The sequence below is a fragment of the Bradyrhizobium cenepequi genome (assembly GCF_020329485.1).
In the GTDB taxonomy this organism is placed as follows: Bacteria; Pseudomonadota; Alphaproteobacteria; order Rhizobiales; family Xanthobacteraceae; genus Bradyrhizobium; species Bradyrhizobium cenepequi.
In genome coordinates this window covers 57,672-113,911 of sequence record NZ_JAGKJI010000020.1, presented here as the reverse complement: position 1 = coordinate 113,911, position 56,240 = coordinate 57,672, and the positions used below count along the sequence as shown (strand labels likewise).

Genomic DNA, 56,240 nt, shown 5'->3' with positions numbered 1-56,240 from the left:
CCAGCCGCGGACGCCTTCGCGCATCGCGCAGAGTGCCTGCTGCAATGCCGTTGGCGTCCGCGCGCGAGGTGTCAGAGGCCGAGCTTCGACTTCAGGAGATCGTTCACGGCCTGCGGGTTGGCCTTGCCGCCGGACGACTTCATCACCTGTCCGACGAACCAGCCGATCATCTGCGGCTTCGCTTTCGCCTGCGCGACCTTGTCTGGATTGGCGGCGACGATGTCGTCGACCACCTTCTCGATCGCACTGAGGTCAGTGACCTGCTTCATGCCGCGCGCTTCGACAAGCGCGCGCGGATCGCCGCCCTCCTGCCAGACGATCTCGAACAGGTCCTTGGCGATCTTGCCGGAAATCGTCGCCTCGCCGATCAGGTCGACGATCGCGGCAAGCTGCTCGGAGGAAACGGGCGAACCCGTAATGTCCCGGCCTTCCTTGTTGAGGCGCCCGAACAATTCGTTGATCACCCAGTTGGCCGCAAGCTTGCCGTCGCGCGCGCGATCGGCGAGGCGGGCGAGCACGGCCTCATAGAACTCCGCGCTTTCGCGCTCGGCCACCAGCACGCCGGCGTCATAGGGCGACAGCGCCAAGTCGGCGATGAAGCGCGCCTTCTTCTGGTCCGGCAGTTCGGGAAGCTTCGTCTTCAGTTCGTCGACGAACGCCTGGCTGAACTCCAGCGGCAATAGGTCGGGGTCGGGAAAATAACGATAGTCGTGCGCCTCTTCCTTGGACCGCATCGAGCGCGTTTCGCCCTTGCCCGGATCGAACAGTCGCGTCTCCTGGTCGATGGTGCCGCCTTCCTCGAGGATCTCGATCTGGCGCCGCGCCTCATACTCGATCGCCTGGCCGATGAAGTTGATCGAGTTCATGTTCTTGATCTCGCAGCGGGTGCCGAGCGGGCCACCGGGCCGACGCACCGAGACGTTGACGTCGGCGCGCAGATTGCCCTTCTCCATGTCGCCGTCGCAGGTGCCGAGATAGCGCAGGATCGAGCGCAGCTTGGTCACATAGGCCTTGGCCTGCTCGGCATCACGGATGTCGGGCTTGGAGACGATCTCCATCAGTGCGACGCCGCAGCGGTTGAAATCGACAAGGGACATCGAGGGCGACCGGTCGTGCAGCATTTTTGCGGGGTCCTGCTCCAGATGCAGCCGCTCGATGCCAACGGTGGCGGTCCTGCCGCCCTCGAGCTCGACGATCACCTCGCCCTCGCCCACGATCGGCGACTTGTACTGGCTGATCTGGTAGCCCTGCGGCAGGTCGGGATAGAAATAGTTCTTGCGGTCGAACACGGAACGCAGGTTGATCCTGGCATTCAGCCCGAGCCCGGTGCGCACCGCCTGCCGCACGCATTCCTCGTTGATCACGGGCAGCATGCCCGGCATCGCCGCGTCGACCAGCGAGACATGGCTGTTCGGCTCGCCGCCAAACGCGGTCGAGGCGCCCGAGAACAGCTTTGAATTGGAGACGACTTGGGCATGGATCTCCATGCCGATCACCATCTCCCAGTCGCCGGTCGCGCCCTTGATGAGCTTGTGTGGTGTGACAGGTGCGTTCATTGGTCTCGGTTTCCGGACAACTGATATCTGGGGCGGCTTTCGGCTTCGCGCAACGGACCGCGCCAGTCAAGCCGGGGCACATGATCCGAAAGGATCATGCTCAACAAAGGGACTTGAGCGGTCAAAGCCCGCGTCGAAACGCCTGGTAGGACTTGCTCAGGCGGAGCGCGTCGGCGCCACCCGCGATCAGCAGGTCGACCTGCTGCGGCGGCAATGCGAACCGTGTCGGGATGGCGTTCAGGATGCCCGCGCGCTCCTCGCCCAACTGGTCGAAGCCGAGGCGCTCGATATAGAAGTGGACGTCACCGCATTGCCAGTTCCCGCCCGCGCCAAGCCGGGCGCGCTCCGCCGCCGACAGGCCGCACCGCCACCGCTTCAGCTTGCCCGACCATTCGGTGGCAAGCGCCGAGAATGCCGCGTAGCTCGACCGCACGCTGGAATCGATCGCGGTATCGGCCGCCGCCGCGACCAGCTCCACCCCGCTCGGGCCTTCGATGCGCTGCGCGAAATCGCCGGAGATGCCGCGCCCGGCATCAACAACCATGAACAGGATCCGTCTCAGCTTCACCGCCTGCTGCTCGGTCAACGGTTCGTACGGCCGCTCCGCCGCCAGCAGGCCGATGCTGAGACCGGACAGGCCGAAATTGTCGACGAGCCCGCCGTCCAGCAGCTTCACGTAGCGCATGGAGCCGTCGCGGTAGTGTGCATTGGCCTCCGCAAACGAGCGCAGCAATGGCTGCGCGTTCGGATCGCGCCGCACGCGTTCGAGCCAGGCCGGCAGCGGCTTCGAGCAGCCGCCGGGATAGGTCTCCAGCACGATCGGCGCGAACGCCAGCGGTACCGCGGCCGATGCGGCAACCGCTTCGGACACACGGTAGGAGCGGATATCGCTGCACAGCGCGTCGAAGGAGGTCTTTCCGAACACGAAGGGCGTGCGGTTATAGATATCGGAGGCGTTGATCCAGACCTTCGGCCGCCTGTCCTCACGCAGCGCATCGAACCGCGCGCCGTCGAACAGATTCTGGTCCAGCCACTCGGTGAGCTGGCTGTTGTTGACGCCGCCGGCGAGCGCGCGACCGATATTGCCGAGCGAGACCTGGGTCTTCAGCCCCTCTTCCGCATTGCGCAGCAGGAAGCGCTCGCGAAAATCGTCAAGCGCGGCGCGCTTCTTCAGACCGAAATAGGCGGCGGTGATCGAGCCGCCTGATACGCCGGAGACGAAGTCGACGCGGTCGAGCAGCGTTTTCGCCTGGCCCGAGCCGCCGTGAGAGCGGTCAAGCTCCTTCAGCACGCCGAACGAGAAGGCCGCCGCGCGCGTGCCGCCGCCGGAGAAGGACAGTGCGACCAGAACGTCATCGTCATAGCTTGGGACGTCATGCCCGACATTGCTGTCGGCGCGTGCTTCGGCAAGGGGCACGTTGCTCGGCAGGTTGTAGACGGTTGCGCATCCGGCAAGCCCGACCGCGAAAATGGCCGTCAGCGTCGTCGACAGCCACGCCCCTATACCCGATCTACCCACAAACTCTCTCTTGCCGCAGCCCCGCCACGCGTCCGCTTAAGCCTATCGCGGGCAATCTGGGCGCCCGCGTGGCGCGCACAGACGGGCCAATGTCCATCTGGGCGAATTGAACCGCGGTCAGGTAAAGAAACCGCGTCAAAATGAACCACGAACGCCTTCACAACTTGGAGAGATCAGAGCGTTTTCGAGCGAAGTCGACACCGGTTCGCATAGCAATCAAGTTTACGCAGATTGCGTAGACTTATCTGCGCAGAAAACGCATCAAAACAAGAATATCTAGAGCAGCGCGGAGACGATCCGCTCCCATTCGGCATCGAGGGCGTCCTTGGCTACCGGCTGGCCCGCCTGGCGATACCAATAGCCGGCATTGCCAAGATCGCCTTCGACGCGGTGCAGATAGGCATGCACCCAGGCGGCTTCGGCCGTGCCTTCGTCCTGCACGATACGGTGCGCCTTGTCCCAATCGCCTTTCGCCGCCCACCACAGCGCTGCCAGCGGCGGCGACAGCGAAGGCTCCGGCGCGGCGTCTTTGAGGCTGGCGCGGAAATCCGCCATCTCACCACCACCTCGGCGGCGTGAAGCGTCCGGCCGCCTGCTCGATCACTTTGCCAAGCGAGAACAGCGTCTCTTCATCGAAGGGCCGCCCGATCAGCTGCAAGCCGAGCGGCAGGCCCTGCGCATCCTTGCCGGCGGGGACCGCGATGCCGGGCAGACCCGCCATGTTCACGGTCACTGTGAAAATGTCGTTGAGATACATCTCGACCGGATCGGCCCCGCCCTTCTCGCCAACGCCGAACGCCGCCGACGGTGTTGCTGGCGTCAGGATCGCATTCACGCCTTTGGCGAAGCAGTCCTCGAAGTCCTTCTTGATCAGCGTGCGCACCTTCTGCGCCCGCAGGTAGTAGGCGTCGTAATAGCCGGCCGAAAGCACGTAGGTGCCGATCATGACGCGGCGGCGCACCTCGTCGCCAAATCCTCCGGCGCGGGTGCTTTCGTACATCTCGCCGATACTGCGGCCGGGCACGCGCAAGCCGTAGCGGACGCCGTCGTAGCGCGCCAGATTCGACGACGCTTCCGCCGGCGCCACGATATAGTACGCCGGCAGCGCGTATTTGGTGTGCGGCAGCGACACGTCCACCAGTTCGGCGCCTGCGGCCTTCAACCATGCCGCACCTTCACTCCAGAGCTTTTCGATCTCGGCCGGCATGCCGTCGAGGCGATACTCCTTGGGGAAGCCAATCTTCATCCCCTTCACCGACTTGCCGATCGCGGCCTCATAGTCGGGCACGCCGATATCGACCGACGTGGTGTCCTTGGGATCATGCCCCGCCATCGAGCGCATCAGGATCGCGGAATCGCGCACCGTGCGCGCGATGGGACCGGCCTGGTCGAGCGAGGACGCGAACGCGACGATGCCCCAGCGCGAGCAGCGGCCGTAGGTCGGCTTCACGCCGACAGTCGCGGTGAACGCAGCGGGCTGGCGGATCGAGCCGCCGGTATCGGTCGCGGTCGCGCCCATGCAGAGCAATGCGGCGACGGCGGACGCCGAGCCGCCCGAGGAGCCGCCGGGCACCAGATGCGTGTTGGAGCCCTCGCGCCGCCACGGATTGACCACCGGGCCGAAGCACGAGGTCTCGTTCGACGAGCCCATGGCGAACTCGTCATTGTTGAGCTTGCCGAGCAGGATCGCGCCGTCGCGCCAGAGCTGCGAGGTCACGGTCGATTCGTAGGGCGGCACGAAATTGCCGAGGATCTTCGAGCAGGCGGTGGTGCGGATATCGCGCGTCGCGAACAGGTCCTTGATGCCGAGTGGGATGCCGGCGAGCGGACCGCCCTCGCCTTTGCCGATCTGCTCGTCGGCTGCCTTAGCCATTTCGCGCGCGCGGTCCGGCGTCTCCAGCACATAGGCGTTGAGCACCCGCGCCGCTTCGATGGCGGCAAGATGCGCATCGGTGAGCTCGCGCGCGGTGAAGGACTTGTTCGCCAGGCCAGCTCTAGCCTCGGCGATCGTCAGCGATGTCAAATCGGTCATTTATTGATCGGGCTACAGAAGAATGGAGACAGGGTCTTGTCGTCGGCGGGATCGTCCTTTTTGGCGCGCGCCTTGTCGGCGGCCTCGAGCTGATCGAGCACGGTTTGCATCACCGCATTCGGATCGGCAGCCTTGCCTTGCCGCTCCATCGCGTCGAGATAGTTCATGTAGGCCTGATAGGCCTTTTCATCGTCGCAGAGCAGACACATCGGACTTCCCGCAAGTGAAAGTGGTTATTCGACGACCTTCGGCACCAGGAAGAAGTGATTCTCCGTGGCCGGCGCATTGCGGACGATATCATCGGCAATCTCGCCGTCATTGACCACATCGGCGCGCTTCTTCATCTCCATCGGCGTGACAGAGGTCATCGGTTCGACACCCTCGACATTCACCTCCGAAAGCTGCTCGACGAAGGCGAGCATCGCGTTGAGCTCGCCCTGCAGATGGGGAACTTCAGCCTCGGAGACCGCGATCCGCGCAAGATGCGCGATGCGGCGGACGGTCGTGGCGTCGACTGACATTATATATAGCCTTTGGGCAGCAAGATCAGCCCGCCGTATAGCAGACGCCGGTTTTGCGCCGCAACCCGCTGCCCTTCACCTCTCCCGAAGGGAGAGGTCGGCGCACAGCGCCGGGTGAGGGGTTATGGTCCCTCGATAGAGCTGCGGCGCCCTCACCCGATTTGCTGCGCAAATCGACCTCTCCCCGCTGGGGAGAGGTGTAGACGCTAGCTGCCCAAGGCGCCCATCCGCGCCAGTGCTTCGCTGGCCAACGCCCGCGTCAACTCGGCCGCCGGCAGTTCGCGGCCGAGTGCCAGCGCCTGCCCGGCCCACAGATTGGTGAAATCGACCCTGCCGAGCTTTTCGGCAGCCGCCTTCAGCGGCGCCAGTGCGGTTGCGGCATGCGGAAAGGCCGGCGCGTCCGGCGAGATTGGCCCGATCTCGGACATCACGCGGTTGGCGATCCCACGGGCCGGCCGCCCTGTCATCACATTGGTGATCACGGTGGAATCGTCCCCCGCCTGCGCCAGCGCGGCACGCGCCAGCGGGCTCACTTTGGATTCCGGGCAACGCAGATAGGCACTGCCGACCTGCACGCCCGAGGCGCCCAGCGCGAACGCCGCCGCGATCCCGCGCCCGTCCGCAATGCCGCCAGCCGCGATCACCGGCACCTTCACCGCGTCAACAACCTGCGGCACCAGCGCGAAGAGGCCGGGCTGCTCGGCAATATTGTCGGCTAAGAACATGCCGCGATGGCCGCCCGCCTCCGCACCCTGCGCGATGATGACATCGGCGCCGCGCTCCTCGAGCCAGACCGCCTCCTTCACGATGGTTGCCGACGACATCACGATCGCGCCAGCGCCCCGGACACGCCTGAGCAGCCGCTCCTCCGGCAGGCCAAAATGGAAGCTGACGACTTCCGGCTTCAATTCCTCCACCACTTCGCACATCGCGTCATCGAACGGCGCGCGGTTGGCAGCGTTGACGGGCGCCGCGGGATCGAGCCCAAGCTCTTTGTAGTAAGCCGCAAGCCGCGCCTTCCAGCGCGCCTCGCGCTGCGGATCCACATTGTCCGGCTGGTGGCAGAAGAAATTCATGTTGGTCGGCGCGGAGACGCGCTGGCGGATGATGTTGACCTGCTCGCGCGCCTTCTCCGCCGTGAGCATCGCGCAGGGCAGCGAGCCGAGCGCGCCGCCTTGCGCGGCCGCGATCACAAGGTCTGCGTCCATCACACCAGCCATCGGTGCCAGCACGATCGGAAACTCGATTTTGAACAGGTCGATAATTCGGCGGTCCGGCCACACGGTTTGTCTCTCCTTTGAGGGATCGATGCTCGGCCCGGTCAATACCGCGTCATCGTCATCCCGAAAATCTGGACGGCGAGACTAGATCGAACTAGCATTCTCGAAAAACGAATACCAGAGAACACTGCCATCTCAATAATGAAACGCGGGCCGCGGCCATGGAACTGACCGATCTCCAGACCTTTGCAACGGTCGCCCGTCTCGGCGGCATCACCCGCGCCGCCGACGAGCTGCACACCGTGCAGTCCAACGTCACTCAGCGCATCAAGGCGCTCGAGGCCGAGATCGGCACCGCGCTGTTCGACCGGCACAGCCGCGGCATGACATTGACGGGCGCCGGGCGACGCCTGCTCCCTTACGCACAACGAATGGCCGCACTCTCGCGCGAAGCGATGCTGGCCGCGCGCGATGATGGCGAGCCGAAGGGACCGCTCGCGATCGGCTCGATGGAGACGACGGCCGCCGTCCGGCTCCCGGTGCTGCTCGCCGAATTCCATCGCCGCTTTCCGGCGGTGCGGCTGACGCTGAAGACCGCGACCACGGCCGATCTTGTCACAGCCGTGCTCGATGGCACGCTGGACGGCGCCTTCGTGGCCGGCCCGATCGACCACGCCGAACTCAGCGCCACCTCCGCCTTCCGCGAAGAGCTGGTGCTGGTCACCGCGCGCCGCTGGGCCAACCTCGCCGCCCTGCGCGCGGGCACATCGAAATCCGGACCGACCGCGCTGGTCTTCCGCACCGGCTGCACCTATCGCCAGCGGCTCGAGCAGATCTTCACCGATTTGGGCTGGCCGTCGGCCGCACGCTTCGAGCTCGGCACGCTCGACGGCATGGTCGGCTGCGTCGCCGCCGACATGGGTGTCACACTGTTGCCGCGCGCGGTCGTCGAGCGCAACGCGTTGCATGCCAGCGTCAGCATACACACGCTCGACCCGTCCTATGCGCGCGTCGACACCATATTCATCCAGCGCCGCACCGCTCATCAATATAGCGCGCTGCAGAGTTTTGTCGCCTGCCTCGACAAGGACGATCAGGTCATCGCGGCCTGATCGATCGTTCCGCTCCGCGAAATTCCGAAAAGCCGCGTCATCAAAAATTTTTGGATCGTCGTGCGCGGCTACGTTAGTATGCGGCGCTTTCTACCAACAACCATAACGTCAACATCTGGGAGGGACTGCGATGCGCACCGCATTCATGTTGTGCTGTTCTGTTGTCTTGTTGGCTACGGTCGGAAGGGCAAGCGCACAAGACTGGACCAAGTCGAAATGGGGGCCGAACGATGAGATCGGCGCCGCCAACTACATGACGCCTGAGCTCGTCCTCAAAGCCGCATCCTTGGTGAAGACCGGCAAGACCTACGCGCTCGGCATTCCCGTCGACACCAAGACGCCGGCCTATCCGCCGCGCACCTTCAAGATGACCATCGTTCAGCCCGGACAGGCGGGCATCTCGGGCATCGGTCCGAACAAGGCCACCTACAATGACGACATCCTCGACACCTGGGTCGGCATCGGCAGCCAGATCGACGGCCTCGGCCATCTCGGCATCGAGCACGTCTACTACAACGGCAACAAGCTCGCCGATTTCGCCGATCCCACCGGCTTGAAGAAGCTCGGCATCGAGAAGGTACCGCCGATGGTCACCCGCGGCGTGCTGCTTGACATGGCCGCCTATTACAACACCGACGTGGTCAAGGAGGGCACCGCCTTCAACGTCAAGGAGATCGAGGAAACCGCGAAGAAACAGGGCGTCGAGATCCGCCAGGGCGACGTCGTGATCTTCCACACCGGCTGGCTCAGCCTGATCGGCAAGGACGACAAGCGCTATTCCGCAGGCGAGCCCGGCCTCGGCGTCGAGGGTGCCAACTATCTCACCGGCAAGGGCGTGGTGGCCATCGGTGCAGATACCTGGGGCCTCGAGGTGCTGCCGTTCGAATCCAAGAATGTGTTCGAGGTGCACCAGATCCTGCTGGCGAAGAACGGCACCTACATCCTGGAGAACATGGACACCGCCGAGCTCGCCAGGGACAAGGGGTATGAGTTCCTGTTCGTGCTCGGCCAGCCGCGCTGGCGCGGCGGCGTGCAGAGCATGATCAACCCCGTCGCGATCCGCTGACGAACTCAAGCAGCCCGACTCGCGGCAGACCCCCATCCCGACCTTCCCCCTTCAGGGGCAAGGAGCGCAGCAGTGCTGACGGCTGCGCCTCACCTCCCCTTGAAAAGGGGAGGTCGGTTTGCGCGCCAAGCGCAAACCGGGTGGGGATCACCTCTCTCCACTCGGGCAGCGTGACTCGTGGCAGGACCCCCATTCCAGCCTTCCCCGTTTTAGGGGGAAGGAGGTAAGCAAGCGCTTTGCCTATGCAGTGCACTACGTGTTAAGCGCATCGTCATGCTCGCCCCTGTCCTCCCCCTGATCGAAGCTGTCGCGCACTGGCCTGAGCGCGGCGCGTTGGTCGGGCTGGATCTCGGAACCAAGACCATTGGCGTCGCCGTCTCCGATCCCGATCGCCGGCTGGCTACCGGCGTCGAGACCATCCAGCGCAAGGCGTTCAAGGCCGACGCTGCGCGGTTGCTGGCGATCGCCGGAGAGCGCAACGCGGTCGGCTTCGTGCTTGGGCTTCCCATCAACATGGACGGCAGCGAGGGGCCGCGAGCGCAATCGACCCGCGCCTTTGCGCGCAACCTCTCGAGTCTGACCACGCTCGCGATCGGGTTCTGGGACGAGCGGCTCTCGACCGCGGCCGTGGAGCGCGAACTGATCGGCATGGATGTCAGCCGCGCCAAGCGCGCCGAGGTGATCGACGAGCACGCCGCAATCTTCATCCTGCAGGGCGCGCTGGATCGGCTGGCCCGGCTGCGGCGTGAGCGCTGAAGTATGGCCGTCGTCATCGCGGCGCTGTTGCCGACATTCCTCTTGATCACGCTCGGCTTCATCCTGAAGCGGACGCTGCTCAAGCCGGAGGCGCAATGGCAAGGCCTGGAACGGCTGACCTATTACGTGCTGTTCCCGGTGCTCTTGATCCAGACGCTGGTGAAGGCCGACCTGACAAAGGTGCCGATCGGCGGCGTCGGCGGCGCGCTGTTTCTCGCGGCGCTCGCGATGTCGTTATTGTGCCTCGCGCTCCGCCCGCTGCTCGCGCGCAGCGGCGTCGACGGCCCCGCCTTCACCTCGGTGTTCCAGGGCGCCACCCGCTGGCAGACCTATGTCGCGCTCGCGGTGTCAGGCAGCCTCTACGGCGATGTCGGGCTCGCGCTCGCCTCTGTCGCGATGGTCGCGATCATCCCGCTGGTCAATGTGTTCAGCGTCTCCGTGCTCGCGCATTACGCAGCGCCGCAAAAGCAGTCGGCCCGCGCCATCGTCATGACCGTGGTGAAAAATCCGCTGATCTGGGCCTGCGTCATCGGGCTCCTCTTGAATGTAAGCCACTTGCCGCTGCCAAAGCTCTGGCATGACGTCGCCGACGCACTCGGCCGCTCCTCGCTTGCAATCGGCCTGCTGGTCACCGGCGCCGGCCTGCATCTCGAAGGCATGTTCCGGCCAAGCCTCGCCGCCAGCATCACGGTGTTTCTGAAGCTGATCGCCATGCCCGCGCTCGCCGTGTCGTTCGCGCTCGCGTTCGGGCTGTCAGGCGCAAGCCTCGTCATCGTCGCCGTCGCCTCGGCGGTACCCACCTCCTCTTCGGCCTATGTGCTCGCCCGCCAGATGGGCGGCGATGCACCGCTGCTCGCCCAGATCATCACGCTGCAGACAATTCTCGCTGCGATCACGATGCCTGTTGTCATTGCGCTCGCTGCAAGTGGCTTTAGCGGTACGGCCCCATGAAGAAGAATGAACAGACGTTGCTCGCCGAATGAACCATAACAGTCAGCCATGTTGAGTTGGTGCGCCACCGAAAGTGCCCGAGAGCGAGGCCAAATACGAATATCCAGAAGCGATCGTACCAATGGTATTGCGTGTGATTCAGCGCCCATACCACTGAGGTCAATACAATAGTACCCGTTGGACCGACAAAGGATTGCGACCAACCACGAAACATGAAGCCACGAACAATGAACTCTTCCATCATCGGCGCCACGATGCTGCCGCCGATCAACAAGACAAGCAAACCACCGTATCCTCGAACGTCGAGATAAGGATTAAGCGAAGCGTCCCCTGCGCCATCGGAAAAATTCACGGTGACGAAGCCCTGGACCATTAAGATCATGGATGTGATCGCAAGCGCGCGGACTAGCTCGCCTGCACTTGGCCAGTTTAGAGCAAGATATTCGGAGAACCCACGCCCGGCCATTCGGATAGCGACCCAAAGCACCGCGATGGCAACCGGACTAGCTAAAGTGAGAGCAATGCCCTGCCAACGTCCCTGCTCCGCTAGCGCGTTCAGTTGAGCAGCAGGAGAAAAGATACTTGCTCCATCGTATGCCGTTACCAAGAAGAACAGGACAAGCAGCGCTGCCAGAGTGAAAGCGCCGTAGGCGAGCAGGCTGATGAGCGTCGTTTCCATGAAATCCCACGTCCGGGCAGTCCGTGCCGAGACCGGGGAGTTGGTCTTTTCGAGATCAGACATATCGATTTTTTTCCGCGACAACGTCGCAGCGAAGGTGAGCTAAGCTTCTACTTAGCATGCCCGGCGATCACCCTGCCAGTAGGGCGCAAGAAGCTACGACTGCCCCGCCAGCCACAATGCCTGCAGCGTCGCGGCGAGATTGTTCAGGCCGTGCAGCACGATTGTGAGCCAGGTCGAGTTGAAGCGGTAGCGCAGATAGCCGAACACGAAGCCGATCGAAAATACCTCGCTGAGGGAGAACCAGTCATATTGCAGATGCAGCAAGGTCCAGACGAGCGACGACAGCAGGATCGCGCCTCCAGGTCGCAGGGCCGTTTCCGACCAGCCGCGATAGAGGAAGCCGCGGGCGAAAAGCTCCTCCGATACCGGCGCGGCGATGCAGAACGCGATGACGAGCAGCCAAAGCGCGCCTTCGGCCTGCGCAGATTTCAACACGTCGCCCATGAAGCCCGGCGAGACCTCGCGGCCAAGCGCGCGCGAGACCAGACCCCACACGCCAACCAATAGCGCCAGCGCGGCCATGCCGATGGCGAAGTTCTTCCAGGAGGTCCAGCGCAGCGCGAGATAATCGGCAAAAGGCGTCCGGGTCGGACGGATCGCGATCCAGAGCGCCAGCAGCACCGCTGGCAATCCCGTGATGATCGAGAGCGCAATCGTCAATCCCCCGCCGACGGTTTGGATGACGGTCGCGATATTGGGCGCGTCCTGCTTCAGCATGAAATAGATGACGACGGCGAGTTGCCCGAGGAACATGCCGCCGAACACGAACAATCCCCACAGCGTCGTACCCCAGAATTTCCACACCCGCGGCGGCGGCAGCGGCGGTGGAGCAGCCGTCAGCGGAGGATTTTCGGGGGCAAGCGCGTCCGTCATGTGACTTTCAATCGAGTACGCCCCTGCTCCCCCATCATCATGCCCACCATGACGGCCGGACAACTCAATGCGGCACCGCCCGCTCCAGCAGCGCGCGCATATCGTTCTCGGCAAGCTCCACCGCGCCGTACATGCCGGCGTGCGTGGTCGCGAGCCGTGTCGCCGCGAACAGTTCCGCATGCCACGGGTTCACGCCGTTGAGCGCGGCGCTTGCAGCAAGCAGCGCCAATTTCTCGACTACGAGCCGCGCGACGCGCTCACTGTCGGGGCGGCGGAACGCCTTGCCGATCAAGGCAACCGCCTCGCTTGCTCCTGATAACCCCTGCGTCTCCGCGGTCAATTCCTGCAGGATCGCTGTTGCTGCGTCGGCTTCGCGCGAGAGCGCACGCAGCACGTCGAGGCACATCACATTGCCCGAGCCTTCCCAGATCGCGTTCACCGGCGATTCCCGGTAGTGTCGCGCGAGAATGCCCTCCTCGACATAGCCGTTGCCGCCGAGGCACTCCATCGCCTCGTAGAGGAAGCCGGGCGCACTCTTGCAGACCCAGTATTTGATCGCCGCCGTGAGCAGCCGCATATAGGCCGCTTCCTTCACGTCATCAGGCGTGCGGTCGAACGCGCGGCAGAGCCGCATCACCAGCGCAATCGTCGCCTCGACATGCAGCGCCATGTCCGACAGCACCGCCTGCATCAGCGGCTGATCGGCGAGATGCTTCTGGAACACGCTGCGATGCCGTGCATGATGCAGCGCGTGCGCAAGCCCCGAGCGCATCAGGCCGGCAGAGGCGATCGCGCAGTCCTGCCGCGTGAGCTGCACCATCTGGATGATGGTGCGGATGCCCTTGCCTTCCTCACCGATCCGCTCGGCATAGGCGCCGTGGAATTCCACCTCCGACGACGCGTTGGAGCGGTTGCCGAGCTTGTCCTTCAGGCGCTGGAAGTGGATCGCATTGACCGATCCGTCCGGCGCAAAGCGCGGCATGAAGAAGCAGCTCAAGCCATCGTCGGCCTGGGCCAGCACCAGGAAGGCGTCGCACATCGGCGCCGACATGAACCATTTGTGCCCGGTGATACGATAGGCATCGCCATCGCGCGCCGCGCGCGTCATGTTGGCGCGCACATCAGTGCCGCCCTGCTTCTCGGTCATGCCCATGCCGAGCGTCATGCCGCGCTTCTCCCACCAGGGCATGAAGTTCGGATCATAGGAGCGCGTGGCGATGACAGGCATCGTCCTCGCCAGCAGGTTGGGTTGCGAGGCCAGCGCGGCGACGGCGGCGCGTGTCATCGTGATCGGGCAGAGATGACCGGTCTCGACCTGCGCGGCGATATAGAATTTTGCCGCGCGCACCACTTCCGCTGCCCCACCCGCGGGCTTGCCGCTAGCGGTCCAGGTCGAGTTGTGCACGCCGGCATGCGCGCTGTGAGCCATCAATTCGTGATAGGCCGGATGAAACTCGACCACGTCGCGCCGGTTGCCGCGGGAATCGAAGGTGCGCAGTTTCGGCGTGTTCTCATTGGCGATGCGGCCCCGCTCCGCCATCGCCGACGAGCCCCAATGCTTGCCGAATTGCGATAGCTCAGCCTGCGCCGAGCCGCCGCCATTGGCGGCCACCGCCGCCACCAGCGGCTTGTCGAGCGTGAACAGATCGACATCCTCGAACGGCGGCGACTGGTTGAAGACCTCATGGGTCGAAGAGCTTGATTGGGTCATGACGCTTCCTGAAAGCGGGAATGGCGCGGTGGTGGCGTTTACGGAAATCATAGGCCGGCCCGCCCGCGCGGGGCAGCGAAAAAATGCCGCTGCGCCCTGGAATAGTCGACAAAGCCCCGCGGCGACCAGCCTGTTCCGCCGTCCCATGACGGGATTGCGCCAGATCGGGGGAAAACTCATTCGCCCCCTATTCCCGCTTGCCCCGCCGACCAACCACGCCTATAGCTCTGGCTTTAATGACCCCATCATTGAAATCGACCTTTGTCCTCGGTCACCGGCATCTGCTGGGCATCGAGGGACTTTCCGCTGCCGACATCACCGGGCTGCTCGATCTGTCCGAGGAATATGTCGAGCTCAACCGCCAGGTGGACAAGAAACGCGCATCCCTGCGCGGCCGCACCCAGGTCAACCTGTTCTTCGAGGCCTCGACGCGGACGCAATCCTCGTTCGAGATCGCGGGAAAAAGGCTGGGCGCCGACGTCATGAACATGTCGGTGTCCTCGTCCTCGATGCGCAAGGGCGAGACGCTGATGGACACCGCGGTGACATTGAACGCGATGCACCCGGATATCCTGGTGGTGCGCCACCACGCCTCCGGCGCGGTGGAACTTCTGGCGCGCAAGGTTGACGGTTCCGTGATCAATGCCGGCGATGGCGCGCACGAGCATCCGACTCAGGCCCTGCTCGATGCGCTGACCATCCGCCGCAACAAGGGCCGGATCGAGGGGCTCGTGATCGCGATCTGCGGCGACGTCATGCATTCGCGCGTCGCGCGCTCCAACATCCTCCTGCTCAACACCATGGGCGCCCGCGTCCGCGTGGTCGCGCCATCGACGCTGCTGCCGCGCGGCATCGAGCGGATGGGGGTCGAGGTCGCCCGCGACATGCGCGAGGGGCTCGATGGCGCCGACATCGTGATGATGCTGCGCCTGCAGCGCGAGCGCATGAACGGCTCCTTCGTGCCGTCGTCGGGCGAGTATTTCCAGTATTTCGGCCTCGACCAGAAGAAGCTGTCCTACGCCAAGCCTGACGCGCTGGTGATGCATCCGGGGCCGATGAACCGCGGCGTCGAGATCGACTCGGCAGTCGCCGACGGCGCGCAGTCGGTGATCCGCGAACAGGTCGAAATGGGAGTGGCAGTGCGGATGGCGGTGCTGGAAGCGCTCGCCCGCAACCTGCCGAACGCGTGAGATCATGCTGACCGATCGTCGCCCAATCCTGCTTGCCAATGCCCGCGTCGTCGATCCCTCGCGCGATCTCGACGGGCCCGCCGACGTCCTTATCGCGGATGGGATGATCCGCGATAGCAAGCGCGGCATCGGCACCGCGGGTGTCCCCGAAGGCACCGATATCGTCAATTGCGCCGGCAAGATCGTTGCTCCCGGCCTGATCGACATGCGCGCCTTTGTCGGCGAGCCCGGCGCGAACCATCGCGAAACCTTTGCGTCCGCCAGTCTCGCCGCGGCCGCCGGCGGCATCACCACCATCATCTGCCAGCCGAACACTTCGCCCGTGATCGACAATTCGGCGACCGTCGATTTCGTGATGCGCCGCGCACGCGACACTGCGATCGTCAACATCCATCCGATGGCGGCGTTGACCAAGGGCCTGCGCGGCGAGGAGATGACCGAGATCGGCCTCCTGAAAGCCGCCGGCGCGGTCGCTTTCACTGATGGCGACAAGAGCGTCACCAACGCGCAGGTGATGCGCCGCGCGCTCACCTACGCTCGCGACTTCGACGCGCTGATCGTGCACCACACCGAGGATCCCGACCTTGTCGGCGAAGGCGTGATGAACGAGGGCGAGTTCGCGACAAGGCTGGGGCTTGCCGGCATCCCCTATGCCGCCGAGTCGATCATGCTCGAACGCGACATGCACCTCGCGGTGCTTACCGGCGGGCGCTATCACGCGGCCTCCCTCACCACCGCGGAGTCGCTTGAAATCCTGAAACGTACCCGCGATGCAGGCGCCGACGTCTCCGCCTCCGTCTCGATCAATCACGTCACGCTGAACGAGAACGACATCGGGCCTTACCGGACGTTCCTGAAACTGTCGCCGCCGCTGCGCACCGAGGACGACCGCCAGGCATTGGTCGCGGCGCTGGCCTCCGGTCTCATCGATGTCATCATGTCCGACCACAATCCGCAGGACGTCGAGGTCAAGCGCCTGCCGTTCGCCGAGGCCGCCTTTGGTGCGGTCGGGCTGCAGACCATGCTAACGGCGGGACTGCGGCTCATCCATAATGGCGAGATGGATTTCAAGACCTTGATCCGGGCGATGTCGACCCGTCCCGCCGAATTGCTGGGTCTGCCCGGCGGCTCGCTGCGCGCCGGCTCGCCGGCCGACGTGATCGTGATCGATCCGGATACGCCCTGGGTGCTCGATCCCGCCGACCTCAAATCGCTGTGCAAGAACACGCCGTTCGATGAAGCCCGCTTCTCCGGCCGCGTCGTGCGCACCATTGTCGGCGGGCGAACGGTGTATGAGCATGTGTAACATGCCAAAAACAAGCCGCGGCGGGAGCGCCTACCATGTCCTCTGACGCCTTCCTGATCGTCGCCTTGCTGATCGGCTATCTCTTCGGCTCGGTGCCATTTGGCCTGATCCTGACCAAGATCGCGGGCACGCAGGATCTGCGTTCGGTCGGCTCGGGCAATATCGGGGCCACCAACGTGCTGCGCACCGGGCGCAAGGGGCTTGCCGCAGCGACGCTGATCTTCGACATGCTGAAGGGCACCGCCGCAGTGGTGCTGTGTGGCTATCTCGACGGTCCGAATGCGGCGATGGTGGCCGGGCTCGGCGCCTTCCTCGGCCATCTCTATCCGGTCTGGCTCAGATTCAAGGGCGGCAAGGGCGTCGCCACCTATATCGGCGTGCTGATCGGCCTGTTCTGGCCGGCTGCGGCCGTCTATGGCGCGGTCTGGCTCGCCACTGCCCTCACCACGCGCTACTCGTCGCTCTCGGCATTGGTTGCGGCCCTCGTCACCCCGATCTTCCTGTGGTGGTTCGACCACGCCGCACTCGCTGCGTTCGCCGCGGTGCTGATGCTCATGCTGTTCTACACCCACCGCGAGAACATCAAGCGGCTCCAGGCAGGAACCGAGGGACGAATCGGCCAAAAGGCCTAGAATTCGCCATCAACCTGTTGAGGACCGGTCACATCTATTCGAAATTCTTGCGCGATACTGGCAAACAGTAACGCGGGCTGTCATGCTGCGACTCAAACGGCGTCATACGGTTGCGTCAGATGGACGAGATAGAACAGGATCGGCTTGGCGTAACGAACACGCACGATGTCGCGTCACGTCGGGTGAGCGCGTCCAGCGCGAGCGCCCTGCTCGCGGCCTCCGAGATCTGGTCATTCTCCGACGACACGCCGAGTGCGGACAGTTCAGCAGATAAGTCTAGCGCCGAAGCTGAGCGGCTTGCCGCCCCGCCACCACAGGACGCTGTCCTGAATATGCAATCGGCGCGGGCCGACTTGCCGGCACGTTCTCCGAGCAGGAAGCCGAAAACGGCTGATGCAGGCGGGCCGCCCGTCTGGCCGCCGCGACAATTATCCCTGGCGCTGCAAGGCGGCGGCACCTTTGCCGCCTTCACCTGGGGCGCGCTCGAGCGCCTCCTGGAAGAACCAGATTGCGCGTTCGACACCATCAGCGGCGCCAGCGCCGGCGCCGTCAACGCCGCGCTGCTCGCCTGCGGCCTGGTGGAAGGTGGCCGCGAAGGTGCGCGCGCCGCACTCAACCGGTTCTGGATGCGGATCATGCATGAGGCATCGTTCCGCTCGCTAATGCTGGTCGGAGGATTCTCGCCGGCCGGACACTCGGTCGCGTTCGGGCCGACGCTGCGGTCCGGCCAGTTCGATCCATTCGATCTCGATCCGCTGCGCCAGGCGCTCGCAAGGGACATCGATTTCACCGCGCTGCAGAGCCCCGCCTGTCCAAAGCTTCTCGTGGCAGCAACGCGCGTCCGTGATGGCCGGCAGCAGGTCTTTGGCAATGCCGAGATCACTGCCGACACACTGCTCGCCTCGACCTGCCCGCCCCTGATCCATTGCGCGGTCGAAATCGATGGCGAATCCTATTGGGACGGCGGTTTCGGCACCAATCCTCCGCTGGTTCGATTGGTGCAGGAATCCGAGACCTCCAACGTGCTGGTCGTCCAGGTCACGCCGGCGCGCGACAGCTATATCCCGATCACGCCCGCCGCGATCGATCGCCGCCTCGACCAGATCACGGCCAATTCCGTGCTCAACGCCGAGATCGCGGCGCTGGAATGGGCGCGCCCCACTGCTGCGCCCTCGCTGCGGCTATTCCGGATGGCGGCGGAAGACGAGATCGACGGGCTCGCCCAGCGCAGCGCCACTGATCTCGGCCCGGGTTTCATCCGCCTCTTGCATCGGAGCGGCCGCAAGGCTGCCGAACGTTTCCTGGCGCAAGATGCCGGCTCGACGCGAATCGAGGCAGCACGACGGGCCGGCCAGCCAGTTGCCGCGCAAGTCTCTGCAGAGGCTGCGTTGCTCTGAGCGGCAAACAGGTTGATCGCAATCTTCGGTTGGGCGAAGCTGCGCCGGCCATGCACGACCGTACATCCCAGATCCAACTCACCGACACCGAACGCCTCGACCGCCTGCGGCTGATCCGCTCCGAGAATGTCGGTCCGCGCACTTTTCGCGCGCTGCTCAATCATTTCGGCGACGCGCGCACCGCGCTCGAGCACCTACCCGACATGGCGCGCCGCGGCGGCGGTGCCGGACGCATCTGCACGGTCGAGGAGGCAAAAGCCGAGCTTGCGGCCTGCAGGAAGCACGGCGTCAGCCTGGTCGCGCCGGGCGAAGTCTCCTATCCGACGCGGCTTGCCACGATCGACGACGCGCCGCCGCTGTTGGCCGTGCGCGGCGCGCTCGACGTGCTGGCGCGGCCGATGATCGCGATCGTCGGCTCGCGCAATGCGTCAGGGGCCGGACTGAAATTCGCTGGTACCCTCGCCCGCGATCTCGGCGATGCCGGCTTCGTCGTGATCTCCGGTCTCGCCCGCGGCATCGACCAGGCCGCGCATCGCGCCACCACAGAGACCGGCACGGTCGCAGTGCTCGCCGGGGGCCATGAGAGGATCTATCCGCCGGAGCATCAGGACCTGCTCGCGGCTCTGCTCGAACGGGGCGCTGCGATCTCCGAAATGCCGCTTGGCCATGTCCCGCGCGCCCGCGACTTCCCTCGCCGCAACCGCCTGATCTCGGGTGTGGCGCTCGGCGTCGTCATCGTCGAGGCCGCGCACCGCTCGGGCTCGCTGATCACCGCGCGCATGGCCGCCGAACAAGGCCGCGAAGTGTTCGCCGTGCCCGGCTCCCCGCTCGATCCGCGCGCCGCCGGCACCAACGACCTCATCAAGCAAGGCGCGGCGCTTGTGACCTGCGCGAGCGACATCATCAACGCGGTCCAGCCGATCATGGAGCGGCCACTCGCGCTTGCTGCGCGCGAAAGCGATGACGAGCCGCTCGATTTCGACACCGATCCGAGCGAGCGCGAACGCATCGTCGCGCTGCTCGGCCCGAGCCCGGTCAGCCTCGACGACCTGATCCGGATGTCGGGCCTGTCGGCCACCATCGTTCGCACCGTGCTGCTCGAGCTTGAGCTCGCCGGCCGTCTCGAACGCCACGGCGGCGGACTGGTGTCGCTGGTTTAAGCCGCTGTTTCTTCACCTCTCCCATAGGGAGAGGTCGAATTGCGCAGCAATTCGGGTGAGGGGTTACGGTCCCTCGATAGAGCCAAACCCCTCACCCGGATCGCTAACGCGATCCGACCTCTCCCAGCTGGGGAGAGGTGAAGAAACGGCGCTCGCCATCGCTTCAACTCGCACTCTTCGCTCGGAATTCAGTCCTTGTCGTTGCGTGCATCAAACACGCCTCGCGAGCGCTCGATCTCGGGCAGATGCTCGAACGCCCATTCGCCGAGCGCCTGCACCGGCCTCGCTAGCCCGCGGCCGAGATCGGTCAGCTCATAGTCGACCCGCGGCGGAATGGTGGGAAACACCGTGCGCGTGACGAGCCCGTCGCGCTCCAGCCCGCGCAGCGTCAGGGTCAACATCCGCTGCGAGATGCCGCCGATGGTGCGCTTGAGCTCGTTGAAGCGGCGCGGCCCGTTGATGAGCAGCATGATCACGAGCACGCTCCATTTGTCGCCGACCCGCCCCAGCACCGAGGCCACCCCACGGCAGTCGCTGCCGGTATGGGGGATGGGCTCCAGGACAGGCACATGGATGTGCTCGGGTTTCACTGATGTGCTCCGGTTAGAAAAATGTGCGTTCTTGCGGGGTTTTGCCACGGTCACTCATATAGCGCCAGTTACAAACCTATACCAAAGGGTGACACCAACCATGAAACTCCTGCATCTCGACTCCAGCGTGCTCGGCCCCCACTCCGTCAGCCGGCAGGTCTCCGCCGCCATCGTGGACCGGCTGCGCAAGACCCATCACGGCATCGAGGTCACCTACCGCGACCTCACGGCGGCGCCACTCGCCCATCTCTCAGGTTCCCATCTCGCCGCCAGCCAGGGCGCCACCCCCGAAACCTCGCTGCAGCCGGACATCGCGGCGGGCCAGCAGATGCTGGAGGAGTTTCTCGGGGCCGACGTCGTCGTGCTGGGTGCGCCCATGTACAATTTCACCATCCCGAGCCAGCTCAAGGCCTGGATCGATCGCATCCTGGTTGCTGGCAAGACGTTCAAGTACGGCGCCGCCGGCGTCGAAGGCCTTGCCGGCAACAAGCGCGTCATCATCGCGGTTTCGCGTGGCGGCTTCTACGGCCCGGGCACGCCGGCCGCCGTTGGCGAGCATCTGGAGACCTATTTGCGCTGGGTGTTCGGCTTCATCGGAATCACCAATCCCGAATTCATTTCCGCCGATGGAATCCAGATTGGACCGGAGCATCGGGAAAAGGCCGTCGCAGGCGCGCTGCAAGCCGCTGGTAGTCTCAGCGCGGCGTAACGAAATCGATCTGCATCATTGCCGGTCCTGCCGGCCATGATGTAGCAGCTAATGCCAAGCGCCCTGCACGTCGAAGATCATGGCGACGAGCGAAATCAACAGACCGATACCAGCAAACAGGGCGACAGAAGCAAGTTGCCCGTCGTCTGACTTCCGCGGAGCGCGGGACGTCGGGACTGGAGTGGAGACCCGGATGGTGGTCGGCATGGCTGCTCTCCAATCCGATGGTCAAAGCATTTCTCTGCCCCCACCAGAACTGTCTTGGCAGTTACGACCAAGGTTCAGCCCCTCGCGCGCAGTCTACGGCAGACTGAACCGGCAAGCGCGCGGCAATGTGTCGCCGCCGCGCTAGAGCTCAGGACGGCCGGCTGCTCTCGCCCGCCGACATCGCCTTGAAGCGCGGCGCGCCCAAGCGCAAGAAGCGCGTTGAGGCGCAGGATCATGCAGCGCACAGGAGTGCCCTCGCCGCGGTCTCATCCTCATCCCGAGGAGCCGCGTAAGCGGCGTCTCGAGGGATGGGCCGCAGGCATCTCACTCTCCGTCATTCCGGGGCGTGCGCAGCGCGAGCCCGGAATCCATTCGTCCATTTGCTCAGGTGGTGATATGGATTTCCGGGCTCATCGCTTCGCGATGCCCCGGAATGACAGAGGAAAATTCGCCAGCAATTCCAAAGTGATTTGGCCCGTCCAGTCAGCCTGCGAAAAACATTCCGCTTCCGTCGTCGGGCAAATCAGTGATTTAACTCCGCGCGTCTCACCCGAATGAGGGGCGGCTCGCGATCGTCACGAACGTTGCGGTGAGATGCGGTGGACGCGGGTGTTGCGACTGACGAGCGTGACTATCCGTGGACGGCGAAGTCGTGTGGTTCTGGCGCCCCGACGCTGGCGCTAAGTTCTGTGGATCAAGTGTCCGCAGAGTGACGGTGGCAAGAAAGCCCGGTCACCGGGAAGAGCACGAAGTAAGCTGTAAACCACTGCGCAGGGAAAGCCGGTGTTGCTCCGGTTGACCTGTGGTCCTACCCCCGTGCTTTTTGTTGCACGGGGCCCACGGGTGCAGCCGGCACCCGGCTTTCCCTGCGCCCTCTATTCAATGAGAGGGTGAAACGAGATGCAAAACTCGGGCACTTCATGCCGCGAGAATGCGGACTCACATCCCCTCCGCTGTTTGAAATTTGACTCGGACGTAGGATGGGTAGAGCGCAGCGAAACCCATCATTCGCGCGACTTGCTCCATCGCGCGACTTGCTCCATCGCGATGGGTTTCGCTTCCGCTCTACCCATCCTACGGGACGGTGCGAGGCCCCCTCACGACAGCTTGCGCTTGCTGCGCAGCCGCAGCCGCTCTTCGGCTTCGAGCCTCGCCATGCCAAGAAGATGGCTCAGCACCTCCAGCCGGTGGCGCTTCGCGAGTTTCGCCAGCTCGGTAACAGTCTCCGCAATGAAGGCCACGGCCTCGTCAGGGCCGCCCTCCTCGCCGGTCTCATCCAGTTGCGATCGCTTTTCCCGACCGGACGCGGAACGCTTCCGGCGGCCTCCCGCCCTAGCCAAAAACTTTTTCCAAAAGCACCATTTTGGACGAAGACTAGGCCCTTTTCGGCCGCAACTCTAGGGCGCATTTTGCAACTTCCTAGATACTAAGTCGTAGACCCGCCTCACCCCCTCATTATCCTTGGATTTGACAGGGGGCCCCTCAACACCCATGTTCGCCCCGACAGAGCGGCTCGCGAGTCTCGCGGAGCCCTCCTCAAGTTCCTCCCGTAAGCTATTGGAATGACATGAATATCGTCATCGTTGAGTCGCCGGCCAAGGCCAAGACGATCAACAAATATCTGGGATCCTCCTACGAGGTTCTGGCCTCGTTTGGCCATGTCCGCGACCTCCCCGCCAAGAACGGATCGGTCGATCCGGACGCCAATTTCCAAATGATCTGGGAGGTCGATCCCAAGGCTGCTGGCCGGCTCAACGACATCGCCAAGGCCCTCAAGGGTGCCGACCGCCTGATTCTCGCAACCGACCCTGATCGTGAGGGCGAGGCGATCTCCTGGCATGTGCTGCAGGTGTTGAAGGAAAAGCGCGCGCTGAAGGATCAGAAGATCGAGCGCGTGGTGTTCAATGCCATCACCAAGCAGGCGGTCTCGGAAGCGATGAAGACGCCGCGCCAGATCGATGGCGCGCTGGTCGACGCTTATATGGCGCGGCGCGCGCTCGACTATCTCGTCGGCTTCACCCTCTCCCCCGTGCTCTGGCGCAAATTGCCGGGCGCGCGTTCGGCTGGCCGGGTGCAGTCGGTGGCGTTGCGGCTGGTCTGTGACCGCGAGCTCGAGATCGAGAAGTTCGTGTCGAGGGAATATTGGTCGCTGGTCGCGACGCTGCTGACCCCGCGCGGCGATGCCTTCGAGGCCCGGCTCGTCGGCGCCGACGGCAAGAAAATCGCGCGCCTCGACATCGGCTCGGGCGCGGAAGCCGAAGAATTTCGCAAAGCGATCGAAGCTGCGCTGTTCAAGGTCGCGACCGTTGAAGCAAAGCCGGCGCGCCGCAATCCGCAGGCGCCTTTCACCACCTCGACGCTGCAGCAGGAGGCCAGCCGCAAGCTCGGCTTCGCGCCCGCCCACACGATGCGGATCGCGCAGCGGCTCTATGAGGGCATCGACATCGGCGGCGAGACCACCGGCCTCATCACCTATATGCGTACCGACGGCGTGCAGATCGATCCGTCCGCAATCAGCCAGGCGCGCAAGGTGATCGGCGAGGACTTCGGCAACGCTTATGTGCCGGACGCCCCGCGCCAGTACCAGGCCAAGGCCAAGAACGCGCAGGAAGCGCATGAAGCGATCCGCCCGACCGACCTGTCGCGCCGGCCTGCCGACCTGAAGCGGCGGCTGGATTCCGATCAGGCGCGGCTCTACGAATTGATCTGGACCCGCACCATCGCGAGCCAGATGGAATCCGCCGAGTTGGAGCGCACCACCGTTGACATCGAAGCCAAGGCCGGTTCGCGCGTGCTCGAATTGCGCGCCACCGGCCAGGTCATCAAGTTCGACGGCTTCCTTGCGCTCTACCAGGAAGGCCGCGACGACGAGGAGGACGAAGACTCCCGCCGCCTGCCCTCGATGAGCGTGGGCGAACCGCTGAAGCGGCAGGATCTTGCCGTCACCCAGCATTTCACTGAGCCGCCGCCGCGCTTCTCGGAAGCCTCGCTGGTCAAGCGCATGGAAGAGCTCGGCATCGGCCGGCCCTCGACCTATGCCTCGATCTTGCAGGTGCTCAAGGACCGCGGCTATGTGAAGCTCGAGAAGCGGCGCCTGCACGGCGAGGACAAGGGGCGCGTGGTGATCGCGTTCCTGGAAAACTTTTTCCGCCGCTACGTCGAATACGACTTCACCGCCGATCTCGAGGAACAGCTCGACCGCATCTCGAACAACGAGATTTCCTGGCAGCAGGTGCTGAAGGATTTCTGGCGCGACTTCATCGGCGCGGTCAACGACATCAAGGATCTGCGCGTCGCCGAGGTGCTCGACGTGCTCGACGAGATGCTGGGTCCGCACATTTATCCGCCACGCGCGGATGGCGGCGATCCCAGGCAGTGTCCGACCTGCGGCACCGGCCGGCTCAATCTGAAGGCGGGCAAGTTCGGCGCCTTCATCGGTTGCTCGAATTATCCGGAATGCCGCTACACAAGGCCGCTTGCAGCCGACTCCGAGGCTGCTGCCGACCGCGTTCTCGGCCAGGATCCGGACACCGGCTTCGACGTCACCGTGAAGGCGGGACGGTTCGGTCCCTACATCCAGCTCGGCGAGCAGAAGGATTATGCCGAAGGCGAGAAGCCGAAGCGCGCCGGCATTCCGAAGGGCACCTCCCCCAATGAGGTCGATCTCGAGCTCGCGCTCAAGCTGTTGTCGCTGCCACGCGAGATCGGAAAGCATCCGGAGACCGGACAGCCGATCACGGCAGGCATCGGCCGCTTCGGCCCGTTCGTGAAGCACGAGAAGACCTACGCCTCGCTTGAGGCCGGCGACGAAGTCTTCGACATCGGCCTCAACCGCGCGGTGACGCTGATCGCGGAGAAGGTCGCGAAGGGTCCGAGTGGACGCCGCTTCGGCGCCGATCCTGGCAAACCGCTCGGCGATCATCCGACGTTTGGCGCGGTCGCACTGAAGAACGGCCGCTATGGCGCCTACGTCACCGCAGGTGGCATCAACGCGACGATCCCGAGCGACAAGACGCCTGACGAGGTGACGCTCGCAGAGGCGATCGCGCTGATTGACGAGCGCGCGGCCAAGGGCGGCGGCAAGGCGAAGGCCAAGAAAGCGAAGGCCGAAAAGCCGGTGAAGGCCGACACCGAAGCTGCCGCAAAGCCCGTCAAGAAGGCGGCGGTGAAGAAGGCGGTCAGCAAGCCGAAATCGGATGCCGCCAGCAAGGCGCGTGCGCCGCTGAAGGCAGCGAAGACATCAGCGGCAAAACCTGCCGCAACATCGAAAGCGCCCGCAAAGAAAAGTGCGGGCAAGGCTCGAGGGTAAGTGAAACACAGACATGACCATGGCTTTCCGGCCAGGGATGCCATCGTCGCCTTTATCCGTGCCAATCCCGGAAAAGTCGGCACGCGGGAGATCGCGCGCGAATTCGGATTGAAGAACGCCGATCGCGCCGAGCTTAAGCGCGTGCTGCGCGAGCTCGCGGACGACGGCACGATCGCCAAGCGCGGCCGCAAGGTCCACGAGCCGGCCACGCTGCCGCCGACAGTGATGGCCGACGTCACCGGCCGCGACGCCGACGGCGAGCTGATCGCGATGCCTACCGAGTGGGATACCGAAGAAAACGGCACCGCGCCGAAGATCCGTATCATCACGCCGCGGCATCAGAAGCGCGGCGCCACGGCTGGCGTCGGCGACCGCGCGCTGCTGCGCATCGAGATGGTGGATGATGCCGACGGCACGCCCTATCGCGGCCGCATCATCAAGGTCATCGACCACGCGAGAACCCGCGTACTCGGTATCTTCCGCGCGCTGCCCGAAGGCGGCGGCCGGCTGGTGCCGGTCGACAAGAAGCAGGCGGGCCGCGAACTCAACATCGCCAACGCAGACGCCGGCGGCGCCAAGGATGGCGATCTCGTCAGCGTCGATCTCGTCCGCAGCCGCGGTTTTGGCCTCGCTTCGGGCAAGGTAAAAGAGCGGCTCGGCTCGATCGCGAGCGAGAAGGCGATCAGCCTGATCGCGATCCACGCCCACGAGATCCCGCAGGAATTTTCGCGTGCCGCCCTGCGCGAGGCCGAGGAAGCGAGGCCCGCGACGCTGCAGGGGCGCGAGGACTGGCGCGACGTTCCGCTCGTCACCATCGACCCGCCGGACGCCAAGGATCACGACGACGCCGTGCATGCGGAAGCCGACCCTGATCCGCACAACAAGGGTGGCTACGTGATCCACGTCGCCATCGCCGACGTCGCCTATTATGTGCGCCCGGGTTCGGCGCTCGACCACGATGCGCTGATCCGCGGCAACTCGGTCTATTTTCCCGATCGCGTTGTGCCGATGCTGCCCGAGCGCATCTCCAACAATCTCTGCTCGCTGGTGCCGGGCGAGCCGCGCGGCGCACTCGCGGTACGCCTGGTGATCGGCGCCGACGGCCGCAAACGCTCGCACACATTCCACCGCGTGCTGATGCGTTCCGCCGCCAAGTTAAATTACGCGCAGGCGCAAGCCGCGACTGACGGCAGGCCGGACGATACGACCGGCCCCATCCTCGATCCGATCCTGAAGCCGCTCTGGGAGGCATATCGGCTCGTGAAGCTGGCGCGCGACGAGCGCGATCCGCTCGACCTCGACCTGCCCGAGCGCAAGATCCTGCTCAAAGCCGACGGCACGGTCGATCGCGTCATCGTCCCCGAACGTCTCGACGCGCACAAACTGATCGAGGAGTTCATGATCCTCGCCAACGTCGCCGCGGCCGAGGCGCTCGAGAAGAAAGGCTTGCCGCTGATCTACCGCGTGCATGACGAGCCGACGCAGGAGAAGGTTTACAACCTCCAGGAATTCCTCAAGACGCTCGATCTTCCCTTCACGAAGTCCGGCGCGTTGCGGCCAGCAATGTTCAACCGCGTGCTGGCGCAGGTCGAGGGCGAGGATTACGAGTCGCTGGTCAACGAGGTGGTGCTGCGCTCGCAGGCGCAGGCCGAATATTCTTCAGAGAATTACGGCCATTTCGGCCTGAACCTGAGGCGTTACGCGCATTTCACCTCACCGATCCGGCGCTACGCGGACCTGATCGTGCACCGCGCGCTGATCCGGGCGCTCGGGCTCGGCGATGGCGCCCTGCCCGACAGCGAGACGCCGGAGACGCTTGCCGAGATCGCCGCAGAGATTTCAATGACGGAGCGGCGCGCGATGAAGGCCGAGCGCGAGACCGCCGACCGGCTGATCGCGCATTACCTTGCCGATCGCATCGGCGCGACCTTCCAGGGACGCATTTCCGGCGTCACCCGCTCCGGACTGTTCGTCAAGCTCGATGACACCGGCGCCGACGGATTGATCCCGATCCGGACACTCGGCACCGAATATTACAACTATGACGAAACGCGGCACGCCCTGATCGGCTCCCGCAGCGGTGCCATGCACCGATTGGGTGACGTGGTGGACGTGCGTCTGGTAGAAGCTGCTCCGGCCGCAGGCGCACTGCGCTTTGAATTGCTGTCGGACGGAAAGGCCATTCCGCGCGGCAGAAAAAGCGAGGGCCGACGCGAACGGAAGAAAGACGTGCGTGGTGCGAAAGCGGGACGCGCGCAGAGCAAGAAGGATCGCAAGCCGGGCAAGCAGAAGCCCGGCAAATCGAAGCGAGACAAGTCATGGAAACGGTAAAGCCCGCGACCACCGTGTGGACCCGCGATGCTGCGCCGGTCGAGAAGCGCGACCTGTGGACCGCGATGAAGCGCGGTTTTCGTTGCCGTTGTCCGCGCTGCGGCAAAGGCAAATTGTTTCGCGCCTTTCTGAAGGTCGATAGTCACTGCCCGGTTTGCGACCTGGATTTTTCTCACCATCGCGCCGATGACCTTCCGGCCTATCTCGTCATCGTGGTTGTTGGCCACATCATGGTGCCCTTGGCGCTGTGGATCGAGAAGGACTATGCACCGCCGGTCTGGCTGCAACTCTCGTTTTATCTGCCGATGACGCTGATCCTGTCGCTGCTGCTGTTGCAACCGCTCAAGGGCGCAGTCGTGGGTTTCCAGTGGGCGATGCGCATGCACGGTTTCGACGAGAACGCGCCCGACGATATTCCAACGGTCTGACGAGACCAAATTCAAGAACAACAAACGGGGATGGAATGACTGAAGCAGCGACCGCGATCAAACAGGAAATCAAGGAAGAGAAGGAAGCGGATCATCACCCGTACTTCCGGCCGAAGGACGCCGCGACGCTGATCCTGATCGATCGCTCCAGCGCGAAGCCGAAGGTGCTGGTCGGCAAGCGCCACGACAAGGTCGTGTTCATGCCCGGCAAATATGTCTTCCCCGGCGGTCGCGTCGACAAGGCCGACAACCGCGTGCCGGTTGCCGCTCCCATCAGCCAGGAGCTTGAAGCCAACCTGCTCAAGGGCAGCCCGAAGATCACGCCCGGCCGGGCTCGCGCGCTTGCCAATGCAGCGATCCGCGAGGCCTGCGAAGAGACCGGCCTGTGCCTCGGCCGCAAGGCCGAGAAGCCTGCCAAGCTCGATGGTCCGTGGAAGCCGTTCGCCGAAGCCGGCCTGCTGCCCGATCCCTCCGGCCTGTTTCTGATCGCGCGCGCGATTACCCCGCCCGGCCGCGTCCGCCGCTTCGACACACGCTTCTTCACGGCGGATGCCTCCGCCATTGCCCACCGCGTCGAGGGCGTGGTGCATGCCGATGCGGAGCTGGTCGAACTGGTATGGGTCGAGATCGGCTCCGAGCCGCTGGCGGACGCGCATGCCATGACCAAGAACGTGCTCGCCGAGCTCGACCGCCGGCTCGCCACCGGCCCCCTCAATCACGACGCGCCGGTGCCGTTCTTCCATTTCTACAGCGGCAGGATGCAGAAGGACATTTTGGGAGCGTGACAGGCATGTCGCGAAAGTGCGCAAAAACAAAATAATCTTCCCAGTGGCGCCGCCCCGCTTCGTGCCTATGTGCTCTTGAACGACCCATACGGAAACGGGGCAAATGGCACAGCGTCAACTCAAGCTCGGCGCGTTCATGCGGCCGATCAGCATCCACACCGGCGCATGGCGCTATCCCGGCGCCTGGCCGGACGCCAATTTCAACTTTTCCCACATCAAGCAGCTCGCGCAGAAGTCAGAGGCCGGCAAGTTCGACGCCTTCTTCATGGCTGACCATTTGGCCGTGCTGAACATGCCGATCAATGCGCTGAAGCGCAGCCACACCGTGACCTCGTTCGAGCCGTTCACGTTGTTATCGGCGCTCTCGACGGTGACGGAGAATATCGGCCTGGTCGCAACCGGCTCGACCACTTTCGACGAGCCCTATCACGTCGCCCGCCGCTTTGCGTCGCTTGACCATATCAGCGGCGGCCGTGCGGGCTGGAATATCGTCACCACCTCCAATCCGGATGCGGCGCTCAATTTCGGGCTCGAGGACCATATGGAGCACGCCGAGCGCTATCACCGCGCGCGCGAGTTCTATGACGTGGTCACCGGGCTCTGGGATTCCTTTGCCGATGATGCCTTCGTGCACGACGTCGAGTCCGGGCTCTTCGTCGATCCTTCGAAGATGCACGTGCTCAATCACAAGGGAAAATATCTCAGCGTTCGCGGTCCCCTGAACATCGCGCGCCCGGTGCAGGGCTGGCCGGTGATCGTACAGGCCGGCGCGTCGGAGGACGGCAAGCAGCTCGCGGCAGAGACGGCGGAAGCGGTCTTCACCGGCGGCGGCAGCATCAGCGACGGGCAGAAACTCTACGCCGACATCAAGGGCCGCATGGACAAGCTCGGCCGCGACCGCGAGCATCTGAAGATCCTGCCCGGCGCCTTCGTGGTGGTCGGCGACAGCGTCGAGGAGGCCAAGGAGAAGCGCGCCTTGCTCGACAGCCGGGTGCACTACGACAGCGCAATCGCCTCGCTTTCGGTGATCCTGGGCACCGATGCCTCTGGCTTCGATCCTGACGGGCTGTTGCCGCCGATCCCGGAAACCAATGCGAGCAAGAGCGGGCGCCAGCGCCTGGTCGACGTCGCCGCGCGCGACAAGCTCACCGTGCGCCAACTCGCGCAGCGCGTCGGCGGCTATGGCGGGCTAGCCTTCGTCGGCACGCCGAAAACGATCGCCGATCAGATGGAGGAATGGCTGACGAGCTATGCTTCCGACGGCTTCAACATCATGTTCCCGTATCTGCCGGGCGGGCTCTACGATTTCGTCGACAAGGTGGTCCCGGAACTGCAGAAGCGCGGGATCTTCCGCAAGGAGTATGAAGGCAAGACGCTCCGGGAGAATCTGGGCCTGCCGCGGCCGAAAAACCGGTTTTTCGAGCACTGATGCGCTCGAATTGGGCGGGTTTGGGTCCGGAAAACCTTGACTTTGGGCTGATTGTGACTAGTTTGCCGGCCAAATGCGGGCCGATTGGCCGGCTCCTGATACCCCATCATCTCCCTGAGGTTCTGACATGGCCAAGGCGGTCACCATCAAGGTCAAGCTCGTGTCGTCCGCCGACACTGGCTACTACTACGTCGCCAAGAAGAATTCGCGCACCATGACCGACAAGCTGGTCAAGAAGAAGTACGACCCGGTTGCGCGCAAGCACGTCGAATTCCGCGAAGCCAAGATCAAGTAAGATCGCGGGACACTACCCACTTCACGGGGCCCTTGTGGCCCCGTTTTCATTTTTCTTATGCTCGCCAGCCAGGCCCGGGCATAAGGCTCCGATGATCGCAACCTTGGACGAAGGAAGCGTTGGCGGCTATTCGGTCGCGTATGGCCGCGAAGACATCTACTTTCCCGTCTACATCACTGCCGCTCTCGCCGCGATCTTCTTCACCGCAACCTGGATCACCGGCGCCCTCTATTGGCTGGCGCCTGCGATAACGGTGGCCGGCTTTACCTACTACAATATCCCGTTGCTGGAGACGGGGCGCCCGACCATCGGCGCCAATCAGTACGGCATCTTCATCCAGGCTTTCGGCCTGATCCGGTGGCGCGCCATCGAACGCATCGACCTCGTTCAGATTGCCGAGCGCGCGATGATCGTTCATGAATTGCAGATTGCGCTCAGCATGCCCCTGAGCGGCGCTCTCGTTGCCGACTGGCGCAAGCAGCCCGTCTATCGCCGCCTGATGCGGCTGCCGTGGCGCATGGACCACCGCGGCGTGGTGCGCATCAATTTGGAGCCATTCGACCGAACGCCCGATGAGATCCATCGGACGTTCCTCAGGATGTGGCGCTACTATCGGAGCTAGTGCACCACTTCACCATGCAGCGCGAGATCGAGGCCGTCGCGCTCGGCGTCCTCGTGCACGCGAAGGCCGACGAACACCTTGACGGCTGCGAGGATGATCAGGGTTACGACGGCATCGTAGACGATCACGGTAGCGACCCCGACGCATTGGTTGAAGAACTGACCGACGTTTCCCTCCAGAACGCCCGGCGTCCCCCCGTATTGCTGAACCGCAAACACGCCGGTGAGCAGTGCCCCGACGATGCCGCCAATCGCATGCACGCCGAAGCAATCCAGCGCGTCATCATAGTTGAATGTGCGTTTCAGGCCGGTGCATCCCCAGTAGCAGAAGACGCCGGCGCCGATTCCAATTGCAAAGGCACCGATCGGGCCGACGAAACCGGAAGCCGGCGTGATGGCAACGAGGCCGGCGACCGCACCCGAGCAGATGCCGACGACGGTCGGCTTGCCCTTGAGCGCCCATTCCACCAGCATCCAGGTGAAAGCCGCAACGGCCGTCGCGATCTGCGTCACCAACATGGCCATGCCGGCCTGCATCCCTGCCGTGACCGCGGAGCCGGCGTTGAAGCCGAACCAGCCAACCCAGAGCAGAGAGGCGCCGATGAAAGTGAGCACCATGTTATGGGCGGGCCCTGTCTCTTTGCGCTTGCCGAGCATGATGGCGCACATCAGACCTGCCACGCCAGCATTGATATGCACGACGGTACCGCCGGCGAAATCGAGCACCTTCACCCATGCGGCCTCGTTGGCAGCGGCAAACACCCCGTCGGGCCCCCAGACCCAATGCGCAACCGGGGCATAGACGAAGACCGCCCACAGGCCGATAAACCAGAGCATGGCCGAGAATTTCATGCGCTCGGCAAATGCGCCGGCGATCAGCGCTGGCGTAATGATCGCAAATGTCATCTGAAAGCAGATGTAGACGGTCTCGGGGATGGTTGGAGCAAGCGGATTGGGATTGCCAATGCCGCCCTTGCCGATGTCGCTCACGATGTCCTTGAGAAACATGCGATCGAGGCCGCCGACAAAGGGCGCGCCAGCGCGAAATGCCATGCTGTAAGTCAGGATGGCGAACAGAATCGTGACAAGGCAGGTGACGGCAAAACTGGTTATCACGGTGTCGCCGACATTCTTCTTGCGCACCATGCCACCATAGAACAGGCCGAGGCCAGGAATTGTCATCATCAACACGAGCGCGACGGATGTGAGCATCCACGCCGTGTCGCCGGAGTTGGGCGTGCAGTTTTCGAGGACCTTGCCGCCGCAGGCCGGCGGCGCTGCATCCTGGGCAAACGCAAGATCGCCTGGTACGAGACCGAGGAGCGCAATTGCCAGGAAAGCAGCCGCAAATTTCACGAGCCTTTGGCTCGCAGGTGTTCTCGAGTGCATCATCGTCCTCCCGTCGCAAGAGAAGTCAGCGAAAGGCTTGAGGAGAGGCTTTGCCGCGCCGGCGCCAGACGCGGGGCTTGCTGCTCGACCGAGGTCACCAAATACCTGGCATCGCCCGCTCGTTCGGTTCTCGCAGTATCTTGGAGCGCCGCAACCGGCCCGCAATGCCTGCCCAGGACTGGCATGCCCTTGGGCACAAGACTCATAGTGCTCGGCGCCGCGGCAAGGTCGCCGAGCTTCAACGGCTGGAGATTGGCGGCGACTAGCCTCATGGCCCGCCAGCATTTCCCGGGTCGCCAAATCGGAAGACGCCCGAGTCGGTCTCCGACCCCAGTTCTTAGTCAGAATTAATCAAGTTTCGTGCCATCCACGATGGAGAGCTAACCTATTGAATTAGCGTCGACTCTAATTCACCGACGCGTGAAGGTGCTTAGTCACTGCCAATTCTAGCGGCGTCCGATTGACTATTATTTAATCACACATTCATCGCCGCCCCCGCGTGGGGGCAGCACGTCCTTGCGAGCATTCGCCGCGAGGGCGGAGTTTACGCCGTCTTCAATAGCGGTGGCTGCGAGGGCCGCACTAGCGCAAACGCCACCTGGATGATGCCGCCGGCGAGACCCAGCGCGACACCGATGCGCCAGGCCATGGTGTAGGAGCCGAGCGCGTCGTAGAGCAGCCCTCCCCCATAGGCGCCAAGGAAGCTGCCGATCTGGTGGCTCATGAAGGCAAGCCCCTGGATCATCGCCTGCCAGCGCAGCCCGAACATCTCCGCCACCGCGCCTGCGACCAGCGGGCCGACACCCATCCAAAGGAAGCCCATGATGGCGCCGAACAGCAGCGTAGAGGCAGGTGTCGCCGGCAGCATGAAATACCAGGCGAGCGCCAGCGAGCGCAGGATGTAGATCGCGCCCAGCAACGCCAGCTTGTTCCAGCGCTGGCCAGCCCAGCCGAAGAACAGCGAGCCGAGCACGTTGAAGCCGCCGATCATGCCGAGCGTCTGCGCGCTCAGCATCGGATCGAGGCCGCAGATCGCGAGATAGGACGGCAGATGCGTGGTGAGAAAGACGAGTTGCATGCCGCAAACGAGATAGGCGCACGTCATCACCACGAACGAGGCATTGCCGAACGCCGCCCTGGCCGCGATTGCGGCGGTCGCCTCACCGATGTCCTCGGACGACGTCGGCCTGGGCAGCGGAACCTGATCGATGCGACCGGCGTACCAGGCGGCAGGGATCATCAGGACCGCCAGCACCACGAAGCCGAGCAGACCGACGCGCCAGCCGAAACCTTCATTGAGCAGTTGCCCGATCGGGGCCGACAGCAGCGCTCCAAGCGACCCGGCGCCCGAGACGATGCCGAGCACGGTCGAGCGCACCGTCTCGGGCACCGCGCGGGCGGCGACCGACATCGCGATCGCGGCCGCCGTGCAGGCGAGCGAGGTACCGATCAGGACGCCGCCGCCGATCATGATGCTCACGACGCCGTGCGCGCCCGCCATGAACGCAAGGCCCGCGATATAGAGCAGCGAGCCGACCACCATGATCGGACGAAAGCCGTAACGCACCGTCATGGCGCCGGCGAGCGGCTGCAGGAAGCCCCAAGCGAGGTTCTGCACCGCCAGCGCCAGGGTGAAGTCAGATACCGAAATCCTGATGTCGTGCGTCAGCGGCTGCATGAAGATGCCGAGGCTCTGCCGCAGGCCCATGCTCAGCGTGAGCATGACGGATGCGCCGATCAGGATGGGAAGCGTGGGACGCAGGACTTGCAGCAAGGGCATTGTTTTTGTTCTCCCTATCGATGGCGGCACAGCAAAGTCTACCTGCGATTCACGCGATTTTTAGTTACACAGACCTGTGTACTTTGGCTATAACAGGGAGGTGCTGTCAAGCGAATGAGATACGGAGCCGTTGCATGGCTTCTCCGCACCAGAAACAGACGATGAAGGACCGCATCCTTCAGACGGCGGACCGGCTGTTCTACCTAAAGGGCATCCGCGCCATCGGCGTCGATACCATTTCCGCCGAGATCGGCATCAGCAAGCGCACGCTCTACAATCACTTTCCGTCCAAGGACGCGCTGATCGCGGCCTATCTCGAACATCGCTTCGTGCAGCCGAAGCCGTCGGACAAGCCGCCGGTCGAGCAGATCCTCGGCACCTTCGATGCGCTGGAGCGTCGCTTTGGCGCCAAGGATTTTCGCGGCTGCCCCTTCGTCAACGCGGTCGCCGAACTCGGTGGCGAAGACAAGTCAGTCAAGAAGGTCGCCATCGCGTTCAAGGAAAGCCGGCGGCTGTGGTTTCGCGATCGATTGACCGAACTCGGCGTTGCCGATCCGGAAGCACTTGCGACCCAGCTGCAATTGCTGGTCGACGGCTCGATCGCACAGGATCTCGTCCGCGACGACCCCGCGATGGCTCGGGCGGCAAAAGAAGCCGCGCGCGTGCTTTTGGAGAATGCGGGTGTGAAAATCAGTAGCCCGGATGGAGCGAAAGCGTAATCCGGGGAGAACTCGCGAGGGTGAGACGACCCGGATTGCGCTTCGCTCCATCCGGGCTACGCAGCATTTAAGCCGCCGCTGAAACCACCCTGTTCCGGCCACCATGCTTGGCGCGGTAGAGCGCGTTGTCGGCGCGCTTGAGCACGTCGGTCACCGACTCGCCCTTGCGCTCCAGCGTGGTGAGGCCGATCGAGATCGTGACCTCGATGCGGTTGACGCCCTTGCTGATGGAGAAGGGTTCGCCGGCGATCGAACGGCGCAGGCGTTCGGCGACCATACCGGCGACGTGAAGGTCGGTTTCCGGCATCACGATCACGAATTCCTCGCCGCCATACCGGCAGGCGAGATCGATGCCGCGGATCGATTTGCGGATCCGGGTCGCGAAGTCGCGCAGGACGTCGTCGCCGGCATCATGACCATAATTGTCGTTGATCGCCTTGAAGTAGTCGATGTCGAGGATCATCAGCGCCAGCGGCTTGCCACGGGCCGAGGCTTGTTCAGCAAGCGTCGCCAGATGGCTCTCCATGTAGCGGCGGTTGTGCAGCCCAGTCAGCGCGTCCGTGATCGCCATCTCGATCGAGTTCTGCACATTGTCGCGCAGATGATCGGTGTAGCGCCGCCGCCGGATCTGCGTGCGCGCACGCGCCAAAAGTTCGTTCTTGTCGATCGGGCGCAGCAGGTAGTCGTTGACGCCGATCTCGAGCCCGCGCAACAGCCGCGCATTGTTGTCGGCATCCGAGATGGCGAGGATCGGCAACTGGCGGGTGCGTTCCAGTGAGCGCGCCTGGCTGCAGAGCCGCAGGCCGTCGTAATTGTCGAGGCTGAGCGAAACGATCATCAAGTCGTAATTGCCCTCGGCGGCATTGAACAGCGCTTCTCCCGGGTTGGTCTCGACATCAACCGTATGCTCGGCGGAAAGCATCGGCGCGAGCCGTTCGTAGGACGACGGCCGGTCATCGACCAATAGGATACGGCCGCCAAGCCCTTTGTCGGCAATCGCGCTACGTTCGGGCGCCTGCATGCCCATTTCGAGCGAGGTAATCGCGCGCATGCGCAATTCATCGGTCATCATCTTCAGTCGCGTCAGCGAGCGCACGCGTGCGATCAACACGACGTCGGACACGGGTTTGGTCAGGAAGTCGTCGGCACCGGCTTCCAGGCCGCGCACGCGGTCAGCCGGGCTGTCGAGCGCAGTGACGATGACGACCGGAATGAAATGCGTGACCGGATTGGACTTGAGCCGACGGCAGACCTCGAAGCCATCCATGTCAGGCATCATGACGTCGAGCAGGATGATGTCGCATTCAGCGCGCGCGCAGATCTGCAGGGCCTCGGCGCCGTTGGAAGCAGTCAGCACGTCGAAATATTCGGCCGACAGTCGCGCTTCCAACAACTTGACGTTCGCGGGAACGTCATCGACCACGAGGATACGTGCGGACATCGAAATACAACTCCCTACCCGATAAAGCGTCGGACGGTCTCAATGAATTTGCCGACCGAAATTGGTTTGGACAAATAGGCCTCGCACCCACCTTCGCGGATGCGTTCCTCATCGCCCTTCATCGCGAACGCGGTGACAGCGACCACCGGGATCTTGCGCAGATCAGGATCGTCCTTGATCCAGCGCGTGACTTCGAGCCCGGAGACCTGCGGAAGCTGGATATCCATCAGGATCAGGTCGGGATGCAGTTTGCGGACGAGATCGAGCGCCTCAAAACCATTGCTCGTGCCGGAGGTCTGATAACCGTGCGCCTCCAGCAGGTCGCGAAAGAGCTTCATATTGAGCTCGTTGTCCTCCACGATCAGGACGGTCTTGGCCATCCCGTCCCTCCAAAGCCGTAGGAAACAGTCCCTGATGCGGTACGTTCGGCACCGCCTTCGGGCGCATCGAAATGTAAAATCAAACTAGCGCCAGATTCGCTCAAACCCGTTAAACTCGACCCCTATCTTGCGTGGTGTGGTTTCCACTTGCTTGAACAGGTCCGAAAGACTCGGGCATGATGCGTCTCATTAGAGAACATAAGTTAACGGAAAGGCAAATCGACCGTTGAAAAAGCCTGTTCAAAACCCTCGCGAAGTAGCTGAAATCGTTGCGGTTCAGGCGCTGGGTTTCATCGCCGGCGACCCCGAAAGGCTGGGCCTGTTCCTGGCCGAGACCGGAATCGGACCGGAGACGCTCCGCTCGGCCGCCTCCGACCCAAAGTTCCTTAGCTCGGTGCTCGATTTCGTGATGCGGGATGATGCGACAGTGAAGGCGTTTGCGAAGGCTTCCGAACTGCACCCGACGAACATTGCCGCGGCCCACCAGGTCTTGAACGATCCCAAATGGGAACGCGACGTGCCGTGAGCGCGGCGCTCACGAGCAACGGTCCCCACTGCTTCTGCCGGGATTGCCTCGGCGATCTCGACTTCAAGGCAAGACGCTGCAGCCATTGCGGCTCACCGCGCCTGGTCCGCCATCACGCCCTGCCCCGGCTTGCACTGGCCCATATCGATTGCGACGCCTTCTACGCCACGGTCGAGAAGCGTGACAGTCCCGAGCTAGCCGACAAGCCGGTCATCATCGGCGGCGGCAAGCGCGGCGTGGTGTCGGCCGCCTGCTACGTTGCGCGAACGTTTGGCGTGCGCTCGGCGATGCCGATGTTCAAGGCGCTCGAGCTTTGCCCGTCCGCGACCGTAATCCCACCGGACATGGCGAAATATGTCCGCGTCGGCCGCGAGGTGCGCCAGGCGATGCAGGCGCTGACGCCCCTGGTCGAGCCGTTGTCGATCGACGAGGCCTTCCTCGACCTTTCCGGCACGGAACGCGTCCACGGCATGATCCCCGCAAAAGTGCTGGCAGCATTTGCCCGCGACGTCGAGCGCGATATCGGAATTACCGTGTCGGTCGGGCTGTCCTGCAACAAGTTCCTGGCCAAGATCGCCTCCGACCTCGACAAGCCACGCGGCTTCGCCACGCTGGACCAGGACGAAGCGCGCGAGATGCTCGCGGACAAGCCTGTAGGCTTCATCTTCGGCGTCGGGCCTGCGACTGAGGAAAGGCTGATCCAGCGCGGCTTTCGCACCATCGCCGACCTGCAGCGCGCGGACGAGAACGAGCTGATGAAGCAGTTCGCAAGCGAAGGCCGCAGGCTGTGGCGGCTCGCGCGCGGCATCGACGACCGCCGCGTGGTGGCAGATCGCGGCGCCAAGACGATCTCGAGCGAGACCACATTCGAGAACGACATCCGCGATTTCGTCACGCTGGAAAGGCTGTTGTGGAGATTGTCCGAGAAGGTCTCGGCGCGGCTGAAGAACAGCGAGCTTGCGGGCTCCACGATCACGCTGAAGCTGAAGACCGCCGATTTCCGCCCACGGACCCGCTCGCAATCGATCGCGGCGCCGACGCAGCTCGCCGGAAAGATCTTTGCGGTCTCGCGCGAGATGCTGGCGAAGGAGATCGACGGCACCGCCTTCCGCCTGATGGGTGTCGGCGTCAGCGCGCTGCGGGCGGGATCGGCGGCCGACGACACTGACATGCTCGACCGACGCTCCGCCCATGCCGAACGCGCCATGGATGACCTGCGGAAGAAATTCGGAAACGCCGCTGTGATTAGGGGGATCGCCTATCAGGGGCCGGAGAAGACAGAGGGGTGAAATCCCTCACTTACACGGCTTCGTATCCCTGACGTCGAACTTGCCCATCGCGCCAGAAATCACGAAGTCATTGTAATCCAGCACCAGCGCGCGGGAGACGCCGTTCTCGTAGAGCTCGAACGACATCGCATAGACCGGCGTCTGCTCGCCTTCGTTGTTCTTGGCGTCGCGGTCATAGTAGCTCACCGTGACCGGCCAGCGGGTCATCGATTTCATTGCATCGTTTGCGGTCGAGGCATCGGGTAATGCCGGCGCGCGGTCGCCCGGAATCGGCTGTCCGATCACCGAAAGCGTGTTGTAGACCTTTTCGCCATTGTCGGAACCATCATAGACGGTGAGCTCCAGCACGCTCTTGCCCTCGCGCGCGGCGGCGATGATGTGCTGGATCTGCTCGGTTGGGAATACGACGCTGCCGTCGAGCTGGAAGGTCTTCGCCACCGGCTGCTTCAGCTTGACCGTGATGTGGTCGCCCTCGCGCTCCGCCACGCCATCAACCGGCGCGGAATTGCTGTCATTCATCCGCGTGTCGATGTTGAAGCGGTAGCTCTTGCCGGCCGCGTCCTCCCAGGACGTAGAGCGCAGGTCGGAGAGCGTCACCTTGCCCTCGCCGCTGTCGAGCTCCGATACCTGGCGGAATTCGGATGTGTAGCCCTCGCAGGTACTGCCGGAAAAATTGTACAGGATGCGCCCGCGCACGCCGCTGATGGCGTTGGAACCGCGCGACTTCACGAGATTGAGTTCGTAGAGCGCCTGATGCGACAGAAACGGCACCGGTCCAGCCGTGGCCGCACCGTTCGGGAATCCCAGTCCTGCGGCTACGGCAATGGTCATCGCCAAAACGCGAGGCGGAATCCGGAACAGGCGGGCCATGTATATTCCTTTAGGAAACGGACGATTCGTCACAATAGTGATGGCTCTATTGCGCCGCAACTGGGGCAATCTCACAAAAAGGTAACACCGAGCATGCGAACGAAGCATTTTCCGGCATATTTCTCCGAGGCTTACGCGATGAAGTGTCATTGTTGATCGATCCGCAGCCGACTTGAAAGCGACGGCGCGATGCGCGAAACAATGCGGCCTGATTGGTCACTGAACCGGGGACGGAAAACATGGCAGGTACGGTCGAACAGAAACTGGCGGCACAGGGCATCACCCTGCCCGAGCCTGCCGCTCCGGTGGCGAACTATGTCGGCTTCGTTCGCACTGGCAATCTGCTGTTCGTCTCCGGCCAGCTTTGCTTCGATGCCCAGGGCAAGCTGATCGCCAAGGGCAAGCTGGGCGCGGGCGTCACCCTCGAGCAGGGTCATGCCGCCGCCCGCGGCTGCGCGATCAACCTGTTTGCCCAGATCAAGGCCGCGCTTGGCGACCTCGATAAGGTTGCGCGCGTCGTGCGGCTCGGCGGCTTCATCAATTCGACGCCCGACTTCCTGGACGCGCCGAAGGTGCTGAACGGCGCGTCGGATCTGATGGTGCTGGCCTTCGGCGATAAGGGCCGGCACGCCCGAACCACCATCGGCGTCGCTTCGCTACCTGCAGACGCTGCCGTGGAAGTCGAGGGATTGTTCGAGGTCACCTGAGCGATGCGGGCACCCGACTGGCTGACGGCGCGGCCGGTCGCCCATCGCGGCCTGCATGATGCCGCGCGCGGCATCATCGAGAACATGCCAGCGGCGGCGGAGGCCGCCATCGCGGGCAATTTCACCATCGAGTGCGATATCCAGCTCAGCGCCGACGGCGAGGCCATGGTGCATCACGACGATGCGCTCGGCCGCCTCACCGAGGGCTCGGGCCTCCTGCTCACCAAGACGGCAGCCGAATTGAAGGCCGTCAGGTTCAAGAACACCGGCGAGCGCATGATGTCGCTTGGCGACCTCTGCGCGCTGGTGGCTGGCCGCGTGCCGCTGCTGGTCGAGGTGAAGAGCCATTTTGACGGTGACCGCAAATTGGTGAAGCGGATGGCCGAGGTGCTGAGCACCTATTCCGGGCCCGTGGTCGGCATGTCCTTTGATCCGGACCAGGTGCTGGCGCTGCGCGAGATCATGCCAAGGCTTCACCGCGGCATCACCGCCCAGCGCACCTATGACGACGCCTATTGGGCGAAGCTCGCGCCAGCACAGCGCGACAGCATGCTGTACCTGCGCCATGGCTTTCGCACCGAACCGCATTTCGTCGCCTATTGGGTCGAGCAATTGCCGGCGCCGGCGCCATGGATCGCGCGCAACCTGTTCGGCTGCCCACTCCTGGCCTGGACCGTACGCACGCCGGAGCAGCACGCGAAAGCGGCGCGCTATGCCGACCAGATGATCTTCGAAGGTTTCATTCCGGGAACCTGAGATGTGGCTGGCGGCCTTGAAGTCGGCATTGCGATGCACGATCTTTAGAGGGCGCAGGTCACCATGGGCGATGGCCGCTCGCACTGGGGACCGGTTCAAATTCTCAATGGCCTCATCTGAAATCACCCTCGAAGCTGTTCCGTCCGTCAGCGATATCAAGGCTGCCGACTGGGACGCTTGCGCCAATCCGGCGCCCGAGACGGACTCGCTCGACGAACTCGACACGCTGGCCTCATCCAGTTCCGGAGGTGCTGCGTGCATCCACGCAAAGCCTTCCTATAACCCCCTCGTTTCGCACGCATTTTTTGCAGCCTTGGAGGCTTCCGGTTCGGCCGTCGCACGGACCGGCTGGGGGCCGCGGCATCTTCTGGCCAAGCTGGACGGCGAGATCGTCGGGATCGTCCCCTGCTACCTCAAGTCCCACTCGCAGGGCGAATACGTCTTCGATCGCGGCTGGGCGGACGCCTATGAGCGCGCCGGCGGCCGGTATTATCCGAAGCTCCAGGTATCGGTGCCCTTCACGCCCGCCACCGGGCCGCGACTCTTGCTTCGCAACGGCATCCACCGTGAGCAGATCAGGTCGGCACTTGCCCATGGCCTGATGGCGCTGTGCGATGCTAGCGAGGCCTCTTCGGTGCACGTGACCTTTGCAAGCGAGGCCGAGGCGAAGTTTCTCGGCGGACATGGTTTTCTGCAGCGAACCGACCAGCAGTTCCACTGGCACAATGCCGGCTTCAAGATCTTCGACGATTTCCTCGCCACGCTGAACTCACGCCACCGCAAGGCGATCAAGCGAGAGCGGCGCGAAGCGCTTGCGGCCGATGTCACGATCCACTGGCTGACTGGCGACGAGATCACCGAGGATGCGTGGGACGCGTTCTTCGACTTCTACATGGAGACCGGCTCGCGCAAATGGGGGCGGCCGTATCTGAACCGGAAATTCTTCTCGCTGATCGGCGAGAGCATGGCAAAGGATGTGCTGCTGGTCATGGCGAAGCGTCAAGGCCGCTGGATCGCAGGGGCGATCAACTTCATCGGTTCTGACACGCTGTTCGGCCGCAACTGGGGCGCGATCGAGCACCATCCGTTCCTGCATTTCGAGGTCTGCTATTACCAGGCGATCGATTTCGCCATCCAGAGCGGATTGAAGGTGGTCGAGGCGGGCGCCCAGGGCGAGCACAAGCTCGCGCGTGGATATCTGCCGCAGACGACCTATTCCGCCCACTACATCGCCGACCCAGGCCTGCGTCGGGCGATCGCCGATTACCTCAAGCGCGAGCGCACCTACGTCGCCGAGGTCGGGCGCGAGCTCACCGAGGCCGGCCCGTTCCGCAAGGGCGGCGACGAGGCCTGAGCTTTCTGCTACGACCCCAGAACTTTAGACTGATGTGAGGAACCGCCATGCCCGCCTACGACCCCCAAAACCCCTTCGCAAAGATCCTGCGCGGCGAATTCCCTTGCTACAAGGTCTACGAAAATGAGCACGTGCTGGCCTTCCTTGACATCATGCCGCGCTCGTCCGGCCATACGCTGGTGATCCCGAAGGCCCCCGCCCGCAACATCCTCGATGTCTCGCCCGATGACTACGCCCATGTCGCGCGCGCTGCCCACAAGATCGCGGCCGCGGCGATGAAGGCGTTCCAGGCGGATGGCATCACCGTGCAGCAATTCAACGAACCGGCCGGCGGCCAGGTCGTCTTTCACCTCCACATGCATGTGATGCCACGCCATGACGGCGTCGCGCTGTTGCCGCCGGCGAGCCGCAAGGAGGATGTGAAGGTGCTGGAGGACCATGCGGCCAAGCTGATCGCAGCGCTGGGGTAACGGCTTCTGTCATCCCGAGGCGCGCGTAGCGCGAGCTATGATGTGCAATTGCACATCAGAGAATCCATCGGGCCGCATGAGCGATGGCGAAATGGATTTCGGGCTCGTCCTTCGGACGCCCCGAAATGACAGGGAGAAAAATCACTCCGTCTCGAAATCGCCGGGCTGCGGCGGCGCCAGCGGTGTGAACTCGCAGCGATCGGGTTTGACGTCGAGCAGCGGCGTCCCGTCGAGGCAGTCCAGTCCGCGCACCAGGATGACGTTGCCCTCGACGCCGACCAGCTTCACGATCGAGGTCGCGATCGGGTTCGGCCGCACCGGGGAGCGCAGCGAGAAGGCGCCGCGGGTCTTTCCGTTGCTCTTCGGGCTCTGCAGCACGAGGTCGCGGCGCGACTGGTGCAGCCAGTAGAGCACCTCGAGATTCCCGTAGAAATCGACGCCCTTGATGGCGCGCACCCATGGCTCGAAAATCTCGAGGCGACAGACAGGACCGTCATGGCGTCCCTGCCGCGGCGTCATCAGCCGCGAGGTCCAGGGCGTGCGGATGCGGCCGATGAAGATGAGGCCGGCATCGCGCGCCGGTGGCATCTCGATGGCGACTTCGCCCGGGCGTATCTCACCTTCTCGAACCATGTCTCAATCCAGGAATAGCTTTGCTCAACGCAACAGTAACGCATTGCGCGGCTGCTGCAATCAGCCGAGCCACCATTGTCCGCCGACCAGGATCACTTCGCCGATGGCGACGCCCGCGAAGATCGATTTCCGCGACAGCATGAACGCGGCGAAGCCTGCGGCCACAGCCCCGTAGCGCAACACGGCTGGAACACTTGCCAGCGCGCCGGGCGGCTGCACCACGATCTGCGCAATGACGCCAGCCAAAATCGCAGTCGCGAGTGCCCTCACCCACACCAGCAGCTCCGAGCCCTCGTCGAGCCCGCCGCCGAACCATAGGCCCAGCATGCGCCAGATCTGGTTCGGGATGACACCGGCCACGAACAGGACCACGAGCGCATGCCAGTCGCCGATGAAGGTGCTCATGCGATCACCTTTGCCCGTACCCGGTGCACACCATAGGCGATGGTGCCTGCGACGACGCCGCTGACCAGGATATCGAGGCCGCTGTTGAGCAGCGTCGCCACCGGATACAGCGCCAGCCCGAGCGCGAGTGCGATACCGTCGGCGAGCTCCCGGCAATTGCGCGCGGTCGAGAACAGGAACGCCAGCGGCGTCAGCATCAGGATCGCCGCGGCGAAAAGCGGCGAGAGATTGGCTGCGAGCAGGTAGCCGATCGTGTTGGCCACCACAGAGAGAAAGACCAGCCCGCAACCGAGCCCTTGAATGAAGGCGATGCGGCGCTCCCGCGGCACCTGCGGCAGAAAGCGATGGCATTCGACCCACAGCGTCACGGCGGTGAGATGCGCCACCAGGATCAGGTGCCGCCGTTTCGTCTTTGGCGTGCGCATCATCGGCAGGACGGACACCACCATCGGAAACAGGCGGATGGCGCTGACGGTCACCGCGATCGCGGATTGCAAGATGGTGGCGCCCGAACCGAGCGTCGACACCAGGATGATCTGCGCCGGTCCAGCCCAGACGAACACTGTGCTCGCCAACGTCCAGGCCAGCGAGAATCCCGTGTCATGCGCCAGCGCCCCAATGCCTAGATAGGTCGCGAACAGCACCAGGGCCAGGATGGTCGAGCCGACCGACCGCACACCCCAGAGGAAGGCGCGGAGCGAGCTATGCCATTGCGAGGAATCGAGCGGAGGAAGCGCCACGTGGGACCGGTGAAAGGTTTGAATTGAGCGGCATAGGGCGGATGAAGGCCGGCCACGTCAAGCAAACGCGTCTCAGAGCTGTCATGCAGTGGCGGCGGCGTCCCGCCCTGAGCCGGGACGGTGAAAACGACTATCTGCTCATGCCCGGATTCCGTAACACGAAGCAGGCGCCGCCGGCCTTGCGGATGCGGCTACAGAGATTTTCGGCTTCGGGCCGCGTGTCGGCGCCGATACGCGCCTGATAGAAGGTGGCCGTGCCACGGGTGCGCAGGCGCGCGGCGAACAGGCTCGGATCGTGGTCGCCGATCACGGCGCTCAGGCTCTTCATCGCGCGCGCATACATCGCGAGCGCCTTCTCGCGGTTGAAGCCGGCGGCAAGCTGAACGCCCCAGACCTTTGCGGCTGCGAGCGTGACGTGCTGTTCAAGGCCGGCAACGAACGGGTTCGGCGCGCGCTTGAGAAGCGCCATCAATTCGCGACAGCTCGACGTTCGCGGACGCGCTGGCATCTTGCCGGTACGGCCGGCTGCCGCCCATTCGTCAACGCTGGAGCCCGTGATCGCGTACACGTAGTTGCGCGTCTCCTGCGGCATGTAACCGGTGCCCGCGAGCCATTCCTGCACCCGGCGCGGTCCGGCGTTGTAGGCCGCGGCGGCTAGGCCGAGATTGCCGAACTGGTTGTGCAGCTCGCTGAGGAATTCGGCCGACTTCGGCAGCGCCTGCACGGGACTGAAGGGATCGAGCAGGCCGCGATCGTTCGCCGTTCCCGGCATGAACTGCGCGATGCCCTGCGCGCGCTGGCCGTTCCGCGTCACCGGCCCGACCGCATCGGGCTGAAACCGGCTCTCCTGCCAGATCACGCGAGCAAAGAATTCGAGTGGCAGATCGTTCGCTCGTGCAGCGGATTCAATCATCAGGCACATCGCTTCCCGCGCCTCGCCTTCGCGCGCCGTCTCAGGCAGCTTTTCCGGGGGACGCGCGAGTTCCTCGACGCTCGGGTGCACGATGCGGCTGACAGGTTCTTCAGCTGCCGCCGGCGCCAGCCACAGCAGGATCGCGAGAGCAGCGCTGAAACGTGGGACTATCGGCATTATCCTAGGTCAGATAAATCAATCCTTGACTTGGGCCGCACGACAACTAGCAACTTGGGTATTATCAACGCGCCAGGGCCAAAATGCGCACGATCTATTTTGATCTCGACGGCACGCTGACCAATCCAAAGCCCGGGATCACCCGTTCGATCCAGTATGCCCTCGAGCGATTGGGCCAGGCTGTCCCAAGCGAGGACGAATTGACCTGGTGCATCGGCCCTCCCCTGCATGCGAGTCTGAAGAAGCTCCTCAGCAGCGATGAGCTCGCAGATCGCGCTCTGAAGCTTTACCGAGAGCGGTTCGCCGATATCGGCCTGTTCGAGAACGAAACCTATCACGGCATCAAGGAGACGCTGTCCACGCTTGCCGCCTCGCATCCGCGCATGTTCGTCGCCACCAGCAAGGCCGCGGTGTATGCCGAGCGGATCATCGATCATTTCGGCCTGCGTCCCTATTTCGAACAGGTGTTCGGCTCGGAACTCGACGGCACGCGCACCGACAAGACCGATCTGCTGCGACATGCGCTCGAAATGGCGAAGGTGGATCCCACCCAGGCGATCATGATCGGCGACCGCAGCTACGATATCGTCGGCGCACGGAGCAACGGCATGACGGCCATCGGTGTCCTCTATGGCTATGGCAGTGAAGCGGAGTTGAAGGGCGCCGGCGCACATCATATCTGCGCAACCCATCCGAATCTGCTCGACCATTGCCTATCGCTTCCAGCTTGATCACTCGGAGCACACGAGATGACAGCACCATCGGACCAGGAGCTCGGCTTCGCACCCGACGACGATGCGCCGATCGGCTATATGAAACGCACCCGCGACTACTATGCTGCGATCGGCTACACCACGCCCTACCGCTGGGCGCATTACACCGGCGCGCCGTTCCAGCCGCTGCGCAAGCCGCTCGCCGAATCCCGCGTTACCATCATCACCACGGCGGCGCCGTTCGATCCCGCCAAGGGCGATCAGGGACCGGGTGCGAAATATAACGGCGGCGCGAAATTTTATCAGGTCTACGACGGCGACACATCGAAGCAGCACGATCTGCGCATCTCCCATATCGCCTATGACCGCGTGCACACTTCGGCGGAGGACAGCGGCACCTGGTTCCCGTTGCCGCAATTGCGGCGGCTAGCGCAGGAGGGACGGATCGGCGAGATTGCGCCGCGCTTCTTCGGCGCGCCCACCAACCGCAGCCACCGTGTCACCATTGAAACCGATGCCCCGGACATCCTGGCGCGCTGCCGCGCCGATGGCATCGACGCCGCAGTGCTGGTGCCGAACTGCCCGGTGTGCCACCAGACCGTCAGCCTCGTCGCGCGACATCTCGAGGCTGGCGGCATTTCAACCGTCGTGATGGGCTGCGCCAAGGATATCGTCGAGCACGCCGCCGTGCCGCGATTCCTGTTCAGCGATTTCCCGCTCGGCAATTCCGCCGGCAAGCCGCACGACGTCGCTTCGCAGGCATTCACGCTGGAGCTTGCGCTACGCGTGCTGGAGTCAGCGCCGGGACCGCAGACGACGGTGCAGTCGCCGTTGCGCTGGAGCGCCGATCCTTCCTGGAAGCGCGACTACAGCAATGTGGACGCCCTGAGCGCCGAGGAGTTGGCGCGGCTCCGCCGCGAGTTCGACGCACAAAAGGAAATCGCGAAGGGCATTCGCGAGAGCACGGCGTAACCTTGAAACAAAAGGCCGGCTATACAGCCGGCCTTTTCATGATCGCTCAGAACTCCGTCAGACCTTCACCAGCGGTCCGCGCGCCGGCCCCTTGGAGCCGCCGCCGTTGGGACCGCCCGGCTTCGGCTTGCGCTTGCGGGCGCCGGGGAGCTTCTCCGGCTTCGGCGTGACCGGGCCTTCGACGAACTCGAAGCCGATCTTGTCTTTGCCCGTGGCCTCGTCCTTGACCAGGACGACACGGACATGGCCGCCGCCCTTGAGCTGACCGAACAGCACTTCATCCGCCAGCGGCTTCTTGATGTGCTCCTGGATCACCCGCGCCATCGGGCGAGCGCCCATCTGCTCGTCATAGCCATGCTCGATCAGCCAGGCCTTTGCGGGCTCCGACAGCTCGATGGTGACATCGCGGTCGGCGAGCTGCGCCTCCAGCTGAAGCACGAACTTCTCGACCACCATGCCGATCACGTCGGCATTGAGATGGGCGAAGGAGACGATCGCATCGAGCCGGTTGCGGAATTCCGGCGCGAACTGGCGGTTGATCGCTTCGTGGTCGTCGCCTTCCCGCTTGCTGCGGGTGAAACCGAAGGCCTGCCGTGCAAGATCGGCCGCGCCAGCATTCGTGGTCATGATAAGGATCACGTTGCGGAAATTGATCTGCTTGCCGTTATGGTCAGTGAGCCTGCCGTGATCCATGATCTGCAGCAGCACGTTGTAGAGATCCGGATGCGCCTTCTCGATTTCGTCGAGCAGCACCACGCAATGCGGATGCTGGTCCACGCCGTCGGTCAACAGGCCGCCCTGATCGAAGCCGACATAGCCGGGAGGCGCGCCGATCAGGCGCGACACCGTGTGCCGCTCCATGTATTCGGACATATCGAAGCGCAGCAGTTCGACGCCAAGCGACGCCGCGAGCTGTTTTGCCACCTCGGTCTTGCCGACGCCGGTCGGGCCGGAGAACAGGTAGGAGCCGATCGGCTTTTCCGGCTCGCGCAAGCCGGCACGCGCCAGCTTGATCGAGGCCGACAGCGACTCGATCGCCTTGTCCTGGCCGAACACCACGCGTTTGAGGGTCTGCTCAAGATGCTTCAGCACCTCGGCATCGTCCTTCGACACGCTCTTCGGCGGAATCCGCGCCATGGTGGCGATCGTGGTTTCGATCTCCTTGATGCCGATCGTCTTCTTGCGCTTGTTCTCGGCGACCAGCATCTGCGCCGCACCGGACTCGTCGATCACATCGATCGCCTTGTCGGGCAATTTCCGGTCATGGATGTAGCGCGACGAAAGCTGCACCGCCGCCTCGATCGCCTCATTGGTGTATTTCAGGCGATGGTAATCCTCGAAATAGGGCTTGAGGCCTTTGAGGATCGCAATCGCGTCTTCCACCGTCGGCTCGTTGACGTCGATCTTCTGGAACCGGCGCACCAAGGCGCGGTCCTTCTCGAAATGCTGGCGGTATTCCTTGTAGGTCGTCGAGCCCATGCAGCGGATGGTACCCGATGCCAGCGCCGGCTTGAGCAGGTTGGATGCATCCATCGCTCCGCCCGACGTGGCGCCGGCGCCGATCACGGTATGGATCTCGTCGATGAACAGGATCGCGTTCGGGTGCGCCTCGAGTTCCTTCAGCACCTGTTTCAGGCGCTCCTCGAAATCGCCGCGATAGCGCGTGCCCGCGAGCAGCGTTCCCATGTCCAGCGAGAACACGGTGGCTGCGGACAGCACTTCCGGCACTTCGCTGTCGACGATGCGCTTAGCCAATCCCTCCGCGATCGCGGTCTTGCCGACGCCGGCTTCGCCGACGAACAGCGGATTGTTCTTCTGCCGGCGGCAGAGCACCTGGATCGCGCGGTTGATCTCGGCGTTGCGCCCGATCACCGGATCGATCTTGCCGTCACGCGCCTTCTTGTTGAGGTTGACGCAATAGGTCTCGAGCGCCTCGCCCTTCTTCTTGGCATCCTCGTTGCCCTTGGCCTCGGTCTCCTCGTCGACGCCGCGCACGGGCCGCGCCTCGGAGACACCCGGCCGCTTGGCGATGCCGTGGCTGATGTAGTTGACGGCGTCGTAGCGCGTCATGTCCTGCTCTTGCAGGAAATAGGCGGCATGGCTCTCGCGCTCGGCGAAGATCGCGATCAGGACATTGGCGCCGGTCACTTCTTCGCGACCCGAGGACTGCACATGGATCACCGCACGCTGGATCACGCGCTGGAAGCCGGCGGTCGGCTTCGCGTCATCAGCGCCGTCAGTCACCAGGTTTTCGAATTCGGTCTCGAGATAGTTGACGAGACTGGTCCTGAGCTTGTCGAGATCGACGCTGCAGGCCCGCATCACCGCCGCCGCGTCCGAGTCATCGATCAGCGACAGCAGAAGGTGTTCGAGCGTCGCGTATTGATGATGACGCTCGTTTGCAATCGCCAATGCACGATGCAGGGATTGTTCAAGGCTTTGGGAAAAAGTAGGCATTCGCGTCCTCTGTGGCCCCCGGTCATCATGATCGCCATTGCCCGGTCAGGCAACAACAACCTTCATCATCCCCTGTCATATAGTCACGCCCGATCGTGGCAAAAGACCGGCTACGCGCGGCGGTCCGCCGATCGAGTGAAGCCGCTGCGATCGAGAGCCACATCCCGTCATTCAACGGAACGCCATTCAACGGAACGCCATTCAACGGAACGCCATTCAACGGAACGCCGTCCGCTTCCGTCAGGCAAATCAAATGCAAGACCCGTTCCGCTTCGCGGCGAGCCTTCGATGCCAGGCCCGCGTTACTTCTTTTCCATCACGCATTGCAACGGATGTTGGTGCTTCCGCGCAAAATCCATCACCTGGGTCACCTTGGTCTCGGCAATCTCATAGGTGAAAACGCCGCACTCCCCGATACCGTGGTGGTGGACGTGTAGCATGATCTTGGTCGCGGCTTCCGCATCCTTGTTGAAGAATTTCTCCAAAACATGAACGACGAACTCCATCGGCGTATAGTCGTCGTTCAAGATCAGGACGCGGTACAGATTGGGGCGCTTGGTCTTCGGCTTGACCTTGGTGATGACCGACGTGGACGGACCTCCCGTCCCCCCACTACGGCCCTCGTCGTTGCCCGTGCGGGGCGCTGACGATGCGGCAAGCGCCGATACGGGCGAATTGATTGCGAAGATTGTCTGCGACATGGCTCAGGCGTTCGACATCCCAAAGGAAACACGTTAGCGCACTTGGAGGTTGCGCAACGCCGAGGGCAGTCGCCACGGAACTTCCAGCACGCTCAAGACATCGCCGTTTCCCGATCCGATCCTTTGCTGGGTCGGCAGGACACAATATGGGCCCGGCTTCGTCCCGCTGCAAGCACGGAAGCATCGCTCCCGCGCGGGGCCGGCCGGCCCGACTCCCGGGTCTCGGCGCTCACACCAAGGTTAATCGTTTCTGGCGGATTTGACAAAGGAAGCCGACTGCCCGTTTAGCAACCATTGATAATAGGGTCGCTTTCGCCCTACCGGCCGGCTTTATCTTGGCTTTGACCCGTTTTTATGAGGACCGGTTTACCACCTATTTAGCGGCGGACTGAGAAATGGCAGCACAACCAGATTGCGGTGAACGCCATGCCCGTCACATCTATTTTCGACCGCCTCCACACGGCGGCCCGCCGGTTCGCCGGCGCCGATCAAGGTAATATAGCGGTCATTTTTGCCCTGGCTTCGGTTCCGATCATCAGCTTCGTCGGCGCCGCGATCGACTATTCCCGCGTCAACTCGGCCCGCTCCTCCATGCAGGCGGCGCTCGACTCGACAGCGCTGATGGTGGCGAAGGATCTAACCAACGGCACGATATCGACCTCGGACGTTAACAGCACGGCGCAAAAATATTTCGGCGCCCTTTACAAGAACTCCGATGCCAAGTCGGTGACGATTACCGCAAGCTATACGCAGAGCACCGGGAACGGTTCGACCATCAAGGTCGACGGTTCCGGCAGCGTGAGTACTGAATTCATGCGGTTCGCAAACCTTAACACCCTTGGCTTCAAGGTCAGCTCTACCTCACTGTGGGGCACGGTCCGGATGCGGGTCGCGATGGCGCTCGACAATACGTTATCGATGCGGGACGATGGCAAGATGACGGCGCTGCAGAACGCGGTGGCAGGATCCGGCGGTCTCATCGACCAGCTCAGCAAGCTCGCCAAGGATAATGGCGACATCTACATTTCGGTGGTCCCCTTCTCCGTAGAAGTTAATTACGGCAAGGACGCCACCGGTGCGAGCAACGCCAATCAGCCATGGATCGACTGGAGTTATTGGGACACCCTGTCCGCGACGGATTCTTGGGGAACCTGTAGCAGTTCCAGGTATTCGACTCGAACCCAGTGCAAGCAAAACAGCAAGACTTGGACCCGCGATCGCTCGCGATGGACAGGCTGTTTTAGAGACCGCACAAAAGACTACGATACAACGAACACGACGCCAGACCCGGCGATCCCGGCGACGCTCTTCCAGGCGGACGAGTACGGCAACTTCTGCAAGTCCACGAACAACCTGTATCTGCAGCTGATCATGCCGCTGACCTACGATTGGAGCGCCCTGAAGACGCGGGTCAACAATATGGAGCCGACGGACTATACCAATCAGAGTATCGGCCTAGCATGGGCGTGGATGACGCTCGGTACGGGGGCGCCTTTCAATGCCCCGGCAAAGGATCCGAACTATACCTACAAGGACGCCATTATCCTGCTGTCCGACGGCATGAATACGAAAAACCGGTACTCTAGCCAGGAGGCCCAGATCGACGCCCGTCAGAAGATCCTCTGCGACAATGCCAAGGCGGCGGGGATCACGATCTACACCGTTCAGGTCAACACCGGTAGGGATCCGACCTCGGAGGTGCTGCAATATTGTGCGAGCGGCACGAGCAATTTCTATCTCGTTACGTCAGCCAACCAGACGGCGCAGGTCTTCAACGCTATCGGCGCCTCGCTCTCCAAGCTGCGCGTCGCGCGATAGTTTTCGATCTCCTCGAACCAACAAAAAGCCCGGCCGAAGGCCGGGCTTTTCATTGGGAACTCGGGCAGCGCCGGTCAGTGCGTGGGACCGAATTTGGCGACGAGGCCCTCGAACGGCTTGAAGGTCTGCTTGGCGCAGTCGCTGTAGAGGCCGGCGATCTTCTGCGATTCCGCAACGAAGGTTTCATAGGCCGAGCGGGCATACTCGGTCTGCGCTTCCAGCGCCTTCTCGAGCGACTTCACGCCGGACAGCTTTTCCACAAACGACTTGGTGTCCTCGAACGACTTCTTCGCGTAGTCGCCATAGGCGGTCGCGATCGCCTGGACGCCGTTCTGCAGATTGCTCGTGGAAGCCGTAATCGACTCAAGCTGCTCTTTTCCGTAATTTTGAATATCTTCAACCTTGACCATTGGAATCCTTTCCCAAGACTTGTTCGCGCAAACCCCATCGGCGGCGGGCCGATACCTCGAACGCGCCGTCAAACTAGTGCGCCGCAAAATCAAGTCAAGAAATATTGTGCATTGCACAAATTGTTCGGATTTGCCGAAAACCCGGGTCTTTACGCAACGCTTAATTAAGCTTTTGGAAACTCGGCACGCCTACCTTGATTCCCGGACGGGTTCATCTTCCCACAGGCAGCCTGAAAACTGTTTGTGAACAGCATCTTAGCCAGAACAGCGACCCTGGGCGGCCGGTGCAGCCGGAGCCTCGTTTCCGGAAGCCATCGTCGAACAGGGGGACGTCAGCGGCCCGCGGGCACAATTTTGCCTCACAGGCCGGTGATCAAGATAGAAATTGGGACGGGGAAGTAAATGCTTCGTACAACCTTCGCTTCCTCGCGCGTATTGCGGGTTGGCGTTCTCGGGCTCATCACCTTCACCACAGTGATCCTGATCTCCAGCGAGAGTGCCGAGGCGCGTCGCTACCGACACCGTCATCACGCGCGCTCGCATCAGGTGGATCGCGACAGCTATAGCCCCCAATTCTCCTCCATTATCGTCGACGGCAATTCCGGCGCGGTGCTGGCATCCAACAATCCCGATGGTCTTCGTCACCCGGCCTCGCTGACCAAGATCATGACGCTTTATCTGCTGTTCGAGCGCCTTGAGGCCGGCAGGATGAAGCTGGACACCGAAATGCAGGTTTCCGAGCACGCGTCCGAGCAGGCTCCCACCAAGCTCGGCCTCCGGCCCGGCCAGACCATCAGGGTCGAGGACGCCATCAAGGGTCTCGTGACGCGTTCCGCCAATGACGCCGCCGTGGTGATTGCTGAAGCGATTGGGGGCGATGAGGACGACTTCGCCAAGATGATGACGCGGAAGGCTCGTTCGCTCGGCATGAGCAAGACGGTCTACCGCAACGCCTCGGGCCTGCCCAACGATGAGCAGGTGACGACCGCGCGCGACCAGGCCGTCCTCGGCCGGGCGATCCAGGATCGGTTCCCGCGCTATTATCGGTACTTCTCGACCACCGTGTTCAATTATCGGGGACAGTCGATCCGCAATCACAACCACCTGCTCGGCAAGGTCGAGGGCATCGACGGCATCAAAACCGGCTACACTCGCGCTTCCGGCTTCAATCTCGTTAGCTCGATACGACGCGGCAACCGCCATCTTGTCGGCGTGGTGATGGGTGGCCGCAGCGGCGGCTCGCGCGACGCCATGATGCGCGGCCTGCTCGCCGAGAACCTCGAGAAGGCCGCAACCGTCCGCACTGCAGCCGCCATCACCGAGAAGAATGTCGCGGATGGCAATACCGACGTGGCAGGCGCTGATACTCCGTCCCGCGGCAACGACCAGCCGGCGCGGGTCACCTCGAGCGCCACCGCCTCCGCCGAGCCCGCCGTGGCAGCGCTCACTCCGGCCGCCCCGCGCCCCGCCGCAAAGGCATCACTGATGGCCGCAGCGGCCGCCGCCCTTCCCCCGCCGCCGGCGAAGGTTGCGCAAGCGGCCAAGCCGGAGCCCAAATCTGAACCGAAGTCCGAACCCGCGCCCTTCACCAACGGCGTGATCCAGAGCCAGCCGATGGTCATCATCCCGGGCTCGGTCGAGCCGATGAAGCCGGTCAAGGTGAAGACGGTTCAGGTCAAGGCCGGCGGCACCAAGGTCGCCTCCGCCGGGCCGTCCCAGCCGGCGCCGCCGGTGACGAATGCGATTCCGGCTCGTCCGGAAGTGGCTGAGACCTCCAGTGCGGTCGTTGCAGGCGCCGAAGTCGCCAAGAGCGACGCGCCGAAGCCCGAGGCCGCCAAGCCGACAGCCAGGATCGAAATGCCAGCGCAGCCCCCGGGGTTCGGCACCGGCAATGGCATCCTCGGCGTGCTGCCCGCGTCGAGCCTGCAGCCATCCACCTCGGCACCCCAGACGGTCGCCGCGGTACAGCCGCAAGCGATGCAACCCGCCGCGGTTGCCAAGTCGACGCAGGCCGCCGTGCACACCGGCTGGATCATCCAGGTCGGCGCGCTCGAAAGCGAAGACGAGGCGCGCCAGCGCATCGATCTTGCGCGCAACCAGTCGCGCGGCCTGCTCGGCAAGGCCGATCCGTTCACCGAGCCGGTCGTTGGCAAGGATAACCGCAAGCTTTATCGCGCCCGTTTTGCCGGTCTCGAGCGCGAGCAGGCCGAGGCGGCGTGCCGGACGCTGAAACGCGCCGACATCTCCTGCATCACCATCCGCAACTGATCTTTCGACCCCATCTCGAAATCGCAAAGCCGGCGCCCACCAGCGCCGGCTTTGTTGCGTCGGTCTGCAGCAGCGACAGCTCCTCGTTCCCTTCCGAAAACTTCTCGGCAAGGATTTACGGTTAAACTTTCGAGAACAGGGTCGACCACGCCGGACAACGGCGGGCGAGACGGGGCGTCAGCACAGAGAAGCAGGAGCAACTCTCGGTTTGTAGCGTTTGGTAGCGTTGCCGGAGTTAGCTAGAATGGGTGCGAAGCAAGGTATCCTTGGCCTCGTTTACACGGGCAGCGAGGTACGTCGACCCCCCTTGGTCGGGATGCAGTTTCTTCATGAGGGTGCGGTGCGCCCGGCTGATCTCGTCACGCGACGCTCCCGGCTTCAAGCCAAGGATCTGGTAGGCCTCCTCCTCCGTCATTTTGCCGCCCGGCGTCGCGCGGCGCTGCCCCCCTGCCCCGTTGCCCTGCGCGTCCTGACGCCAAGCGGGAAACCGGCGGTCCAGATAGCTTTCAAGTAAGGTGACGCTCTCGGCGTCGAAGCCAGCGGCCATCGCCAGCAATTCCTGAAGGTCGAACTCGTCGAGCGAGCGGCCGGCATTCGGCCCTTCCACGATCCGGCCCGACAGCACGCCAGTGTCGTGGTCGAGACTCATGTCGAGGTATCTCGAACGCACGCGCGAACTTTGTCCGGCGGAGCGCTGCGCGCCGCCAAAGATGCTGCCGATATTGCCGAGCACGTTCGGCGACCAGCCGAGCAGGCCTGCACCAAAGATCCCGAGCGGGATCGCCACCGCAAGCTCTCCCCTGATGCCGGTATAGGCGGCAACTGCGAGTGACAACACGCCGCCGATGATCTTGATCGCGCGCGCCAGCATCGCCGGATTGGCGGCGCGAAGCATCTGCAGCAA

General features: G+C 63.5%; 54 protein-coding genes (1 of these 54 only partly in view). 28 read left to right on the top strand and 26 right to left on the bottom strand.

What is annotated here, in order from left to right; translation table 11 throughout:
* Positions 1 to 71: 71 nt before the first annotated feature.
* The 7 genes from gatB to J6497_RS21325 all read right to left on the bottom strand — a co-directional run bounded on the left by gatB (position 72) and on the right by J6497_RS21325 (position 6,911).
* A complete protein-coding gene (gene gatB, locus J6497_RS21355) occupies positions 72 to 1,556 on the bottom strand; it encodes an Asp-tRNA(Asn)/Glu-tRNA(Gln) amidotransferase subunit GatB (RefSeq protein WP_225706247.1) in 1,485 nt (494 codons plus the stop codon).
* 121 nt (positions 1,557 to 1,677) lie between these two features.
* Positions 1,678 to 3,075 (bottom strand): patatin-like phospholipase family protein, encoded by a 1,398-nt coding sequence (locus tag J6497_RS21350; protein WP_225706246.1) that lies wholly within the window; start codon positions 3,073 to 3,075, stop codon positions 1,678 to 1,680.
* Between the two features lie 276 nt (positions 3,076 to 3,351).
* Positions 3,352 to 3,630: a hypothetical protein gene (locus J6497_RS21345; protein WP_225706245.1), complete on the bottom strand. Its 279-nt coding sequence runs from the start codon at positions 3,628 to 3,630 to the stop codon at positions 3,352 to 3,354.
* A gap of 1 nt (position 3,631) precedes the next feature.
* Positions 3,632 to 5,107, bottom strand: coding sequence for an Asp-tRNA(Asn)/Glu-tRNA(Gln) amidotransferase subunit GatA (gatA, locus tag J6497_RS21340; RefSeq protein ID WP_225706244.1), 1,476 nt, complete (start codon positions 5,105 to 5,107; stop codon positions 3,632 to 3,634).
* On the bottom strand, positions 5,104 to 5,316 hold the full coding sequence (locus J6497_RS21335; RefSeq protein WP_225706243.1) for a hypothetical protein: 213 nt from the start codon (positions 5,314 to 5,316) through the stop codon (positions 5,104 to 5,106). Before J6497_RS21335 ends, gatA begins: the two co-directional genes overlap by 4 nt.
* A 24-nt stretch (positions 5,317 to 5,340) precedes the next feature.
* Positions 5,341 to 5,628 (bottom strand): Asp-tRNA(Asn)/Glu-tRNA(Gln) amidotransferase subunit GatC, encoded by a 288-nt coding sequence (gatC, locus tag J6497_RS21330; RefSeq protein ID WP_225706242.1) that lies wholly within the window; start codon positions 5,626 to 5,628, stop codon positions 5,341 to 5,343.
* Between the two features lie 206 nt (positions 5,629 to 5,834).
* Complete coding sequence (locus tag J6497_RS21325; RefSeq protein WP_225706241.1) at positions 5,835 to 6,911, bottom strand: NAD(P)H-dependent flavin oxidoreductase; 1,077 nt, start codon at positions 6,909 to 6,911, stop codon at positions 5,835 to 5,837.
* Between the two features lie 158 nt (positions 6,912 to 7,069).
* On the opposite strand from J6497_RS21325, the gene J6497_RS21320 reads away from it, so the two are divergent.
* From J6497_RS21320 to J6497_RS21305, 4 genes are all read left to right on the top strand, one after another.
* Positions 7,070 to 7,960, top strand: coding sequence for a LysR family transcriptional regulator (locus tag J6497_RS21320; protein ID WP_225706240.1), 891 nt, complete (start codon positions 7,070 to 7,072; stop codon positions 7,958 to 7,960).
* 130 nt (positions 7,961 to 8,090) lie between these two features.
* A complete protein-coding gene (locus J6497_RS21315) occupies positions 8,091 to 9,026 on the top strand; it encodes a cyclase family protein (protein ID WP_225706239.1) in 936 nt (311 codons plus the stop codon).
* 273 nt (positions 9,027 to 9,299) lie between these two features.
* Positions 9,300 to 9,782: a Holliday junction resolvase RuvX gene (gene ruvX / locus J6497_RS21310; protein WP_225706238.1), complete on the top strand. Its 483-nt coding sequence runs from the start codon at positions 9,300 to 9,302 to the stop codon at positions 9,780 to 9,782.
* 3 nt (positions 9,783 to 9,785) lie between these two features.
* Complete coding sequence (locus J6497_RS21305; protein ID WP_225706237.1) at positions 9,786 to 10,733, top strand: AEC family transporter; 948 nt, start codon at positions 9,786 to 9,788, stop codon at positions 10,731 to 10,733.
* On the opposite strand, the gene J6497_RS21300 is transcribed toward J6497_RS21305, so the two are convergent.
* From J6497_RS21300 to J6497_RS21290, 3 genes are all read right to left on the bottom strand, one after another.
* A complete protein-coding gene (locus J6497_RS21300) occupies positions 10,714 to 11,475 on the bottom strand; it encodes a CPBP family intramembrane glutamic endopeptidase (protein ID WP_225706236.1) in 762 nt (253 codons plus the stop codon). The two genes, J6497_RS21305 and J6497_RS21300, sit on opposite strands and share 20 nt — an antisense overlap.
* Before the next feature lie 93 nt (positions 11,476 to 11,568).
* Complete coding sequence (locus J6497_RS21295) at positions 11,569 to 12,348, bottom strand: CPBP family intramembrane glutamic endopeptidase (RefSeq protein WP_225706235.1); 780 nt, start codon at positions 12,346 to 12,348, stop codon at positions 11,569 to 11,571.
* Between the two features lie 64 nt (positions 12,349 to 12,412).
* The gene (locus J6497_RS21290) at positions 12,413 to 14,059 is read right to left on the bottom strand and encodes an acyl-CoA dehydrogenase family protein (protein WP_225706234.1); all 1,647 of its coding nucleotides are present in this window, start codon (positions 14,057 to 14,059) and stop codon (positions 12,413 to 12,415) included.
* A 236-nt stretch (positions 14,060 to 14,295) separates the two neighbouring features.
* On the opposite strand from J6497_RS21290, the gene J6497_RS21285 reads away from it, so the two are divergent.
* The 5 genes from J6497_RS21285 (at position 14,296) to dprA (ending at position 19,744) form a co-directional block, all read left to right on the top strand.
* Positions 14,296 to 15,249 (top strand): aspartate carbamoyltransferase catalytic subunit, encoded by a 954-nt coding sequence (locus J6497_RS21285; protein WP_130579598.1) that lies wholly within the window; start codon positions 14,296 to 14,298, stop codon positions 15,247 to 15,249.
* Between the two features lie 4 nt (positions 15,250 to 15,253).
* On the top strand, positions 15,254 to 16,555 hold the full coding sequence (locus J6497_RS21280; RefSeq protein WP_225706233.1) for a dihydroorotase: 1,302 nt from the start codon (positions 15,254 to 15,256) through the stop codon (positions 16,553 to 16,555).
* Between the two features lie 35 nt (positions 16,556 to 16,590).
* Positions 16,591 to 17,187 (top strand): glycerol-3-phosphate 1-O-acyltransferase PlsY, encoded by a 597-nt coding sequence (gene plsY, locus J6497_RS21275; protein WP_225706232.1) that lies wholly within the window; start codon positions 16,591 to 16,593, stop codon positions 17,185 to 17,187.
* Positions 17,188 to 17,306: 119 nt separating this feature from the next.
* Positions 17,307 to 18,584, top strand: coding sequence for a patatin-like phospholipase family protein (locus J6497_RS21270; RefSeq protein WP_225706231.1), 1,278 nt, complete (start codon positions 17,307 to 17,309; stop codon positions 18,582 to 18,584).
* A gap of 50 nt (positions 18,585 to 18,634) precedes the next feature.
* On the top strand, positions 18,635 to 19,744 hold the full coding sequence (dprA, locus tag J6497_RS21265; protein ID WP_225706230.1) for a DNA-processing protein DprA: 1,110 nt from the start codon (positions 18,635 to 18,637) through the stop codon (positions 19,742 to 19,744).
* A gap of 188 nt (positions 19,745 to 19,932) precedes the next feature.
* Here the strand turns inward: dprA and J6497_RS21260 are convergent, their stop codons facing one another.
* On the bottom strand, positions 19,933 to 20,334 hold the full coding sequence (locus tag J6497_RS21260; RefSeq protein WP_225706258.1) for a winged helix-turn-helix transcriptional regulator: 402 nt from the start codon (positions 20,332 to 20,334) through the stop codon (positions 19,933 to 19,935).
* A gap of 100 nt (positions 20,335 to 20,434) precedes the next feature.
* On the opposite strand from J6497_RS21260, the gene J6497_RS21255 reads away from it, so the two are divergent.
* A complete protein-coding gene (locus J6497_RS21255; protein ID WP_225706229.1) occupies positions 20,435 to 21,043 on the top strand; it encodes an FMN-dependent NADH-azoreductase in 609 nt (202 codons plus the stop codon).
* 48 nt (positions 21,044 to 21,091) lie between these two features.
* Here the strand turns inward: J6497_RS21255 and J6497_RS21250 are convergent, their stop codons facing one another.
* Both J6497_RS21250 and J6497_RS21245 read right to left on the bottom strand, forming a co-directional pair.
* On the bottom strand, positions 21,092 to 21,250 hold the full coding sequence (locus tag J6497_RS21250; protein ID WP_225706228.1) for a hypothetical protein: 159 nt from the start codon (positions 21,248 to 21,250) through the stop codon (positions 21,092 to 21,094).
* A gap of 1,097 nt (positions 21,251 to 22,347) precedes the next feature.
* Positions 22,348 to 22,590, bottom strand: a complete 243-nt coding sequence (locus J6497_RS21245; RefSeq protein WP_225706227.1) for a hypothetical protein — start codon at positions 22,588 to 22,590, stop codon at positions 22,348 to 22,350.
* A gap of 227 nt (positions 22,591 to 22,817) precedes the next feature.
* On the opposite strand from J6497_RS21245, the gene topA reads away from it, so the two are divergent.
* The 7 genes from topA (at position 22,818) to J6497_RS21210 (ending at position 31,449) form a co-directional block, all read left to right on the top strand.
* Positions 22,818 to 25,559, top strand: coding sequence for a type I DNA topoisomerase (gene topA, locus J6497_RS21240; RefSeq protein ID WP_225706226.1), 2,742 nt, complete (start codon positions 22,818 to 22,820; stop codon positions 25,557 to 25,559).
* Positions 25,560 to 27,890, top strand: a complete 2,331-nt coding sequence (rnr, locus tag J6497_RS21235) for a ribonuclease R (protein ID WP_225706225.1) — start codon at positions 25,560 to 25,562, stop codon at positions 27,888 to 27,890.
* Entirely contained in the window at positions 27,878 to 28,318 is a 441-nt protein-coding gene (locus J6497_RS21230) for a DUF983 domain-containing protein (protein ID WP_225706224.1), read from the top strand. The genes rnr and J6497_RS21230 overlap by 13 nt, the downstream gene beginning before the upstream one ends.
* Before the next feature lie 35 nt (positions 28,319 to 28,353).
* Positions 28,354 to 29,103, top strand: a complete 750-nt coding sequence (locus J6497_RS21225; RefSeq protein ID WP_225706223.1) for an NUDIX hydrolase — start codon at positions 28,354 to 28,356, stop codon at positions 29,101 to 29,103.
* A gap of 103 nt (positions 29,104 to 29,206) precedes the next feature.
* The gene (locus J6497_RS21220) at positions 29,207 to 30,532 is read left to right on the top strand and encodes an LLM class flavin-dependent oxidoreductase (RefSeq protein ID WP_225706222.1); all 1,326 of its coding nucleotides are present in this window, start codon (positions 29,207 to 29,209) and stop codon (positions 30,530 to 30,532) included.
* A gap of 127 nt (positions 30,533 to 30,659) precedes the next feature.
* Entirely contained in the window at positions 30,660 to 30,827 is a 168-nt protein-coding gene (gene rpmG / locus J6497_RS21215) for a 50S ribosomal protein L33 (RefSeq protein ID WP_027581235.1), read from the top strand.
* A 91-nt stretch (positions 30,828 to 30,918) separates the two neighbouring features.
* Positions 30,919 to 31,449, top strand: coding sequence for a hypothetical protein (locus tag J6497_RS21210; protein ID WP_225706221.1), 531 nt, complete (start codon positions 30,919 to 30,921; stop codon positions 31,447 to 31,449).
* Here J6497_RS21210 and J6497_RS21205 read toward each other — a convergent pair.
* Together J6497_RS21205 and J6497_RS21200 are read right to left on the bottom strand one after the other, a co-directional pair.
* The gene (locus tag J6497_RS21205) at positions 31,446 to 32,837 is read right to left on the bottom strand and encodes an ammonium transporter (protein WP_376708251.1); all 1,392 of its coding nucleotides are present in this window, start codon (positions 32,835 to 32,837) and stop codon (positions 31,446 to 31,448) included. The genes J6497_RS21210 and J6497_RS21205 overlap by 4 nt on opposite strands.
* A 544-nt stretch (positions 32,838 to 33,381) precedes the next feature.
* Complete coding sequence (locus tag J6497_RS21200) at positions 33,382 to 34,617, bottom strand: MFS transporter (RefSeq protein ID WP_225706220.1); 1,236 nt, start codon at positions 34,615 to 34,617, stop codon at positions 33,382 to 33,384.
* 134 nt (positions 34,618 to 34,751) lie between these two features.
* On the opposite strand from J6497_RS21200, the gene J6497_RS21195 reads away from it, so the two are divergent.
* A complete protein-coding gene (locus tag J6497_RS21195; protein WP_376708250.1) occupies positions 34,752 to 35,336 on the top strand; it encodes a TetR/AcrR family transcriptional regulator in 585 nt (194 codons plus the stop codon).
* Between the two features lie 67 nt (positions 35,337 to 35,403).
* On the opposite strand, the gene J6497_RS21190 is transcribed toward J6497_RS21195, so the two are convergent.
* Both J6497_RS21190 and J6497_RS21185 read right to left on the bottom strand, forming a co-directional pair.
* Positions 35,404 to 36,777, bottom strand: a complete 1,374-nt coding sequence (locus J6497_RS21190; protein WP_225706219.1) for a PleD family two-component system response regulator — start codon at positions 36,775 to 36,777, stop codon at positions 35,404 to 35,406.
* Between the two features lie 14 nt (positions 36,778 to 36,791).
* Positions 36,792 to 37,157: a response regulator gene (locus tag J6497_RS21185; RefSeq protein ID WP_027581229.1), complete on the bottom strand. Its 366-nt coding sequence runs from the start codon at positions 37,155 to 37,157 to the stop codon at positions 36,792 to 36,794.
* 226 nt (positions 37,158 to 37,383) lie between these two features.
* On the opposite strand from J6497_RS21185, the gene J6497_RS21180 reads away from it, so the two are divergent.
* Both J6497_RS21180 and J6497_RS21175 read left to right on the top strand, forming a co-directional pair.
* Complete coding sequence (locus J6497_RS21180; protein WP_225706218.1) at positions 37,384 to 37,683, top strand: DUF3572 domain-containing protein; 300 nt, start codon at positions 37,384 to 37,386, stop codon at positions 37,681 to 37,683.
* Positions 37,662 to 38,972, top strand: a complete 1,311-nt coding sequence (locus J6497_RS21175; protein WP_225706217.1) for a DNA polymerase IV — start codon at positions 37,662 to 37,664, stop codon at positions 38,970 to 38,972. Before J6497_RS21180 ends, J6497_RS21175 begins: the two co-directional genes overlap by 22 nt.
* Before the next feature lie 6 nt (positions 38,973 to 38,978).
* Here the strand turns inward: J6497_RS21175 and J6497_RS21170 are convergent, their stop codons facing one another.
* Positions 38,979 to 39,842: a cell envelope integrity EipB family protein gene (locus J6497_RS21170; protein WP_376708249.1), complete on the bottom strand. Its 864-nt coding sequence runs from the start codon at positions 39,840 to 39,842 to the stop codon at positions 38,979 to 38,981.
* A gap of 239 nt (positions 39,843 to 40,081) precedes the next feature.
* Here J6497_RS21170 and J6497_RS21165 point away from each other — a divergent pair, with 239 nt between their 5' ends.
* The 4 genes from J6497_RS21165 (at position 40,082) to J6497_RS21150 (ending at position 43,129) form a co-directional block, all read left to right on the top strand.
* Positions 40,082 to 40,549, top strand: a complete 468-nt coding sequence (locus J6497_RS21165; RefSeq protein ID WP_225706216.1) for a RidA family protein — start codon at positions 40,082 to 40,084, stop codon at positions 40,547 to 40,549.
* A gap of 3 nt (positions 40,550 to 40,552) precedes the next feature.
* On the top strand, positions 40,553 to 41,305 hold the full coding sequence (locus tag J6497_RS21160) for a glycerophosphodiester phosphodiesterase (RefSeq protein ID WP_225706215.1): 753 nt from the start codon (positions 40,553 to 40,555) through the stop codon (positions 41,303 to 41,305).
* A gap of 106 nt (positions 41,306 to 41,411) precedes the next feature.
* Positions 41,412 to 42,659, top strand: coding sequence for a GNAT family N-acetyltransferase (locus J6497_RS21155; RefSeq protein WP_225706214.1), 1,248 nt, complete (start codon positions 41,412 to 41,414; stop codon positions 42,657 to 42,659).
* A gap of 47 nt (positions 42,660 to 42,706) precedes the next feature.
* A complete protein-coding gene (locus J6497_RS21150) occupies positions 42,707 to 43,129 on the top strand; it encodes an HIT domain-containing protein (protein WP_225706213.1) in 423 nt (140 codons plus the stop codon).
* A gap of 141 nt (positions 43,130 to 43,270) precedes the next feature.
* On the opposite strand, the gene tsaA is transcribed toward J6497_RS21150, so the two are convergent.
* The 4 genes from tsaA to J6497_RS21130 all read right to left on the bottom strand — a co-directional run bounded on the left by tsaA (position 43,271) and on the right by J6497_RS21130 (position 45,997).
* Positions 43,271 to 43,762, bottom strand: coding sequence for a tRNA (N6-threonylcarbamoyladenosine(37)-N6)-methyltransferase TrmO (tsaA, locus tag J6497_RS21145; protein WP_225706212.1), 492 nt, complete (start codon positions 43,760 to 43,762; stop codon positions 43,271 to 43,273).
* 60 nt (positions 43,763 to 43,822) lie between these two features.
* Positions 43,823 to 44,167, bottom strand: coding sequence for an AzlD domain-containing protein (locus J6497_RS21140; protein WP_225706211.1), 345 nt, complete (start codon positions 44,165 to 44,167; stop codon positions 43,823 to 43,825).
* Positions 44,164 to 44,907 (bottom strand): AzlC family ABC transporter permease, encoded by a 744-nt coding sequence (locus J6497_RS21135; RefSeq protein WP_225706210.1) that lies wholly within the window; start codon positions 44,905 to 44,907, stop codon positions 44,164 to 44,166. Before J6497_RS21135 ends, J6497_RS21140 begins: the two co-directional genes overlap by 4 nt.
* Positions 44,908 to 45,037: 130 nt before the next feature.
* Positions 45,038 to 45,997, bottom strand: a complete 960-nt coding sequence (locus tag J6497_RS21130; RefSeq protein WP_225706209.1) for a lytic transglycosylase domain-containing protein — start codon at positions 45,995 to 45,997, stop codon at positions 45,038 to 45,040.
* 83 nt (positions 45,998 to 46,080) lie between these two features.
* On the opposite strand from J6497_RS21130, the gene J6497_RS21125 reads away from it, so the two are divergent.
* On the top strand, positions 46,081 to 46,728 hold the full coding sequence (locus J6497_RS21125) for an HAD family hydrolase (protein WP_225706208.1): 648 nt from the start codon (positions 46,081 to 46,083) through the stop codon (positions 46,726 to 46,728).
* 18 nt (positions 46,729 to 46,746) lie between these two features.
* The gene (locus J6497_RS21120; RefSeq protein WP_225706207.1) at positions 46,747 to 47,682 is read left to right on the top strand and encodes a glycine/sarcosine/betaine reductase selenoprotein B family protein; all 936 of its coding nucleotides are present in this window, start codon (positions 46,747 to 46,749) and stop codon (positions 47,680 to 47,682) included.
* 57 nt (positions 47,683 to 47,739) lie between these two features.
* On the opposite strand, the gene clpA is transcribed toward J6497_RS21120, so the two are convergent.
* Together clpA and clpS are read right to left on the bottom strand one after the other, a co-directional pair.
* Entirely contained in the window at positions 47,740 to 50,139 is a 2,400-nt protein-coding gene (clpA, locus tag J6497_RS21115; RefSeq protein WP_225706206.1) for an ATP-dependent Clp protease ATP-binding subunit ClpA, read from the bottom strand.
* A 302-nt stretch (positions 50,140 to 50,441) separates the two neighbouring features.
* Positions 50,442 to 50,840 carry an ATP-dependent Clp protease adapter ClpS gene (gene clpS, locus J6497_RS21110; protein ID WP_225706205.1) on the bottom strand — a complete coding sequence of 133 codons (399 nt, stop codon included), beginning with the start codon at positions 50,838 to 50,840 and terminating at the stop codon, positions 50,442 to 50,444.
* A 426-nt stretch (positions 50,841 to 51,266) separates the two neighbouring features.
* Between clpS and J6497_RS21105 the strand changes: the two genes are divergently transcribed.
* Positions 51,267 to 52,658, top strand: coding sequence for a vWA domain-containing protein (locus tag J6497_RS21105; protein ID WP_225706204.1), 1,392 nt, complete (start codon positions 51,267 to 51,269; stop codon positions 52,656 to 52,658).
* A 74-nt stretch (positions 52,659 to 52,732) separates the two neighbouring features.
* On the opposite strand, the gene J6497_RS21100 is transcribed toward J6497_RS21105, so the two are convergent.
* Positions 52,733 to 53,068 carry a phasin family protein gene (locus J6497_RS21100; RefSeq protein WP_225706203.1) on the bottom strand — a complete coding sequence of 112 codons (336 nt, stop codon included), beginning with the start codon at positions 53,066 to 53,068 and terminating at the stop codon, positions 52,733 to 52,735.
* Positions 53,069 to 53,470: 402 nt separating this feature from the next.
* Here J6497_RS21100 and J6497_RS21095 point away from each other — a divergent pair, with 402 nt between their 5' ends.
* The gene (locus J6497_RS21095; RefSeq protein WP_225706202.1) at positions 53,471 to 55,336 is read left to right on the top strand and encodes a D-alanyl-D-alanine carboxypeptidase; all 1,866 of its coding nucleotides are present in this window, start codon (positions 53,471 to 53,473) and stop codon (positions 55,334 to 55,336) included.
* Positions 55,337 to 55,571: 235 nt separating this feature from the next.
* On the opposite strand, the gene J6497_RS21090 is transcribed toward J6497_RS21095, so the two are convergent.
* Positions 55,572 to 56,240, bottom strand: the 3' portion of a protein-coding gene (locus J6497_RS21090; RefSeq protein ID WP_225706201.1) for a DnaJ domain-containing protein. 48 nt of this gene lie beyond the right edge of the window; 669 of the gene's 717 nt are visible here — the last part of the coding sequence; its start codon lies off the right edge, out of view; the stop codon is at positions 55,572 to 55,574.

Coding starts and splice junctions, on each gene's coding strand:
- J6497_RS21295 (WP_225706235.1), bottom strand. CDS start 12,348: ATGACGGACGCGCTTGCCCCCGAAAATCCTCCGCTGACGGCTGCTCCA.
- J6497_RS21095 (WP_225706202.1), top strand. CDS start 53,471: ATGCTTCGTACAACCTTCGCTTCCTCGCGCGTATTGCGGGTTGGCGTT.
- J6497_RS21155 (WP_225706214.1), top strand. CDS start 41,412: ATGGCCTCATCTGAAATCACCCTCGAAGCTGTTCCGTCCGTCAGCGAT.
- J6497_RS21165 (WP_225706216.1), top strand. CDS start 40,082: ATGGCAGGTACGGTCGAACAGAAACTGGCGGCACAGGGCATCACCCTG.
- J6497_RS21150 (WP_225706213.1), top strand. CDS start 42,707: ATGCCCGCCTACGACCCCCAAAACCCCTTCGCAAAGATCCTGCGCGGC.
- J6497_RS21305 (WP_225706237.1), top strand. CDS start 9,786: ATGGCCGTCGTCATCGCGGCGCTGTTGCCGACATTCCTCTTGATCACG.
- J6497_RS21120 (WP_225706207.1), top strand. CDS start 46,747: ATGACAGCACCATCGGACCAGGAGCTCGGCTTCGCACCCGACGACGAT.
- J6497_RS21255 (WP_225706229.1), top strand. CDS start 20,435: ATGAAACTCCTGCATCTCGACTCCAGCGTGCTCGGCCCCCACTCCGTC.
- J6497_RS21100 (WP_225706203.1), bottom strand. CDS start 53,068: ATGGTCAAGGTTGAAGATATTCAAAATTACGGAAAAGAGCAGCTTGAG.
- J6497_RS21195 (WP_376708250.1), top strand. CDS start 34,752: ATGGCTTCTCCGCACCAGAAACAGACGATGAAGGACCGCATCCTTCAG.
- J6497_RS21230 (WP_225706224.1), top strand. CDS start 27,878: ATGGAAACGGTAAAGCCCGCGACCACCGTGTGGACCCGCGATGCTGCG.
- plsY (WP_225706232.1), top strand. CDS start 16,591: ATGTCCTCTGACGCCTTCCTGATCGTCGCCTTGCTGATCGGCTATCTC.
- J6497_RS21200 (WP_225706220.1), bottom strand. CDS start 34,617: ATGCCCTTGCTGCAAGTCCTGCGTCCCACGCTTCCCATCCTGATCGGC.
- rpmG (WP_027581235.1), top strand. CDS start 30,660: ATGGCCAAGGCGGTCACCATCAAGGTCAAGCTCGTGTCGTCCGCCGAC.
- J6497_RS21130 (WP_225706209.1), bottom strand. CDS start 45,997: ATGCCGATAGTCCCACGTTTCAGCGCTGCTCTCGCGATCCTGCTGTGG.
- J6497_RS21270 (WP_225706231.1), top strand. CDS start 17,307: ATGGACGAGATAGAACAGGATCGGCTTGGCGTAACGAACACGCACGAT.
- topA (WP_225706226.1), top strand. CDS start 22,818: ATGAATATCGTCATCGTTGAGTCGCCGGCCAAGGCCAAGACGATCAAC.
- J6497_RS21285 (WP_130579598.1), top strand. CDS start 14,296: ATGACCCCATCATTGAAATCGACCTTTGTCCTCGGTCACCGGCATCTG.
- J6497_RS21105 (WP_225706204.1), top strand. CDS start 51,267: ATGCCCGTCACATCTATTTTCGACCGCCTCCACACGGCGGCCCGCCGG.
- J6497_RS21345 (WP_225706245.1), bottom strand. CDS start 3,630: ATGGCGGATTTCCGCGCCAGCCTCAAAGACGCCGCGCCGGAGCCTTCG.
- J6497_RS21225 (WP_225706223.1), top strand. CDS start 28,354: ATGACTGAAGCAGCGACCGCGATCAAACAGGAAATCAAGGAAGAGAAG.
- J6497_RS21160 (WP_225706215.1), top strand. CDS start 40,553: ATGCGGGCACCCGACTGGCTGACGGCGCGGCCGGTCGCCCATCGCGGC.
- J6497_RS21185 (WP_027581229.1), bottom strand. CDS start 37,157: ATGGCCAAGACCGTCCTGATCGTGGAGGACAACGAGCTCAATATGAAG.
- J6497_RS21315 (WP_225706239.1), top strand. CDS start 8,091: ATGCGCACCGCATTCATGTTGTGCTGTTCTGTTGTCTTGTTGGCTACG.
- J6497_RS21280 (WP_225706233.1), top strand. CDS start 15,254: ATGCTGACCGATCGTCGCCCAATCCTGCTTGCCAATGCCCGCGTCGTC.
- J6497_RS21290 (WP_225706234.1), bottom strand. CDS start 14,059: ATGACCCAATCAAGCTCTTCGACCCATGAGGTCTTCAACCAGTCGCCG.
- J6497_RS21190 (WP_225706219.1), bottom strand. CDS start 36,777: ATGTCCGCACGTATCCTCGTGGTCGATGACGTTCCCGCGAACGTCAAG.
- gatA (WP_225706244.1), bottom strand. CDS start 5,107: ATGACCGATTTGACATCGCTGACGATCGCCGAGGCTAGAGCTGGCCTG.
- J6497_RS21125 (WP_225706208.1), top strand. CDS start 46,081: ATGCGCACGATCTATTTTGATCTCGACGGCACGCTGACCAATCCAAAG.
- J6497_RS21140 (WP_225706211.1), bottom strand. CDS start 44,167: ATGAGCACCTTCATCGGCGACTGGCATGCGCTCGTGGTCCTGTTCGTG.
- J6497_RS21210 (WP_225706221.1), top strand. CDS start 30,919: ATGATCGCAACCTTGGACGAAGGAAGCGTTGGCGGCTATTCGGTCGCG.
- clpA (WP_225706206.1), bottom strand. CDS start 50,139: ATGCCTACTTTTTCCCAAAGCCTTGAACAATCCCTGCATCGTGCATTG.
- dprA (WP_225706230.1), top strand. CDS start 18,635: ATGCACGACCGTACATCCCAGATCCAACTCACCGACACCGAACGCCTC.
- J6497_RS21335 (WP_225706243.1), bottom strand. CDS start 5,316: ATGTGTCTGCTCTGCGACGATGAAAAGGCCTATCAGGCCTACATGAAC.
- J6497_RS21170 (WP_376708249.1), bottom strand. CDS start 39,842: ATGGCCCGCCTGTTCCGGATTCCGCCTCGCGTTTTGGCGATGACCATT.
- ruvX (WP_225706238.1), top strand. CDS start 9,300: ATGCTCGCCCCTGTCCTCCCCCTGATCGAAGCTGTCGCGCACTGGCCT.
- J6497_RS21320 (WP_225706240.1), top strand. CDS start 7,070: ATGGAACTGACCGATCTCCAGACCTTTGCAACGGTCGCCCGTCTCGGC.
- J6497_RS21300 (WP_225706236.1), bottom strand. CDS start 11,475: ATGTCTGATCTCGAAAAGACCAACTCCCCGGTCTCGGCACGGACTGCC.
- J6497_RS21205 (WP_376708251.1), bottom strand. CDS start 32,837: ATGCACTCGAGAACACCTGCGAGCCAAAGGCTCGTGAAATTTGCGGCT.
- J6497_RS21175 (WP_225706217.1), top strand. CDS start 37,662: ATGGGAACGCGACGTGCCGTGAGCGCGGCGCTCACGAGCAACGGTCCC.
- gatB (WP_225706247.1), bottom strand. CDS start 1,556: ATGAACGCACCTGTCACACCACACAAGCTCATCAAGGGCGCGACCGGC.
- J6497_RS21220 (WP_225706222.1), top strand. CDS start 29,207: ATGGCACAGCGTCAACTCAAGCTCGGCGCGTTCATGCGGCCGATCAGC.
- gatC (WP_225706242.1), bottom strand. CDS start 5,628: ATGTCAGTCGACGCCACGACCGTCCGCCGCATCGCGCATCTTGCGCGG.
- J6497_RS21250 (WP_225706228.1), bottom strand. CDS start 21,250: ATGCCGACCACCATCCGGGTCTCCACTCCAGTCCCGACGTCCCGCGCT.
- clpS (WP_225706205.1), bottom strand. CDS start 50,840: ATGTCGCAGACAATCTTCGCAATCAATTCGCCCGTATCGGCGCTTGCC.
- tsaA (WP_225706212.1), bottom strand. CDS start 43,762: ATGGTTCGAGAAGGTGAGATACGCCCGGGCGAAGTCGCCATCGAGATG.